Annotated in this window: 49 protein-coding genes; 18 read left to right on the top strand and 31 right to left on the bottom strand. The window is 63.4% G+C overall.

Translation table 11 applies throughout. The features are described from left to right. Positions 1-354: 354 nt before the first annotated feature. Positions 355-1,827, top strand: a complete 1,473-nt coding sequence (locus QZY03_RS25400; protein WP_295585815.1) for a linear amide C-N hydrolase — start codon at positions 355-357, stop codon at positions 1,825-1,827. 76 nt (positions 1,828-1,903) lie between these two features. Here QZY03_RS25400 and QZY03_RS25395 read toward each other — a convergent pair whose 3' ends face one another. From QZY03_RS25395 to QZY03_RS25310, 18 genes are all read right to left on the bottom strand, one after another. Beyond that, positions 1,904-4,042, bottom strand: coding sequence for a CDC48 family AAA ATPase (locus QZY03_RS25395; RefSeq protein ID WP_295585813.1), 2,139 nt, complete (start codon positions 4,040-4,042; stop codon positions 1,904-1,906). 4 nt (positions 4,043-4,046) lie between these two features. After that, positions 4,047-4,580 carry a gas vesicle protein GvpH gene (locus QZY03_RS25390; RefSeq protein ID WP_295585811.1) on the bottom strand — a complete coding sequence of 178 codons (534 nt, stop codon included), beginning with the start codon at positions 4,578-4,580 and terminating at the stop codon, positions 4,047-4,049. Positions 4,581-4,679: 99 nt separating this feature from the next. Beyond that, complete coding sequence (locus QZY03_RS25385) at positions 4,680-5,375, bottom strand: hypothetical protein (RefSeq protein ID WP_295585809.1); 696 nt, start codon at positions 5,373-5,375, stop codon at positions 4,680-4,682. A 12-nt stretch (positions 5,376-5,387) separates the two neighbouring features. After that, positions 5,388-5,753 carry a gas vesicle protein gene (locus QZY03_RS25380; RefSeq protein ID WP_295585806.1) on the bottom strand — a complete coding sequence of 122 codons (366 nt, stop codon included), beginning with the start codon at positions 5,751-5,753 and terminating at the stop codon, positions 5,388-5,390. Positions 5,754-5,763: 10 nt separating this feature from the next. Further along, a complete protein-coding gene (locus QZY03_RS25375) occupies positions 5,764-6,159 on the bottom strand; it encodes a gas vesicle protein K (protein WP_295585804.1) in 396 nt (131 codons plus the stop codon). Further along, positions 6,152-6,370: a gas vesicle protein gene (locus QZY03_RS25370; RefSeq protein WP_020507562.1), complete on the bottom strand. Its 219-nt coding sequence runs from the start codon at positions 6,368-6,370 to the stop codon at positions 6,152-6,154. The genes QZY03_RS25375 and QZY03_RS25370 overlap by 8 nt, the downstream gene beginning before the upstream one ends. Then, entirely contained in the window at positions 6,367-6,777 is a 411-nt protein-coding gene (locus tag QZY03_RS25365) for a gas vesicle protein GvpG (protein ID WP_295585800.1), read from the bottom strand. The genes QZY03_RS25370 and QZY03_RS25365 overlap by 4 nt, the downstream gene beginning before the upstream one ends. A gap of 74 nt (positions 6,778-6,851) precedes the next feature. Beyond that, a complete protein-coding gene (locus QZY03_RS25360; RefSeq protein WP_295585796.1) occupies positions 6,852-7,628 on the bottom strand; it encodes a GvpL/GvpF family gas vesicle protein in 777 nt (258 codons plus the stop codon). Between the two features lie 82 nt (positions 7,629-7,710). After that, complete coding sequence (locus tag QZY03_RS25355) at positions 7,711-7,914, bottom strand: hypothetical protein (RefSeq protein WP_295585794.1); 204 nt, start codon at positions 7,912-7,914, stop codon at positions 7,711-7,713. A 24-nt stretch (positions 7,915-7,938) separates the two neighbouring features. Beyond that, on the bottom strand, positions 7,939-8,331 hold the full coding sequence (locus QZY03_RS25350) for a hypothetical protein (RefSeq protein WP_295585791.1): 393 nt from the start codon (positions 8,329-8,331) through the stop codon (positions 7,939-7,941). Positions 8,332-8,368: 37 nt separating this feature from the next. After that, positions 8,369-9,355: a gas vesicle protein GvpN gene (gene gvpN, locus QZY03_RS25345; RefSeq protein WP_295585790.1), complete on the bottom strand. Its 987-nt coding sequence runs from the start codon at positions 9,353-9,355 to the stop codon at positions 8,369-8,371. 234 nt (positions 9,356-9,589) lie between these two features. Next, positions 9,590-10,330, bottom strand: coding sequence for a hypothetical protein (locus QZY03_RS25340; protein WP_295585787.1), 741 nt, complete (start codon positions 10,328-10,330; stop codon positions 9,590-9,592). Positions 10,331-10,498: 168 nt separating this feature from the next. After that, positions 10,499-10,717, bottom strand: coding sequence for a gas vesicle structural protein GvpA (gene gvpA / locus QZY03_RS25335; protein ID WP_020503491.1), 219 nt, complete (start codon positions 10,715-10,717; stop codon positions 10,499-10,501). 476 nt (positions 10,718-11,193) lie between these two features. Next, positions 11,194-11,616 (bottom strand): response regulator, encoded by a 423-nt coding sequence (locus QZY03_RS25330; protein ID WP_295585785.1) that lies wholly within the window; start codon positions 11,614-11,616, stop codon positions 11,194-11,196. Positions 11,617-11,678: 62 nt separating this feature from the next. Then, complete coding sequence (locus tag QZY03_RS25325; protein ID WP_295585782.1) at positions 11,679-13,169, bottom strand: PAS domain-containing protein; 1,491 nt, start codon at positions 13,167-13,169, stop codon at positions 11,679-11,681. After that, a complete protein-coding gene (locus QZY03_RS25320) occupies positions 13,147-13,905 on the bottom strand; it encodes a GvpL/GvpF family gas vesicle protein (RefSeq protein ID WP_295585781.1) in 759 nt (252 codons plus the stop codon). The genes QZY03_RS25325 and QZY03_RS25320 overlap by 23 nt, the downstream gene beginning before the upstream one ends. Further along, entirely contained in the window at positions 13,902-14,654 is a 753-nt protein-coding gene (locus QZY03_RS25315) for a GvpL/GvpF family gas vesicle protein (protein ID WP_295585778.1), read from the bottom strand. Before QZY03_RS25315 ends, QZY03_RS25320 begins: the two co-directional genes overlap by 4 nt. A 9-nt stretch (positions 14,655-14,663) precedes the next feature. Continuing rightward, complete coding sequence (locus QZY03_RS25310) at positions 14,664-16,046, bottom strand: sigma-54 dependent transcriptional regulator (protein ID WP_295585775.1); 1,383 nt, start codon at positions 16,044-16,046, stop codon at positions 14,664-14,666. A 769-nt stretch (positions 16,047-16,815) separates the two neighbouring features. Here QZY03_RS25310 and QZY03_RS25305 point away from each other — a divergent pair. Together QZY03_RS25305 and QZY03_RS25300 are read left to right on the top strand one after the other, a co-directional pair. Then, on the top strand, positions 16,816-18,021 hold the full coding sequence (locus tag QZY03_RS25305; RefSeq protein ID WP_295585773.1) for an efflux RND transporter periplasmic adaptor subunit: 1,206 nt from the start codon (positions 16,816-16,818) through the stop codon (positions 18,019-18,021). After that, a complete protein-coding gene (locus QZY03_RS25300; protein WP_295585771.1) occupies positions 18,018-21,170 on the top strand; it encodes an efflux RND transporter permease subunit in 3,153 nt (1,050 codons plus the stop codon). Before QZY03_RS25305 ends, QZY03_RS25300 begins: the two co-directional genes overlap by 4 nt. A 73-nt stretch (positions 21,171-21,243) precedes the next feature. Here QZY03_RS25300 and QZY03_RS25295 read toward each other — a convergent pair whose 3' ends face one another. Next, positions 21,244-21,474 carry a hypothetical protein gene (locus QZY03_RS25295; protein ID WP_295585768.1) on the bottom strand — a complete coding sequence of 77 codons (231 nt, stop codon included), beginning with the start codon at positions 21,472-21,474 and terminating at the stop codon, positions 21,244-21,246. Between the two features lie 120 nt (positions 21,475-21,594). On the opposite strand from QZY03_RS25295, the gene QZY03_RS25290 reads away from it, so the two are divergent. After that, complete coding sequence (locus QZY03_RS25290; RefSeq protein ID WP_295585765.1) at positions 21,595-22,047, top strand: DUF29 domain-containing protein; 453 nt, start codon at positions 21,595-21,597, stop codon at positions 22,045-22,047. 619 nt (positions 22,048-22,666) lie between these two features. Here the strand turns inward: QZY03_RS25290 and QZY03_RS25285 are convergent. From QZY03_RS25285 to QZY03_RS25270, 4 genes are all read right to left on the bottom strand, one after another. After that, positions 22,667-23,389 (bottom strand): DUF3883 domain-containing protein, encoded by a 723-nt coding sequence (locus QZY03_RS25285; RefSeq protein WP_295585763.1) that lies wholly within the window; start codon positions 23,387-23,389, stop codon positions 22,667-22,669. A 103-nt stretch (positions 23,390-23,492) separates the two neighbouring features. Further along, entirely contained in the window at positions 23,493-23,969 is a 477-nt protein-coding gene (locus QZY03_RS25280) for a type II toxin-antitoxin system VapC family toxin (protein ID WP_295585761.1), read from the bottom strand. Beyond that, a complete protein-coding gene (locus QZY03_RS25275; RefSeq protein WP_295585758.1) occupies positions 23,956-24,156 on the bottom strand; it encodes a DUF2281 domain-containing protein in 201 nt (66 codons plus the stop codon). Before QZY03_RS25275 ends, QZY03_RS25280 begins: the two co-directional genes overlap by 14 nt. Positions 24,157-24,261: 105 nt before the next feature. Beyond that, positions 24,262-24,396 (bottom strand): hypothetical protein, encoded by a 135-nt coding sequence (locus QZY03_RS25270; RefSeq protein ID WP_295585757.1) that lies wholly within the window; start codon positions 24,394-24,396, stop codon positions 24,262-24,264. 228 nt (positions 24,397-24,624) lie between these two features. Here QZY03_RS25270 and QZY03_RS25265 point away from each other — a divergent pair, with 228 nt between their 5' ends. The 12 genes from QZY03_RS25265 to QZY03_RS25210 all read left to right on the top strand — a co-directional run bounded on the left by QZY03_RS25265 (position 24,625) and on the right by QZY03_RS25210 (position 37,303). Further along, positions 24,625-25,251 (top strand): carbonic anhydrase, encoded by a 627-nt coding sequence (locus QZY03_RS25265; RefSeq protein ID WP_295585754.1) that lies wholly within the window; start codon positions 24,625-24,627, stop codon positions 25,249-25,251. A 125-nt stretch (positions 25,252-25,376) separates the two neighbouring features. Continuing rightward, entirely contained in the window at positions 25,377-26,483 is a 1,107-nt protein-coding gene (locus tag QZY03_RS25260) for an L-dopachrome tautomerase-related protein (protein WP_295585752.1), read from the top strand. 124 nt (positions 26,484-26,607) lie between these two features. Further along, the gene (locus QZY03_RS25255) at positions 26,608-26,931 is read left to right on the top strand and encodes a hypothetical protein (RefSeq protein WP_295585750.1); all 324 of its coding nucleotides are present in this window, start codon (positions 26,608-26,610) and stop codon (positions 26,929-26,931) included. 108 nt (positions 26,932-27,039) lie between these two features. Beyond that, positions 27,040-27,321: a hypothetical protein gene (locus QZY03_RS25250; RefSeq protein ID WP_295585748.1), complete on the top strand. Its 282-nt coding sequence runs from the start codon at positions 27,040-27,042 to the stop codon at positions 27,319-27,321. Between the two features lie 32 nt (positions 27,322-27,353). Next, on the top strand, positions 27,354-28,037 hold the full coding sequence (locus QZY03_RS25245; RefSeq protein WP_295585746.1) for a response regulator transcription factor: 684 nt from the start codon (positions 27,354-27,356) through the stop codon (positions 28,035-28,037). Further along, positions 28,034-29,368, top strand: a complete 1,335-nt coding sequence (locus QZY03_RS25240; protein WP_295585744.1) for an ATP-binding protein — start codon at positions 28,034-28,036, stop codon at positions 29,366-29,368. Before QZY03_RS25245 ends, QZY03_RS25240 begins: the two co-directional genes overlap by 4 nt. A 143-nt stretch (positions 29,369-29,511) precedes the next feature. Further along, positions 29,512-31,731: an alpha-amylase family glycosyl hydrolase gene (locus QZY03_RS25235; RefSeq protein WP_295585742.1), complete on the top strand. Its 2,220-nt coding sequence runs from the start codon at positions 29,512-29,514 to the stop codon at positions 31,729-31,731. Between the two features lie 149 nt (positions 31,732-31,880). Next, entirely contained in the window at positions 31,881-32,411 is a 531-nt protein-coding gene (locus QZY03_RS25230; RefSeq protein WP_295585740.1) for a transposase, read from the top strand. A 174-nt stretch (positions 32,412-32,585) separates the two neighbouring features. Continuing rightward, positions 32,586-33,350, top strand: coding sequence for a CDP-diacylglycerol--serine O-phosphatidyltransferase (gene pssA / locus QZY03_RS25225; protein WP_295585739.1), 765 nt, complete (start codon positions 32,586-32,588; stop codon positions 33,348-33,350). A gap of 277 nt (positions 33,351-33,627) precedes the next feature. After that, positions 33,628-34,536 (top strand): nitrate reductase, encoded by a 909-nt coding sequence (locus QZY03_RS25220; RefSeq protein WP_295585737.1) that lies wholly within the window; start codon positions 33,628-33,630, stop codon positions 34,534-34,536. Beyond that, positions 34,533-35,147 (top strand): cytochrome b/b6 domain-containing protein, encoded by a 615-nt coding sequence (locus QZY03_RS25215; protein ID WP_295585735.1) that lies wholly within the window; start codon positions 34,533-34,535, stop codon positions 35,145-35,147. Before QZY03_RS25220 ends, QZY03_RS25215 begins: the two co-directional genes overlap by 4 nt. Continuing rightward, positions 35,144-37,303 (top strand): multiheme c-type cytochrome, encoded by a 2,160-nt coding sequence (locus tag QZY03_RS25210; protein WP_295585733.1) that lies wholly within the window; start codon positions 35,144-35,146, stop codon positions 37,301-37,303. The genes QZY03_RS25215 and QZY03_RS25210 overlap by 4 nt, the downstream gene beginning before the upstream one ends. A 121-nt stretch (positions 37,304-37,424) precedes the next feature. Here the strand turns inward: QZY03_RS25210 and QZY03_RS25205 are convergent, their stop codons facing one another. The 8 genes from QZY03_RS25205 to QZY03_RS25170 form a co-directional block, all read right to left on the bottom strand. After that, positions 37,425-38,309 (bottom strand): ImmA/IrrE family metallo-endopeptidase, encoded by an 885-nt coding sequence (locus tag QZY03_RS25205; RefSeq protein WP_295585730.1) that lies wholly within the window; start codon positions 38,307-38,309, stop codon positions 37,425-37,427. A 384-nt stretch (positions 38,310-38,693) separates the two neighbouring features. Further along, on the bottom strand, positions 38,694-38,927 hold the full coding sequence (locus tag QZY03_RS25200; RefSeq protein WP_295585728.1) for a colicin E3/pyocin S6 family cytotoxin: 234 nt from the start codon (positions 38,925-38,927) through the stop codon (positions 38,694-38,696). Between the two features lie 472 nt (positions 38,928-39,399). Then, on the bottom strand, positions 39,400-39,981 hold the full coding sequence (locus tag QZY03_RS25195; RefSeq protein ID WP_295585724.1) for a Uma2 family endonuclease: 582 nt from the start codon (positions 39,979-39,981) through the stop codon (positions 39,400-39,402). Between the two features lie 458 nt (positions 39,982-40,439). Then, positions 40,440-41,201 (bottom strand): phosphate uptake regulator PhoU, encoded by a 762-nt coding sequence (locus QZY03_RS25190; RefSeq protein WP_295585721.1) that lies wholly within the window; start codon positions 41,199-41,201, stop codon positions 40,440-40,442. Then, positions 41,201-42,064, bottom strand: coding sequence for a phosphate ABC transporter ATP-binding protein PstB (pstB, locus tag QZY03_RS25185; RefSeq protein WP_295585719.1), 864 nt, complete (start codon positions 42,062-42,064; stop codon positions 41,201-41,203). The genes QZY03_RS25190 and pstB overlap by 1 nt, the downstream gene beginning before the upstream one ends. Positions 42,065-42,102: 38 nt before the next feature. Further along, positions 42,103-43,425, bottom strand: coding sequence for a phosphate ABC transporter permease PstA (gene pstA / locus QZY03_RS25180; protein ID WP_295585717.1), 1,323 nt, complete (start codon positions 43,423-43,425; stop codon positions 42,103-42,105). Continuing rightward, positions 43,418-44,809 (bottom strand): phosphate ABC transporter permease subunit PstC, encoded by a 1,392-nt coding sequence (pstC, locus tag QZY03_RS25175; RefSeq protein WP_295585714.1) that lies wholly within the window; start codon positions 44,807-44,809, stop codon positions 43,418-43,420. The genes pstA and pstC overlap by 8 nt, the downstream gene beginning before the upstream one ends. Before the next feature lie 111 nt (positions 44,810-44,920). Beyond that, entirely contained in the window at positions 44,921-45,964 is a 1,044-nt protein-coding gene (locus QZY03_RS25170; RefSeq protein WP_295585711.1) for a PstS family phosphate ABC transporter substrate-binding protein, read from the bottom strand. A 188-nt stretch (positions 45,965-46,152) separates the two neighbouring features. Between QZY03_RS25170 and QZY03_RS25165 the strand changes: the two genes are divergently transcribed. Together QZY03_RS25165 and QZY03_RS25160 are read left to right on the top strand one after the other, a co-directional pair. After that, positions 46,153-46,674 (top strand): DNA methyltransferase, encoded by a 522-nt coding sequence (locus QZY03_RS25165; RefSeq protein ID WP_295585709.1) that lies wholly within the window; start codon positions 46,153-46,155, stop codon positions 46,672-46,674. Positions 46,675-46,684: 10 nt separating this feature from the next. Further along, positions 46,685-46,843 (top strand): hypothetical protein, encoded by a 159-nt coding sequence (locus QZY03_RS25160; protein ID WP_295585706.1) that lies wholly within the window; start codon positions 46,685-46,687, stop codon positions 46,841-46,843. Positions 46,844-47,095: the final 252 nt, after the last annotated feature.

Raw genomic sequence — 47,095 nt, 5'->3', positions numbered from 1 at the left:
GCTAAAACTGACAAATCCTATAATTTACAACGCTTAATCTATCAAGTGCCGAAAGCGCCGTATTGTCAGAGTTCAGTAACATATCAAGAAATTGCAAACGGTTGTCTTTAATATGCAATTTCTGAACCGGATCTCCTCTAAGCTAAATAGGGCCTCATGCGGCGCCTTATCTAGCCATCGGACGTGATAACCGGACGTAGGGGCGGGTTTCAAACCCGCCCCTACACCAAGGGTCTGTCCGGATATCAGGTAGGAAGGCGATAAGCGCCGGGTTTGGGTCTCCCCCTCAATGCGCCGATACGCCCCGGAGGGACCTGCCTCGTGTCGTAACAAAGGAGTCGACTCGTGCAAAACATGCGCTACCCGCTGCTCGGCGGTGTGCTTTGGTTATTGTCGCTTGCGCAGTGTCAAGCCTGTTCTGATGTGATGCTTGACCCCGCCAGTACCCGTGACGGCGACGTGGTCTCGGTACGGACGCTCGATTTCCCAAAGGTCGAGCTGTTCGGTTCGCAGTTCGTCAAGGTCCCCCGCGGGACTATATGGCAGTCGATAAATCCCATTGATGGCAAAGCGGGTCTCAGATGGACGAGTCGCTATGGTTTTGTCGGTCAGGATGGCCTGTACCCCTTGGTCAAGATGTTCCACAAGGGTCAGCGCATTTATCTCGACGGGATGAACGAGACGGGGCTTTCCGCCGCCTGGCTCTGGCTGGACGAAGCGGGATATCCCACCATGGTGAACGCTAAGGATCAGGCTCTCTTCATTCCCGACGTGCCGGCCTGGATTCTGAGTCAATATGACTCCGTGCCCCAGGTGAAAGCGGCGCTGTCGAATGCACAGATCTGGTTTTTTCAGGTGATTGAGAAAGTGCTTCCGTTGCATCTGGTGGTGCGGGATGCCGCGGGATCGTCCATGATCGTGGAGTGGATTCGCGATGCCCAGGGTGAGTCGGTCATGCACATCTACGACGGGGACTATGTGGACGATGTGGGTGTGCTGACAAATTCTCCGTCCTACCCCGTCCAAGTGAACAACTTGAATTTGTATAGTGGGGTCAGCAACCTGGATGGTCTGGATGGCGCGCCCGGCGGTTTTCCGCCGCTCAATCGCTTCGTGCTCCTGGCGAAGATCCGTCAATTCCTCAAACCGATCGATTCGCGTATGGGCGCTGTCGCTCAGGCGCTGCACCTCATGAACAGCGCCGATGTCCCACTGGGGGCCTACGTGGATACTGGATATGATGACGTGACCGGTGTCACTCTGGTCCGTGACCACACGCATCGCACGCTCTACTTCAAGGGGCTTTTTAACCAGTCTCTGCGCAAGATCGATCTCAATGCCATCGATTTCTCGCCGGGGCCCCAGGCGGACATCCCGGTCGATATCAACCCGGACGATTCCGAGCGTTATGCACAGGCGGAGGACGTGACAGCCGATTTGGACGCGCCCATCGCCACTTACGAATACATCAACAGCCAAGAATCCTTGCTGGATCTCGACCTGAAGGTGGCAGTCGACCCGGCTGATCTGGGCAAAACCGGCAAGATGTATATCTATGCCTTCGATCGGGATAACGGCTTTTGGAACTGGACGGGAGCCCGCTTCGGCTGGCGCAAGATCCCACGGGGCGCGATGCTGCCGTGTTACAGCGGTAACCTGGTGACCACCACGTTCGCCAAGATTTTCGTGAAGGCCTCGGTCACGCGCTGGAAAGGACTCCGGATATTTGTCGGGTACGGCCAGTCTCCGGCGGACATGCTGCTCGCCGGCACCGTGCAGCAGGTCTTCATGGTCGAGCATGACCTGCGTCTGCAGGCGCAGGAGTAAGGACAAACAAAAACGGCGCGGCCCCATTCACCGGGACCGCGCCGTACGACTGCCTCGGGCTTGAGGCCTTTCCCCCCTAACGGGTTCTGACCGAGTCGAGCGCGGCCGTCAGGTCGGCCATCTCGATCAGGATCTTGACTGCTTCCGGGTCCGGCGCGTCGGGATTGCTTGCCACCGCGCGCCGCACCGCGGCCAGAGCGGCGCGGTTGCAGACGGCGGCGACCTCCGCCCCGCTGAAGCCGGCACTGTCGCGCACCAGGGTATCGATATCGATGCCGGGGGTGACGGGCTTGCCGCGCAGATGGACCTTGAAGATTTCCTGGCGTCCTTCGTCGTCCGGCACCGGGATGCGGATGATCTCGTCGAAGCGTCCGGGTCGGAGGACCGCCGGGTCGAGGATGTCCACCCGGTTGGTGGCTCCCAGGACCAGGACCCCGCGCAGGTCTTCGATGCCGTCCATTTCGGCCAGGAACTGGCTCAGGACGCGCTCGCCGACCGGGTTGTCACCGCCGCCGCCGCGGGCCGACACCAAGGCGTCGATCTCGTCGAAGAACATGATGCAGGGGGCGGCCTGCCGGGCCTTGTGGAACATCTCACGCACGGCGCGTTCGGACTCGCCGACATACTTGGACATCAGGGCCGGGCCCTTGATCGAGATGACGTTGACCTGGGTCTCATTGGCCACCGCCTTGGCGAGCATGGTCTTGCCGCAGCCGGGCGGGCCGTCGAGCAGGATGCCCTTGGGCGGGCGCACGCCGGCCTGTTCGAACAGGTGCGGGTATTTGAGCGGCCAGGCGACGGCTTCTTTCAGGAGTTCCTTGGTCTGATGCAGACCGCCGACGTCGTCCCAGCTCACGTCCGGGATTTCGACGAAGACCTCGCGGACCGCGGACGGCTCCACGTCGTGCAGGGCCTCGATGAAATCGTCGCCGCAGATTTCGAGTGTGGCCAGGCGTTCGTAAGGAATCGTCTGCAGGCTGAGATCCAACTCCGGCATGATGCGCCGCAGACAGATCATGGCCGCCTCACGGCACAGGCCCTGCAAGTCCGCACCGACGAAGCCGTGCGTGACATCGGCCAGGTGGCGCATGTCGACGTCGGCCTTGAGCGGCATACCGCGGCTGTGGATCTCGAGGATCTCCAGCCGGCCGTTACGGTCCGGGATCGGGATCTCGATCTCGCGGTCGAAGCGTCCGGGTCGACGCAGCGCCGGATCGATCAGATCCGGCATGTTGGTGGCGGCGATGACGATGACGTTGGCGCGGCGGTTGAGCCCGTCCATCAGGGCGAGCAACTGCGCCACCACCCGCTTCTCGACCTCGCCCAGCGTCCCCTCGCGCTTCGGGGCGATGGCGTCGATCTCATCCAGGAAGATGATGCTGGGTCCTTTGGCCCCGGCCTCCTGGAAGATCTTGCGCAGATGCGCCTCGCTCTCCCCGTAGAACTTGTGGATGATCTCGGGTCCGCTCACCGAGAAGAAGTTTGCCTCCGCTTCGGCGGCGATGGTGCGGGCAATCAGGGTCTTGCCGCAGCCCGGCGGGCCTTTCATCAAGACGCCCTTGGGCGCATCGATACCGAGCCGGTCGAAGAGCTCCGGATAGCGCAGCGGCAGCTCGATCATCTCGCGGATGCGCTGGAGCTGGGGCTTGAGGCCGCCGATGTCCTCGTAGGAGACCGGGTTGGGGACCGATGCCGCGGCCGCGGCTTTCTGGCCCTTGGGTCCGCTGATGACGAGTTGCGTGGTCGGGTTGATGATGACGGTGCCGCGCGGGCTGGTACCCGCCACCCGGAAGTCGGTCGCACGGCTGCCGAACAGGGTGACGCGGACGCGATCTCCCTCACGGACGGGCAGCCCGTCGAGCAGGCTGCCGATATAGGGCAGGTCCCGCTCAGTGGGGGTGACGGTGGTCGGCGCCAGGGTGATGCGGTCCGCCGGGGCGTGTTCCGTCACCCGCAGGACGACGAACTCGTCGAGCCCGGCACCCGCGTTATCGCGGCTGATGCCGTCCAACTGCACCCGACCCTGGCCGCGAATGTCCTTGAAGGCGGGCAGCACCTTGCAGACCGCCGTGCGCTTGCCCTCCACCTCGACGATGTCGCCGATGGCCACGCCCAGGCGGGCCATGTCCGCCGGGTCCATGCGGGCGAAGGCACGGCCCACGTCTTTACTCAGGGCCTCGGTGACCTTCAATCTCAAATCGACCGTCTCGCTCATGGCTCTACTCCTTGTTCGCGGTGGGCGCGGTCTTGGCGCACTTGATCTCGACCACGCCGTTGTTGCAGGTGATGCTCAAGACACCGCTATTGCACTGGGCCGGAAGCATGATCTCTTTGTAGTAGGAGCGCTCGCCCTTGCCGGCGCGCAGGGTCAGGATGTCATCGGCGACTTCGGCCTGAACCTCCTCGACCGCGACGCCCGGCATCTCGGCCACCAGGACGACCTGCTCCGGCTCGTCGAAGATGTCGATTACCGGCTCCCGGACTTCCTGCACCACGGCATGGCCGGTCGTCTTGTCGCGTTTGATGTTGCCGAAGGGCTCCACCTTGACCTCATCGCGGTCACCGCCGATGCCGGTACGCACGGTAAACCCATAGACGCCCTTGAAGTTCTTGCCCTCGCCCTGGACGTCGAAGTTGCCCTCGCGTTTGAGTTGTTCGCCCTTTTCGGCCAAGTCCCCGAGTTTCTCGACCAGATTGGCAAGTCCGCCGAAAAGGCCCTCGATCGATCCTGCCTGACGTCTACGGTTGATCATCTCTTGTTACCTCGTTGTAAGCTGCGGTGCGCCACCCTGGTACATTGCGTCCTGGTGCTATCCCGCGGCGGTGGATAGCGGGGACTCCCCGTGGCCCCGTCAGGGGTCGGCGTCGCTTTCGGCCGGTGCGCCGACCCCGTCGGCCCCCACCGGGGTGCCCAGGGGGTAGGCGACCTGGATATCCGGATCGAGCCAAGGGGTGACGTCGTGGAGCATCCCGAGGAACAGAATGCCGATCTCGCCCGTCGCCAGGGTTGCGTTGATGCGCTCGGCAATGAAGCGGTCACGTGCCTTGAGCAGCATGCGCGCGTGCATCTGCAACGCGTCGCGGCCGTCTCCGTCGAGTTCTTCCATCTGTTCGGGGGCCAGGAGGCGCTTGGCCAGATTGTATTCCTGGAGCAGTAAGGGGGCTGACTCGGTACCCATGATCGTCGCCCCCTTGGTATGCAGGCGCAGCAGTATCCGGTGGTTACGGCTGCCTTTGTAGGTCATCTCCTTGACGATATCGAGTTCGTGTTCGCAGATCGGCAAGCCGTCCTGATAGAGCCGGGTCCGTTCGGGGGGCAGGTGCATGGCCTCGATCAGCCGTTCGATCTCGGTCCACATCTGATCGACCGTGTGGACCCGCCGCCGCCAGGCCTCCGCACCCAAGGCGGTGCGGGTGGCGGACTGCACGGGTTTGCCTAATGCACCCAGATCGACGACGCTATGGATGACCGGGCAATAGATCAGGGTACGCGGCACCGCGAGACCAGTGTGACCGGTCTCCGCAAGGGGATGGGTCTGGTCCGACATGGCGGCTTGTCCTTAAGGCTGCGCGGGTACCTCGGCGGGTCCCTGCTTGATCAGCAGCGACTCGATCCGGGCCAAACGGTCTTCGATGGAGGCTGATCCAGGAGCGGCGGCGGTGGCGGCCGGCAAGGCCAGCGCGGGCTCCTGCTTGGACAGGCCCTTGAACATGGCGTTATCGGACCACCAGTCGATGCCCATTTCGCGGGCTTTATCCACCGAGCAAATCACCAGGCGCAACTGGATGGTGAGCAGTTCGATGTCGACGAGCTTGATCCGGATGTCGCCGGCAATGACGATGCCTTTGTCGAGAACCCGCTCCAGCAGGTCGGCGACGCTGGTGCTGTTGGTTGAATGGGTGAGGCTGGCGCGTTGCAGGGACATGATAGCGGCCTTAAAAGAGCTTGCCGAGCGGTCCCAGGTCGAGGTTCAGATCCTCTTCCTCGAGGCCGAGGATGCGGCGCAGGCGGTCGATTTCATCAGCCTGACGCATCAGTGTCAGACCGAGTTGTTCAATGTCGTCGTCACCGAGATCGCCGCCGTCCATGCGGCGGATCGCCTGACGCTCCAGCAGGACGTGCAGCAGTTTTACCAGGGTCAGCACCAACTGGCCCAGACCTCGCTGCACGCGCTCGGCATCGATGTCGATCCGGCGGCTGGTGGCGGCGACCTTTGATTCGAGCAGTTCCGCGAGCAGACTCGCCTGGCGTAAGGGGGCATCGACCCCCGCGGGATCCGGCGCGGGCAGGGGTTGGTTGGTGACTTCGGCGGTGTCGGCGACGCTAGACATGGAGGTGTTCCCGCCGCGCGGTTTCCACGGAGGTGAGGACCAGTTGCAGGCTGAGATACAGCAGGTCGACATTGGCGACCGCGATGGTCAGCTCTCCGGAAATCACCGCGCCCTTGTTCAGGATGCGATCCAGGGCCTCACACAGCGAGACACGCTGCAGCTCCTGATGGGCTTCAGAGTCGTTCGGGGTGTCGCCGATCGCGAGCATCATGACGAGACATTCTTCTTGGTAGAGGTGGTGGGTAGGCCGGGGCTTGCGGGCTCCGCTGCGATCGGGGTCTCGATCAGGGCGTTACGCATCCCGGGGTAGGCGTCCGCCACAACGACGGTCGATCCGGACTCCGCATCGCCTTCATCGTCGTCATCATCCTCCTCTTCGCCCTGCGCCTCCGTGCGCGCGTCCAGGGCGTCGAGCTCGTCCAGCAGGGCTTGCTCACGATCGTCGAAGACCTCTTCCGTGATGTCGCCTTGCTCCAGTGACACGTAGAGGGCGCTCAGTTCGGCCATGATCTGATCACGGCGCTCCCGTTGCGCCTCGCTGGCCGCCTTGTGGATTTCCTTGAATACCCAAAGAATCCCCTTGATTGGCGCGCCCAGTATGTCATCAACCAGCAACACGAGACACCTCCAATGCGTGCAGCCGACGGCAGGTCCGCGCCGACTCGATGGTTAGGGCGACAGCGTCGTGCCGGTTACAGCTTGATGTCCATCTCAACGAAATTGTGGGGTGCCCAGGGTCCATTGAAGTCAAACGCAAAGTTGTTGTCGAAGGGGCGCGCCGCTTGCAGCACCGCTTGCTCAAACCGCTGCTGATCGCTGCGCTTCACCAGGCAGGCGAGGTTCATAACCTCCTTTTCCGTCCGGCACTTGTTGCGCTTGATCTCACGGGAGCAGGTCCGCATGACCGCTTCAACCTGGTCGGTGAAGTCTTCACGATCCTGTTCGAGCAGGCGCTCGAAGCTGCGTCCCAGTGTGATCATCTGATCCTGCGTCAGGTTACCACCATCGCGGAAGAAGTCGTCGCGTAATTCCTGCAACTCCGGGTGGGCGCCGACGAAGTACTCGAAGATGTTGGGTACATCCCAGGTCATCCGCAGACCCATCTCCACGCCGTCGTTCACCCGCTCGAGTTGGCCTAAAAAGGCATCCTGGTTGTCCTTGAGGATGCGGGCGATCGCCGCGTCGTCATCGGCCAACAGGCCGAAGGCGGCGGGCAGGGGGGTGACGTCGCGCAGGAGTTGTTTCAACACGTCCTGGTGGGCGGCGAGGTTGCGTCGCTGCGGGCGGATGCGTCCGCTGGCCAGGTCACTGACTACCGCGGCCACCCGTCCATTGCCGATGGTATAGACCAAGCCCTCATCAAGCCCGATGTTCCCCAGGTCGTGTTGACCCTGGTCGGGGATGATCGCGTAAATATACCGCCCGACCCCCGCGTTCTCCTGTTCAACTTCGTTGTTTGGCTGTGGCATCGCTGGACCTCTGGCTCAGGTCGCGGCGGGTGGCCGCGCCGGCCATTATTCAATGGGGGCTCAATCAGGCTGCAATTGGGCTTCAGGTGTTATGGGATTGGGACCGTTGCGCCTTCGGTGCCGCTGCGGCCTGAGGGCTGTCGGTCATGGACCGTAGATGACCGTCTTCGACGCGGACCGTCATCAGGCTCTTGCACACCGAACAGCGCAGCGGACCCTCATAATCATTATAGGCGTCGCCCAGATCGATGGCATGACCGCAAAACATACAGTGGACGTTGTTCATTTCTGACTCTGGAGTGTCGCTTGCTCAATAGCGGATTTTCACGGCGTCGGAGACACTGGTCTCGACCGGTGTGGATTGCGTGGTGAGGCGCCCCCGACGCCGCGGGTCGCCCGCCGGAGTCCTCATCGACCCCTTGGTCGCCGGGCTTCCGGCGGCGGACGGCGGGACCTGAGGGATGGACTCCACACCCAGGAGTTGCAGCAGCAGATCTTTTTCCTGATCGATCTCGATGCAGCGCGCATCGATGTTGGTGACACGCAGCATGGCGCTTTCACGCTCTTGCTGACGGCGATGGCGCTCGGTTTCCAGGGCGAACAGCCGCATATACATCTTATGCGGCGTATGCAGGTCGTCCGCCTTGCCCGCCAAGGTCTTGATGTCGCGAACGGTACGTGCCGGTTGGGCGAACTTGGACATAATTCTAAACCCTCTGTTGACTCGTCGGACTCACAGGCTATACCGGCTTGGGCTCAACCACCTTGGGGCGCCGTGCTCTGCCGCTGATCCGCGCGACCACCTCATCGACCGGCGATTCATTCAGCGAACTGCCGTCGCGGCGGACCTTGGCGACATCCATGTCGAGGATGTCGCGGCAGATATCGCGGAAGAACAGGTTGTCGGCGCGCGCACTGATCTTGCAATTCTGCAGGACGGTCGCGATGGCGATACAGGCGCGCAGGGTCGGGCGATGATGGTTGACGCTCTGCTCACGCAGTTCGCGGACGATGTCCACCACGATGGCCGCTTCGCTGGCCGGCAGTCCGGACTTGGCCTGGGTGACCCGGATCTCGGTCTCCCGGTCATAGTGACTGACTTTCATCGTGATCATGCGGTCCATCAGGGCATCCTGGGTCTTGTGGGTGCCCGCGTATTCTTCCGGATTGGAGGTGAAGATCACCCGAAATTCCGGATGGACCTGGAGATAGCCGGCGCCCTGATGACGGCGGTTCGGCAGATTCAGGATGCCCTCGCCCAGGATACTGAGAAAGAGGTTGTTGACCTCGGGGCGGGAGCGGTTGAATTCGTCGTAAATCAGCGTCTCGCCGTTGATGCAGGCGGTGGTGACGCGATTGTCGATCCAGAAGGTGCGGACCTCTTCCTCGGTCTTGACCACCGAATGGATGTAGTTGTCCACCAGGGTATTGCGCCGATAGCCGTTGTCCTGGCCGACGAAATCGGAGACGCCGAACTCATCGTTGCCGTGAATCAGCTTGACCGGCCGGCCGCGCTTGGCCGCGGCATGGAAGGCGAGGGTGGTCTTGCCGGTGCCCGCGGGGCCGGCGAGATGCACCGGAAAACCGGCCTCGAGATAGGCGGAGGCCCGCTGGGCCAATGCTTCGACCTGGGGTGTGGCCACGAAGGTGTCGCTCGCCTCGGGCTGCACATTATCACTATTCATCGCGGGGACCTGGCCGGCAGCTTCCAAGGGTTCGACGCTCATTCTGGTTATCCTGGCTTGATCGGTGTGGGGTATCGCGAATGAATGGCACACCCCGGCGAATGATTTGGTTTCCTTTTGGTTGTTCCTCGCTGCGTCGAGGTTCCGGTCAGTCCGTTGACCTGTAAACTGCAATGCAGACCCCGCGTCAGGTACCTGGGCGCGCCCGGCATGGCGCGACCAGTGCCTTGACACGAAAGGCAACCACGATAGACCCAGGTACCTAGTCTACTCTGACTAATCCTCGCTGACATCCTCTCGCTGAGCCCGCGACGGTGCGGCATCAGTCACGATCGGCGTCGGCATGGGTTTCTCCGCGGGCTTTGGCGCTGGTTCCTTGTGCGCGGCGGCCTTGTGCTGAGCCTTGGGTGCGGGATTAGCCGCCGCCTTGGGGCTGACAGCGGGTGGCGGCGGGGCCGCCGGTTTCGTGGGCTCGCCGCGCCAGGCTTGACGGGCCGCATGGCGCTCGCCGGCGAAGTCGCCGACCAATTGCTGCGTCTGCTGCTGGATGTCGGCGACGGCGTGCACGATCCCGGAGACGAACGACTGGCCGGCGGCCCGGACGTCCATCGCCATCACGCCGCGGGCGTGCCGGAAACCGTCCTGCATCCGGGCGACGTCATCGCGTAACGCGACGGCTGCTTGATCCCGTGCCGAACGGGACTCGGCTGCAGACTGGGCAAGCGCTTCCCGGACGCTGGCCTGGCGGCTTGCGGCCGCGACGCGGATATCGGCAACGGCACCCCCCAAGCGGGCGAGGAAGGCGTTGCGGTCGGCCCGCGCGGCCTCGGCCATGTCGGCATGTTGATCACGGAAATTGGCCTGGAGCGACTCCACATTGCTCTTCAAATCGCTGATGAAGGCGTGCGCGGCGTCGGTGACTTCCTGGCGGGTGTCGGCAATCAGGGTTTGGCGGGCGATGCGATCGGATTGGATCTCGTCGCGCAGCCGCCCCATATCTTCAGTAAAACGGCCCATTGTTTGCTCCTAACTAGCGGATTGCGGAATTGGACCTGGAGCAGGCGGGTCCCCGCGCAGCCCAATCACCAGGTTCGGCGCGGCTTGCCACCTGACCCGGTGGGAAGTGTCGCTCGGAGTCGATGCCTCATGCATCGGAGCGACACCCCCAAGGCACGAGACGCTCGATCAGGCTGGAGCGGCTGCCGGAGCGGTGAGGCCGATGGCCTCGGCATACTTCAGGTAGGTTTCGACCGAGGCGATGACCACACGGGCTTCAACGGCGAGCAGTTCGATACCGACCAGCGAGACCTTCAACCACGCATCGATCACGATGCCCTTGTCGAGGATGCGGTCAACGACTTCGGCCAGGCTGGAGGAATCAGTAGAGTTGGCGACTTTTGCCATTTTCGTAGACCTCTGAACGTCGTAATAGTTGCACAGGATGTGCGCCATAAGCGAGGCTGCCGGGCTTTGAGTCACCAACGCGGGTCCGTCCGCACCAGCCCCGTCGATCACCCTCTGTGCGCCGCTCAATACTGCTTGCGGGTTCAGGGCTCGTCGGCGTGGCATCCTGCCGGTCTGTTCGCTTGTCTGTATATAAGCACTCGCCGTGCCAAGATTTGATGTGGGCTGCTCTGGAATGTGACCCATGACGCAAACAATGGCTTAGCGGGATCTTGTCAGTGCGGTGTGATGGCGCCCGCCGGATTCACCGCGCCGGGTTATGGAGTGCCTTCCATAAACCGGGTGACGGTTCCATAGCCGCGGACGGTCCACACAGCGGACCCGACGGGATAACTGTGATCGGTTGGGTCCGCTGTGCGGACCGACGAGCGCGCAGATTCCGGGGTGGCCGGGTTGATGATCAAGGCCACGGTCGGCTAGGCCGCGACCACCCGATCGATCACTGCGAGGATCTCCTGATGGAGGAAGGGCTTGGCGACGAAGGCCTGAATCAGCCCGCTCTTTAGGGCTTGTTCGACGACCGGATCATCGGAAAAGAAGTAACCGGAGATCAGGATAACAAACGGATCGTGCTGGACGCGTCGCAAGTGCTCGATGAGCACCGGACCTTCGGTATCCGGCAGTTTCGCATCCACGAAGACGGCGCGGTAGCGGTTATGGCGGCTCAGTTCGAGCGCTTCCTGACCACAGCCGGCGTGATGGGAGCGAAATCCGCGCTGGGCAATCAGCCGCCCCAGTATCCAGTTGATATCCGGTTCGTCATCGACGGTGAGAAAGGTGGGGGTCTCCGCCGCGAATAGCGGGGGCGGCCCCTTTGCGACTGCCGAGGATGTGGTCATAGGAACACGCAGTGGTCAGCGATCATTAAAGCCATGGCCATCCTCAAGGTCATCGGGTGTCCTCAAGCCAATGGCAAATGAACGCAGAAGCAGGTGCCGATTCCGGGCTCGCTTGCCACCTCGATGCGTCCGCGGTGTTGTTGAATGATCGAGTAGCAGATGGAGAGCCCGAGCCCGGTGCCTTTGCCGACCGGTGAGCGGGTGTAGAAGGGGTCGAAGATCTTGCCGATATCCGCGGGATCGATGCCGACACCAGTGTCGGCGATGCGCACCAGGACATCCTCCCCATCACCGTCCAGCGACAGGCTCAGCAGGCCGCCATTGGGCATGGCGGCGATGGCATTGAGCAGGATATTGATGAAGGCCTGTTCAAGCAGGCTGGGTACGCCGCGTACCGCCAAGGTTTGGGGGCAGAATTCGGTCTCGATCTCGAGCTGGTTGAGATGCGCCTGGTGACTGACGACGGACAGCGCCTGGGTGAGCAAGGCCGTCGGGTCGATGCGGGTCATTTTCTCAGCGGCCGACGAGCGGGCGAAGCGCAGCAGGTTCTCGATGATCTCGGACGCCTTATGGATACCGGCAATGGTCTTCTCGACACATTCACGGTGCAGTTCCGGGTCCAGGTCCTCATCACGCAGAAACTGGGCCGCGGATGAGCACACCGCCAGCGGGTTGCGGATTTCGTGGGCGATGCCGCCGGCCATGACCCCCAGGGCCGCGAGTTTTTGTGATTGCAGTAACTGGGTTTCCAGGCGGTGGCGCTCGCTCAGATCCCGTCCGGCGGCCACCATCCCGGTGGTCTCACCGTCGGCGTTGCGCATCGGCGCAAGCGTCCAGGAAACCGCGATGCGCTCCTCGGACAGGGTGATCAGTGCCCACTCGGCCATCCGGCTGGCAGTCAGCGTGGGACTATCCGCGAGCGCCTGTTCGATCTCCTGGCGGTCCGTCGGGGCGAAGAACTCCGACAGGCCGCGACCGATCACCTCGGCGGCCAGGTAGCCCGTGAGCCGTTCCGCGGCCTTGTTCCAGCTGAGGATGTGGCCGCGGTTGTCGGTTGAGACGAGGATATCGCTGGCGCTTTCCACCACGCTGGCAAGATGGCGCTCCACCCGCTGGATGTCCTGGCTGAGCCGCACCTGCTCGGTGATGTCCTCCATGAGAAACAGGGCGTACTGAACCTGATCATTCCAATTGAAGGGCAAGGCGCGGAAATGATAGGTCCGCATGGGCACGCTGGGGGCGCGGAAGGTCATCCGCTGGGAGCGGCTTTGCTCGTTGCGTTCAAAGACCCGCTGGACGCAATCAAGGATGCGGGTGCGCTCGACGATCGTCGGTGGGAAGACGTCCTCGAAGCGGTGGCCGATCGTGTCCTTGGGCGTACGATTGCCTTTTTGCAGGAAATTGCGATTCGCCATGACGATGCGCAGTCGGCGGTCCACCAGCAGGATCGAGGATGGAATCGCATCGAACAGTGTGCGAAACAGGTTCTCGTAGGGCTCCCGGGTACCGTCCGCGTAAACGCGGCCCGGATCAAGTGAAGGATCGGAGATCATCGTCGATCGCTCCCACGAAATTGTAGGGCGGCCAGGGGCCGGTGACCAGACCGGTGCCGGGGATCGCCAACTGATCCTGCTGTAAGCCCGTGATAAAGCGGGCGCTGACCTCGCGTGGCACAAGAAAATATAGCGATAACAGTGATTTACCTCCAATTTGTCCGAACTCTTCGCGGATCTCGCGAAAGAGCCCAGGCACGGCCCGTTCGAGCGTGGCCTTGGCTGCTTGTGCCCGGGCGACGGCCAGTGCCTCGCCGTTCAGGCGCCGGCGGATGGCGGCCAAGTGGCCGTGGCCAGGGCGCGGGTCCGGATCCGGCCGGGCCTGCGTGCCGGGTTGGGGGGGCGGTGGAAAGGGACTCGCCGCCGCCAGAGTGGGCGCCGGCGGGTCAGGGAGCACCAGCCGGACGCCGAACTCAACACAATCGGCGAGATGATCGAGCAGTGCGAGGAGCCGATCGCGGTGTTTGTCCAGGAGTTTCAGGATCGCCTGATCGGTTGCCAGGACGCAGCCGAAGCGCATGGGGATCAGGGTCTCGGTCTGGTGGATATGCGCGATCAGGTCGGCGTATGCGGTCAGACGGGCACTGTCGGCGCGGCGGATCGCGTCGGGCTCCACGTCGGCGACCAGCGCGGCCAAATGATCCAGCGCAAGCATCCGCATCCCCGCGGGCAGCCCCGACGCGCATGGCGGTTCACGCAGGATGCAGTGAAGCATCGGACGGGTGGTGGTCGTCATGGTGCAACGCAAAAACTGTAAAGGGGCCAGGGACCGGAGCAGTGCAGTTCGAGACCGTGGTCCGCGTAGTCGATGCTGATCTGCGCAATCTCGGCGTGCAGTGCCGGGGCGTTCGCCGCGTCCACCAGACAGGCGCGATTGGCCACTGCCGGGTCGCGTGCCGGACGTTTGAGGACGGCCGCGCAGTGTTTGAGCAGGCGTGGGTCGAGGTCAGCGATACGTTGCGTGAGCCAGGGGCCGATCGCCTGTTCGGCTTGAACCTTCCGGCGCTGACGTAAGAGGTAGCCACGCCCGCCCGAGGGTGCATCCGGCGTCTCGGGAAACAGCGCGCGCATCCGTCCGGCCAGTGCCCGATCCTGGTCCAGCAGGACCTTGATCGCCCATTCTTCGCGCCCGGCCATGCGTGCGAAAAAATCGAGCAAGGTCCGCCGCCGGTGGGCGACCTCAATGGCGAGGGCTTGATCGGATGAGAAGAGGGTGGCGAACCGCAGGGGAAAGACGGTGGCGCGGGCCATGACGTGGTTGATCACGCGGTCGTGGGCCTCCAGGCGCGGCATCAGCCATTGCAGGTCCGCCAGCCGCCGTTCGGCAGCGTCGCCGGCGTAGCGGTCGCGCGGGACCTCGCACAGGACAGCGTTCAAACCGGCGATGGGACGAATGCAGATCGGGTCCTCCCAACCGCAGGCTGCGAAATCCAGATCAGTCGGAAGTGCGGCGGGAGCGAAACAGAAACAATAAATGGCGCCCATGGCGCCCCCTTAAGCGCTCAAGCCATAGGTTTTGAGCTTGGTATGAACCGTCTTGTAGTCCACCTGGAGCAGACGGGCAACTGCCGCCTTGTTGCCGTGGAGACGCTGCAGCGCTTCGAACAACACCTGACGCTCCACGTCCGCCATGCGTTTATGCACGATATCTTTGAGGGACATGCCGGCATGGAACAAGCTGGCCACGGCGGATTCGGGCCGGTCGGAGTCAGTCTCCGGCAATGCCAGGTGCTCGATGTCGATGGTATGGTTGGCGACCAGCACCGCCCGCCGCACGACGCTGCGCAACTGGCGCACGTTCCCCGGCCAGCGGAAAGCGAGCAGGGCCGCCGCGGCCTCGTCACTGAACGTGCTGACCTGTTTGTCCAGTTCCCGGTTGGCTTCGGCCAGAAAATCCTGGGCAATGTGCATGATATCTTCAGTGCGGGCGCGCAACGGCGGGAGCGCGATGCGATAGTCGCCTAGTCGATAGAGCAGGTCCTCGCGGAAGGTCCCCTTGGTGACCGCATCCTCCAAGTCCCGGTTGCTGGCTGACACCAGGCGCACGTCGACCGGGATCGGTTTGGTCCCGCCCACGCGGTAGATGACCCGCTCCTGCAACACCCGTAACAGCCGCGCCTGGGCGGACCAGGAGAGGTTGCCGATCTCGTCCAGGAAGAGGGTCCCGCCGTGGGCCGCCTCGAATTTTCCGGGCTGCTGCCGCTCCGCGCCGGTGAAGGCACCGCGCTCGTGACCGAACAGTTCGTTCTCGATCAGGGTGTCGGGGATGCTGCCGCAATCCACGGCAATGAAAGGAAGCTTGCTGCGTGGACTCAGGTCGTGGACCGCCCGCGCCACGACCTCCTTGCCGGAGCCGGTTTCGCCGAAGATGCTCACCGAGAAATCGGTGGGCGCTACCCGCTCGACGTCTTCGATGGTGCGGGTGATCGCCGGGCTGGGCCCCATGCGTGCGCGCAGGCTGCCCGGTGCGCCATGTCGGAGGGAGGGCCGCGGACAGCACGCCAGCGCTTCCCGCACTTTGGATAACAGTCCTTGGTTGTCGAAGGGTTTGGCGAGATAATCGAAGGCGCCTTCCTTGATCGCCACCACCGCGTTGGCAAGATCGGCGAAGCCGGTCAGCAGGATCACCGGGAGTCGTGCATCGGCGGTTTTGAGTCGGCGCAACAAGTCGATGCCGGTCATATCGGGCAGACAATAGTCGAGGATCGCGAGCCGCGGTCCACAGGAGCGGGCCAGGCCGATGGCTTCCTCGGCGCTGCCGGCGGCGATGACCTGATAGCCGCCGCGCTGGAGTACCAACTGCAGCATCCGGCGAATACCCTCCTCGTCATCAACCACCAGGACGACATCGCCTGGACCGCTACTGGAGTTGTTCATGCTGTGCTTCTCGCCGCGTGCTTGTGAGCGCCCCCGCCGGTGGGGAGGCCGACCGGTCAGACGCCGGCATTATTTGGCCTAACGGGGCGTCAGCGATCTCTTCTGGACTGGCAAGGTATCGCTACTTAGAGCCGGATTCCGGACTTTAGACTCGGTTTGAGCCCCGGCTCGGCGCAACCGCCAACACCACGGTGCCTAACGGTCCCGCAGAGGGTTTCGCCAATGCGAGTCCAACGATCTGCCTGGGACCAACTTGCCTGGGACTCTTGACGTTAGTCTAGCAAAATTCACCTCCTATCGCCCAGCTTACCGATAAAGTTTGGTTAAGCGTCCGGGTTCTAAAGGTGAAGGCGAATCGCGCCGCAAGGCGGGCAACGCTCGAGTTTGCAATAGCTATCAAACTGTTATGTTATCGCCATCGGACGTGGTAACCGGCGGTAGGGGCGCGTTTCAAACCCGCCCATACACCAAGGGTCTGTCCGGATATCAGGTAGGAAGGCTATCAGTGCGCGTAACAGCTTGCGGGCGGCCGCGGCGGTGAGATACGAGGTGAGACAGGTTGGACAGCGCCCCGGGGGTGAGGGTTGGGGAGAGCCCCGAGGCGCCGATGGGCCGTGCGGTGCCGGCGGGGGATCCTGCGCCGTGTGGCCTGTCTCTGACTGTAGTTCGCCGCTCGCGGATAATATGCGTCTTCCGTCACAACAACGGTCGCACCTGCCGTCGCCCCCCGATAGAATCGCCGGGAAATTCTTCACCAAGGACGCCGATCATGCCGCATTGCCCGATCCCTTCTCGTCCCGACCATCCCGCCCTTGCCGCGCCTGTCCGGGACGCGGCGCGCGCCCTCATCCTGGTGACCATCCTCGTGTTCCTGACCGGCTGCGGCGAGGAGGCGGCGGCGCCGACTGTCGCGGGACCGCCGCCAGCCGTGGTCGTGGCCCCGGCCAAACGTGAATCGGTCGAGGAGCAGACACAGTTCGTCGGCCGGGTGGTGGCGATGGATCGGGTGGAACTGCAGGCGCGGGTGCAGGGCTTTCTGAAGGAGCGCAAGTTCACGGAGGGGCAGCAGGTCAAGGTCGGGGAGGTCCTGTTCCTGATCGAGCCGGAGCAGTACCAGGCGGTGGTGGTGCAGCGCGAGGCCGATCTCGCCAAGGCGACGGCCGACACGGAGAACGCCCGTGCCCAGTTGGCCCGCGGACGCGAGCTGCTCAAGCAGAAGAACATCGCCCAGTCGGAGGTGGATAAGCTCCAGGCGGCGGAGTCCATCGCCCAGGCCGGCATCGCCCAGGCGCGGGCCGCCCTGGATGCGGCCAAGCTGGACCTCAGCTACACCCAGATCATCGCGCCGATCGCCGGGCGCATCGGCCTGTCAAAATACACCGTGGGCAATCTGGTTGGCCCGACCAGCGGCACCCTGGCCACCATCGTGAGTCGTGACCCCATCGACGTGCAGTTCCCGGTCACCCAGCGCGACCTGCTGGAGGCGCGTCAGGACATCGAGGCGCAGGGCGGGGACCCCGGCAAGGTGGTGGTGCTGGCGCGCTTGTCGGACGATTCTATGTACGGCCATCGCGGTAAGCTCGATTTCATCGACGTGACGACCGACCGCGGCACCGACACCGTGACCGTGCGGGCGCGCTTTCCGAATCCGGAGGGCTATCTGGTGGACGGTCAGTATGTCGGTGTCCTGGTGCAGGACGCGACCCCGACCATGGAGATCCTGGTGCCCCAGGCGGCGCTGCAGATCGACCAGCAGGGGACTTCGGTCCTGATTGTCAGCGCCGAGCACAAGGTGGAGGTCAGACGTATCCAGACCGGTCCCACGGTGGGTGCGAACGTGACGGTGCGCAGCGGACTCACCGAAGGTGATCTGGTGATCACCGAGGGCATCCAGAAGGTTCGGCCCGGCATGGTGGTGAGCGCCGTGCCGGCGGCCGGTGTCGAAGCGCAGGCCAAGGGAGCGGCGGTGCCATGATTTCAGACGTTTTCATCGACCGGCCGCGGTTGTCGATCGTCATCTCGATCGTCATCTTTCTCGCCGGGATCATCGCCATCGGCGCCATCCCGGTTGCCCAGCTTCCGGACATCGTGCCGCCCCAGGTCGCGGTGAGCGGTTCCTATCCCGGTGCCAGTGCGAGCGTGGTGGAGTCGACCGTCGCCCAGCCGGTGGAGGCCAAGGTCAACGGCGTCGACAACATGCTCTACATGAAGTCGACCAGCGGCAACGACGGGAGCTATTCGCTCAACATCACCTTCGCCCTGGGAACCGATCCCGATCTGAACACGGTCAATGTGCAGAACCGGGTCAGTCTCGCCACGCCCCAACTCCCGGAGGAGATCAAACGCCAGGGGCTCACGGTGCAGAAGCAATCGTCCGCCATGCTCCAGGTGATCGCCCTGAGCTCACCGACCGGAGTCTATGACGGGCTCTTTCTGAGCAACTACGCGAGCATCAACGTCATCGATACCCTGGCGCGGGTGCCGGGGGTGGGGAGCGTGTCCCAGTTTGGTCCGCTCGATTACAGCATGCGCATCTGGCTGTCCTCCGATCGCCTGACCGCGCTCGGGCTGACCCCGTCCGACGTGATGGCCGCCATCCAGAGCCAGAATATCCAGGCCGCGGTGGGGCGCATCGGTGCTCAGCCGATGAGTACGGATGCGCAGTTTCAGATCACCCTCCAGACTAAGGGGCGCCTGTCTGACGTCGCCGAATTCGAGCGCATCGTGGTGCGCGCCAATCCGGACGGTTCCACCGTGCGGGTCAAGGACGTGGGACGGGTCGAGCTGGGTTCGCGCCAGTCCGATTCGATCAGTCGGCTGAACGGCCGCGACACGGCCGGTATCGCCATCTATCTGGCGCCCGGAGCCAACGCGGTCAAGGTGGCGGATGGCGTCTCGGCGGCTATGGAGCGGCTGGCCACCCGCTTTCCGGACGGTTTGACCTATAGCGTCGTCTATGACACCACGGAGTTCGTCACGGCGAGTCTGGAGAAGGTAGTTCACACCCTGATCGAGGCCTTCGTGCTGGTCATCATCGTGGTCTTTCTGTTCCTCGGCAGTTGGCGCGCCACCATCATTCCACTGGTCGCCGTGCCGGTTGCCCTGGTGGGCACCTTCGCCTTTCTGTTGCTGATCGGCTTCTCGGCCAATACGGTCTCGCTGCTCGCCGTGGTGCTTGCCATCGGGATCGTGGTGGACGACGCCATCGTGGTGGTGGAGAACGTCGAGCGGATCATGGAGGAGGAGCACCTGCCGCCGCGCGAGGCAGCCAAGAAAGCGATGGCGCAGATCACCGGGCCTATCCTGGCCATCACACTGGTCTTGCTCTCGGTGTTTCTGCCGGTCGCGTTCATCCCTGGAATCACCGGTCAGTTGTTCCAGCAGTTCGCGGCCGTGGTCGCCTTCTCCATGCTGATCTCGGCGGTCAATGCACTCACCCTGTCGCCGGCCCTGTGTGCGGTGCTCCTGAAACCCAGCCATGAACGGCGCGGCATCATGGGCCGGGTGATGAACGGCATCGACTGGGTGCGCGACGGCTATGCCGGCATCGTCGCCCGGCTGGTGCGGGTCGCGATGGTCGTGGTGGTGCTGATTATCGGCATCGGGCTGGCGACCGGTGCGCTGTTCAAGGCCACGCCGACCGGGTTCCTGCCGTCGGAGGATCAGGGCGCCTTCATGGCTGAAATCCAACTGCCGCAGGGGGCCTCGCTCAATCGAACCCTGGAGGTGGTGAAGCAGGTGGAGACCATTTTTTCCGCCGACCCGGCGATGGCCTCCGTCCTCACCATTCCCGGCTTCAGCCTGATGGACGGGGTGGTGCAATCCAACAGTGCCGCCGTCATCGGTCGGCTCAAACCCTTCTCGGAGCGCACCACCCCGGATCTCAAAGTCGACGCGGTCATCAACCGGATGCGCGCCCAGACCGCCGGGATTGCCAGCGCCATGATCATCCCCTTCAACCTGCCCCCCATCATCGGCCTGGGCACGGGCAGCGGTTTCGAATACCAACTCGAGGACCTGCAGGGCCGCACCCCGGAGGAGTTGGCCGGGGTCATGCGCGCCCTGGTGGTGGCCGGCAATGAGGATCCGGCGCTGGAATCGGTGTTCTCCACCTGGGCGACCAACAACCCCCAGGTCTTCCTCGACATCGACCGCGAAAAGGCCCAGACCCTGGGCGTGCAGATCAGTGACATCTTCACCGCGCTCCAGGCCACGCTGGGCGGCTATTACGTCAACGACTTCAATAAATTCGGCCGGGTCTGGCAGGTCAATATCCAGGGCGAAATGGGGGACCGCCAGCGGTTCGATGATGTCTATCGCATCCATGTGCGCAACAGCAAGGGCGACATGGTACCGATCCGCGCCCTGATGGCGCCCAAGCTGATCCTGGGTCCCCAGTTGATTCAGCGCTACAACAATTATCGCAGCGTCACTATTAGCGGTAGTCCGGCCCCCGGGCGCAGTTCCGGTGAGGCGCTCAGCGCCATGGAAGCGGTCTCGGCGCGGGTCTTGCCGGCCGGATTCGGCTTCGAATGGACCGGTACCGCCCTGCAGGAACGCGAAGCCGGCGGGAAGACCACGGTCGTCCTCGGGCTGGCCGTGTTGTTCGCCTATCTGTTCCTGGTCGGGCTCTATGAGTCCTGGTCCATGCCCGCGGCGGTGCTGCTCTCGGTCACGATCGGCGTACTGGGCGCCATGATCGCGCTCTGGGTCACGGGGTTGCCCAACGATCTCTATGCGCAGGTCGGCCTGGTGGTGTTGATCGGACTGGCGAGCAAGAACGCCATTCTGATCGTGGAGTTCGCCATGGTGCAGCGCCGCCACGGCAAGTCGATCCTGGAGGCCGCCTCCACCGCCGCCCATATGCGAATCCGCGCCGTGCTGATGACCAGCTTCGCCTTCATCCTCGGCCTGATCCCGCTGGTGCTCGCCAGCGGGGCCGGCGAGGCGAGTCAGCGCGCGGTCGGTACCGCCGTGTTCGGCGGTATGTTGGCGGCCTCCATGCTCGGTGTCTTCCTGATCCCCATGCTCTATGTCGTGTTCCAGCGGTTCCGGGAACTGGTGCATGGCCGGCCCGCCGCGCCGACAGCCCCGGGCGAGGACGTGCCGGCGCAAGCCGGGTGACGTCTTGACCTGACATATCCCGGATGACGGCCTTGGGCATCGTTTCAGCCGGCCGGAATTGAGCTGCTGAGGCCTATCCGCCGGGCTCCCGCGGTCGGCTTACCAACTGCTGGAGCCGGGCGAGTGCCTGCTCCGCTTCCTGCGCGCGTCGCTCAGCCTGACGCTGGGCTTCTTGCGCGGCGGCGGCGCGCTGTTCGGCAAGCTGTCGCGTTTGCTCGGCGCTGTCGGCTCGCTTGGATTCAGCGTCAGCCCGGCGTGATTCGGCGGCGGCACGCTGTTCGGCCTCCCGCCAGCCGGGCAGCACGATGCCGATCGTCTTGCCCGATGCCCGGCGGTACGTCTATGATCGAGACGCGGCCCGTTGCTTCAGGTAGGCCGCGTTGCCGTTCCGTGCCCCGGTTGCTTTGCCCGAGTCTTATACCTCATGCACGCCACGTCCGATCTTTACCACCAAGACTATCACGCCTGGATTGCCGGCCAGGCCGCGCTCCTGCGTCAGGGGCGCACGCACGAGATCGACCCGGAATTGCTCGCCGAAGAACTCGAAGCCATGGGTCGTCGTGAACGCAACGAGCTCGTCAGTCGTCTGATTATCCTGATCGCCCATCTGCTGAAGTGGCAGTACCAGCCCGAGCATCGCACCTCCAGCCGGCGCGGCTCCATCGTTGAACAGCGGGTTCAGGTGAGTCGGGAGCTGCGCCTCAACCCAAGCCTCAAGGCGTTTCTTGCTGATGCAATCAACGAGTCCTATCCGGACGCACGCCATATTGCGAGCCAGGAGACCGGCATCCGCGCCGCCGGGTTTCCCACGGACTGTCCCTACCGTGCCGGCGACATCCTCAGTGAGAGCTATTGGCCCAGCGACTCGCGGGGGTGACAGCCGAGGTCCGGCTCGGCGGGAGACGGCCCTGCAAATGGCGCAGAGTTTGCTGATGGTGGGCTAGTAGACCATTCCGCCTTAATTTGCTAACTAAAACTATAAAAAGCGATTTATAATTAGTGAGTTGTTATATTTTTTGCCTGCAATATTAGGTGGAACGAGGTACTAGCACTTGGGCCGTATGCTAGGCTCTAATTTGATGCTCGTGCACGTGTCTCCGAAGCGCATCGTAACGAGGTATCTCCCGTTGGCCTTGGTCATCGTTCCGGCCACTGGAGGTCGAGGCTTTGGCCGGTCCGGCGTGCAGGCACCACTGATTTTCTTCAAGATCTCTGGACTCGCCACCGGCTAAAGCCTTGACCTCCAGTTGCGGCCAGGCCGTCGCTAGCCGGAACGATGATCAAGGCCCTCCCGTTCTTCGAAATACCAAAAAGCAAGAACCTCATCGGAGTGCTACGATACGAGACCTAAACCCATCCTCACTGCGTGACCTCACCCCATCCTCCGCACAGAGTTCGATGTCCGCAGGGCGATCCGCTCTACGCGAGCAGGCTGTCTATTCTCCTTTACGCATGGTTAATCGGCCTCCGGAATCGGCGGGAGCTTGTAGCGATATTCAGTGGGTGTCAAGTGCTGCTCTTGGGGGATCCAACCACCTGCACGGCGACAGCGACCGCCCGCTGCTTTGTAATGTTCCGGGCCGTTTGCCGCCAAAGAAATATTTTCGACCAGGATAAAGATCCGATACCCACCTCGGATCGCGTGCGTCCTTGACTTCGTTTGCGGTTAATATGACCTCTTGCATCGAAGACCGGGAGCCTTTCACCTCGACATGAAGTATTTCGGCTGATCTTTGGCAGAGAAGATCGAAAGGTTTGCCGAGTTCAGTGACCAGATAGCCTTGTCGTTCGTAATATTCCCGTGCTCGCTGCACGGCATGGGTTTCGATTACTTTTCTGGCCGCTGGGTCGTCGTCGTACCCCGCGCCGGAGGGCGCTCTGTTCTCGGGCGCCAGGTTGTCGACGTCGAGCGGAGCAACAGGCTCTTCGGTCTCTCGTAATTCAACAGAGTCTCTCGGAGGAATATGTGCCAAAACGGAAGGATGAGCACCTTGCGCGATACGCAGCAACAGGTTTTCGAGCCGAGCAGAACTCTCCAGATTAGCCAGTATGCGACCGTTTCCCGGAGTGCCGACTGTGTCCTTGCATCGAATCGTTGCCGCCGGTGGAAACGATTTGTTTGCCAGGCGCAACAAGAAAACAGGAAGAGTCAGCTTTTCCTTACCTACGTCGGCCTTTTTACCCCATTTGCCATTAGGCCGAAACTCGAACCCGCGCACTCCGGTATTGTATTCGGCGTTGAATGCGTTCGCGGCTGCGGCCTCCGTCCGGCAAGGGGCTGAATCGCTGGAGCCCTTCCCCAGCCCTCACCGTCTTGCGGCCTTAATGGGTGGGCAGTTGCAACACCGATGGCGGACCGGCGATGACGATGCCGTCCGGCGAAAAAATCCGCCAGTCCTCGATATCGTAGGTGAAGACCCGGTACACACTGCAGACCAACGCGGTCGCCGCATGACGTGCGTCGTGGATTCGGCGGGCGGTGAGCCCGTGCCGCGCAGCCAATTCAAGCATCCTTAGTCCGGCGGGAAGTGCCGTGTCCAGAATCACGATAGCAGAAGGCGAGGAGGCGAGAGCACGCACCGCCGTTGCGGCTTCCTGGGGCAACTGTGGGGGAAGGGCGCCAACCCAGGTCAGCGCCGCATAGACCTCAGCCAGCACCCCCACGGATGTGCATGCGTTGAGCCGACCCTCACGGGCTGCCTCGACGATACCGCGTGCCTCGGTGTGCCGCGGATCGCCGGCCAGCAGGGCGCCGATGAACATCCCGGCATCCAGAAAGACTCGGTCAGCGCGGCTCATAGATGGCGTCCTTCCAGCCGGTCGGAACGCGACCGGACAAGACGGGAAGCGGGTCCAGTTGCACGGGGTCAAAGTGACCCCGATGCGGTGCTCGATACCGTAGGAAGGTCGCGAAATCCACTACCTCCGCCTGCAGCTCCGGTGGGAGCTGGTGCAGGGTTTCCAATAGTTGCTCTTCGATGGTCATTGCCTTAGCCCCTAATTTTTTCCGTGACGATTGTTAATGAGCCTTACGCATCGCAAGCCGACACGTGGTTGGTGCCGACTGAGATAGTGCCACGTCGCTTGACCCTCAGTCCATCCCGACACTCGCCTCGATCCGGAAGAAGTCCTCGGCGCGCCGCTTGGCCTCGCTGCGGTTCTTGATACGCGCCTCTGGGGTCAAGTCGAAGTCGATTTTCGCGGCCTGGACGGCGCGGCAGGTCATTCGTTCCACTGCGGCCAGGCGCAGGTCGACCGGCGGACGACTTTCCAGTCATCGAGTCGACGCCGTAAGATATGGAACGAGAGCATGGTGTTCCGAGATCCGGCATTTGCCCGGGAACGTATCTCTACCAACCCGAGGCAGATTGTCGCAGGGCGACGCCCGGTAATCGCTGCGAAATGTAAATGATGTGTGTCCACCCTGAGGAGCCGATACCTTGGTGAATCCCCCATGATCCCAGCCACCGTTGCACTCGACCGTCTGCGCGAGGGGAACGCCCGTTTCGCGGCCAGTATTCGCAGCCAGGAGAGTCTTGCCACGCAGACGCGCCGGCTCGAATTGACCGCGGGTCAGCGGCCGTTCGCCATCATTCTGGGGTGTTCGGACTCGCGGGTGCCGGCCGAGCTTGTCTTTGATCAGGGGCTGGGCGACCTGTTCGTGATCCGGGTGGCCGGCAATATTGTCGCGTCGTCGCAGGTGGGCAGCGTGGAGTTCGCAGCGTCACGCTACGGGACGCGATTGGTCGTGGTGCTGGGTCATACGCAGTGCGGGGCGATTCTGGCGACGCTGGAGGAGCTGCAGCAGCCCACCGCGGGTCAGTCGCCGAATCTGCGCGCCATTGTCGACCGCCTGCGTCCGTCGGTGGCGGGATTGTTGGAGACCGAGTTGCGGCATCACCCGGACGCCCTGGTGCGTCAGGCGGTGCGGGCGAACATTCGTGCCTCGGCCGACCATCTGCGGCACGGTTCGCCGATCCTGGAGCGCCTGTGCGAGGAAGAGGGGTTGGTCATCCTCGGGGCGGAGTATTCGCTGGAAACGGGGCTGGTCGATTTCTTCGACGGGGTGTCGGGCGGTTAGCCGATCGGAGTCGAGATCTTGATCAGCGTCGGGATTCCCATTTGAAATGTTGCTTGGCAGACCCCATTCCCCGCGCCGAACCTTTCACCCGGTGTAAGCCGATTGAGAATCGACCCGGAGTCCTGATGCGCCCACTATTCGCCGCCTTGCTGTTTGTTTTCCCACTGATTCAGCCGCTCCCGGCCGGGGCGGATGAGCAACAACTTCCAGGTTCGATCGAGGTGGTGGCGGAACTGCCGATCAACCCCGGCAACCTGGCGGTGACTGCCGACGGGCGGGTTTTCGCCACGGTGCATCAGTTTCGCCGGGCCGACGCCCAACTGATCGAGATCACGGGGCCGGCAAGCTACCGGCCCTGGCCCGACACGGCCTGGAACGGGGCCTTCGGCTCGGGTCCGGAGGTGCTCAACAGCGCGCTCGGCATCCGGGTCGATCGCCAGGGGCGCCTATGGGTGCTCGACAATGGACTAGGCGATCCGCCGCTGATGCCGCACCAGACGCCCAAACTGCTGGCCTTTGCGCTCGCCGGCGGCAAGCCGGTCTTTCGCTATGATTTTCCGCCGGAGACCGGGCCGGCGGGAAGTTTTCTTAACGACCTGGCGGTGGATGACGCGCGAGGCTTCGTGTACATCGCAGACGTGGGCGGCAGTCAGGCGCCCGCGCTGGTGGTCCTGGATCTCAATCAACGACGTTCACGGCGCTTTACCGCTTCGCCGGCATTGCAGGCGGAAGACGTGGACCTGGTGGTCGAGGGCCGGGTGATCGGACCGCGGGGGGATGACGGGAAGGTCAAGCCGGCCCGGATCGCGCTGAATCCCATCACCTTATCCACTGACGGTGAGACGCTTTTTTTCGGGGCGATGAATGGTGAAACCTGGTACCAGGTCCCGGCCCGGTTGCTGCGGGAGGGGGCGAAGGATGCGGTGATCGCCGCGGCGATCACCAAGGCTGGCCCCAAGCCGGTCTCGGACGGGGCCGCGACCGATACCGCGGGTCATCACTATTTCACTGACCTGGGGAACAACGCCATCACCGTGCTGGGTCCGGACGGTCGCCTGGATGCCTTGGTGCAGGATGATCGGCTGCTGTGGCCGGATGCGCTGAGCTTTGGCGAACCCGGCTGGCTTTACATTGCCGTCAACCAGTTGCATCGCGCGCCCTTCCTCAACGGCGGGGTCGAGGGTGCGGTGCCGCCGTTCCGGATCATGCGCGTCTATTTCGGGCAGGATTAGGGTTCTGGCTCGTTTCCAAGAGCGCAGTCAGCACCGGTTCAGTCTGCGTTCAGGAACCCCGGCCTAAGATGGCGCTCAAGGGTCGAGGCACGGGGCCTTGGCCGACCTGAAGAGCGAAGCAACCATGACGAAGAAACACACGGGGTTCAAGATTGCGCTGGCGGTCGCGTTGGCCGTGGCGCTCGGGGTGCCGGGGCTGGCGGCGGCGCGTGGGGGCGATGACTGGGGTGACGGGCACCGGCGCGATTGGGATCGGGATCGTGGGGAACGGATCTGGCACGACCGCAAACCGCGGCATCATCATCACGATCGTCCGAAGTACCGATACGACGACCGGCGTCCGGTGGTCATCCGCCAGCCGGTTTACGTGGAGCGTCCCGCACCGGTGATGGTGCCCGGCTTTGGCTTGGGGAATGGTGTGACCGTGATCTTGCGCCGTAACTGGTAATACCGGCCCTGGTCAGGTTGGCTGGCGGCCTGTCGACGCGGGCCGCGGTACGGCGGAGGCTATGCTACATTCCCGGTCATCCGGCCGATACCGACACTCGACCTTCCCATGCAGCCCACTCCCATCCTGTTCGTCGTCCTCTCCCTGACGGTCCTGGCCGGGCCGGTCGGCGTCTGCGCGGCCCCGCCGGTGGCGGCGGTCGTGGATCCGCTCCTGCTGGTCGGCCGGGGCGGCGGCGCCTCCTCAGCGGCCGAGGCGGCCGAGGCGGCGCGGCGTCAGACGGGCGGCAAGGTGCTCTCGGTCCGTGAAACCAGCGGCGGCTATCAGGTCAAGGTCCTCACTCCGTCGGGTGAGGTTCGGATGGTTTTCATCGCCGGTTCCGGGGGCTGAGCCCCGCTGGTGTCCACTGCCGCGAGAACCCGATGCGTATCCTGGTGATCGAGGACGAGGCGGCGTTGCGCACGCAGTTGACCGACCGGCTGGTCCGCGAGGGTTTTCGGGTGGACGACAGCGGGAACGGCGACGAGGGGCTCTATCTGGCGACCGAGTACCCGTTCGATGCGGCGGTGGTGGACCTGGGCCTGCCGGGGATGCCTGGAATCGAGATCATCCGCCGCCTGCGCGCGGCCGGCAACCGCCTCCCGGTGCTGGTGCTCACCGCCCGCGGCCGCTGGCAGGACAAGGTCGAGGGATTGGAGGCCGGGGCGGATGACTATCTGGCCAAACCGTTCGAGATGGAGGAGTTGCTGGCCCGGCTGCGCGCCCTGCTGCGCCGTGCCGCGGGTGCGGCGACCGCTGCGTTGATCGCCGGTCCGGTGCGTCTGGACCGCGCCGGGCAGCGGGTGACGGTGGACGGCCGGCCGGTGGATCTGACCGACTTCGAATTCCGCCTCCTGGAGCGGCTGATGACCGAACGCGGACGGGTGCTGTCTAAGCGCGAGTTGGCGGACTACCTCTATCCCCACGACGAGGACCGGGACAGCAATGTGTTGGAAGTGCTGCTCGGGCGCTTGCGGCGCAAGTTGGATCCGGACGGCAGCCTGGCGCCGATCGAGACCTTGCGAGGCCGGGGTTATCGTTTCGTCCTGGGGAATGACCCGGTGTGAGCTCGCTGCAGACGCGGGTCACGGCGGTTGCCGCCCTGGTGCTGGTGGTGTTCATGGTGCTCGCCAGTCTGGCCCTGGAGCGCGCCTTTCAGGCCAGTGCCCGCTCGGCGCGCGAGGAGCGTCTGCTGGGGCAGGTCTACCTGCTGATGGCGGCGGCGGATGCTGACGACAACGGCTTGACCCTGCCCCGCGAGTTGGCCGAGGCCCGCTTCAGTCTGCCTGATTCGGGGCTCTATGGGCAGGTGAGTGACGGCGCGGGCCGGGCGGTATGGCGTTCGGTCTCGGCCATTGATCAGCGCATCCCCTTCGCGATCGGTCTGGCGCCGGGCGAACGCCGCTTTCACGAAGCGCGCGACGGGGTCGGCAACGCTTATTTTGTAGAGGGTTACGGGGTCCTCTGGACGATCGGCCCGGCCCCTCGCGCCTACACCTTCAGCGTGGCCGAGGACCTGACCGAGTACCGGCGTGAACTGGCCGGATTTCGCGGCAGCCTGACCGGCTGGCTGGGGGTCATGTCGATCATTCTGCTCGCTGCCCTGCTGCTGGCGTTGCGCTGGGGGCTAGCGCCGCTGCGGCGGGTGGCGAACGAGGTCGCCGCGTGCGAGGCCGGGGCGCAGGACCGCCTGCATGGTGTCTATCCGCGGGAACTCCGCGCACTCACCGACAATCTCAATGCATTGTTGGCTCACGAGTCGGCCCGCCAGACTCGGCTGGGAAATGCCTTGGCCGACTTGGCGCATAGCCTGAAGACCCCGTTGGCGGTGCTGCGTGGGGCGCTGGGCGAGACGTCGTTGCAGCCCGCGCTGGCCGCGCGGCTCGCGGAGCAGATTCACCGGATGGACGCGATCGTCGCCTATCAGTTGGAGCGCGCCCGCGCGCGATCCCTGACCGCGCTGGCCGCGCCGGTGCCGGTCGCGCAGATCGTGGGGCGGCTGATTGCCACGTTGACCAAGCTGCACGCCGGACGCGCCGTCGCCGCCACCCTGGACCTGGAGCCTGGGCTCGTCTTTCGCGGGGTCGAGGGCGACCTGCTGGAGGTGCTCGGCAACCTGCTCGACAATGCCTATAAGTGGTGCCGGGCTCAGGTTGAAGTTGGCGGTCGGCGGGAGGGAGGGATGCTGGTGCTGTGGGTCAGGGACGACGGCCCCGGCATTCCGCCGGATCAGGTGCGCGCGGTGATCGAGCGCGGCGCGCGCGCGGATGTGTCCACCCCCGGGCACGGCATCGGATTGGCCGTGGTTCACGAGATCTGTCGTGCCTATGGGGGTGATCTCGTGCTCACCGACGGCGCTGTCGGTGGTACCTTGGTACGGGTCCGGTTAGCGGCTTGATGGGACCGTAACGGGTTCGTCACTGTCGGGAACCTTCCATCAACGCCGTTGCCTCCCTGCAATTGCAGACACGCGGGTCAGCCCGGGCATCGTCCGACGACGCCGATTTCCGCTGGCTCATCTATTCGACCTAAGGATCGTTCATGCCCACATCGAACCATACCCCGCCCCCGAACCAGGATCTGATTGTCGGCTGCGAATGCCCCGCGGGCTGGGCCGAACCCCTCTATATCCACTGGTGGGATGGCGCGCCTGGCGGCGGGGGCAGCGGGTGGCCCGGCGTGCCGATGCAGCCCGACCCCGAGCGGGCGGGCTGGTACTTGTACCGGTTCCCGAATACCCGCGTGATGCGTCTGATTTTCAATGACGGTCAAGGTCACCAGACCGCGGATCATGTCCGCGAGCGCAATGGTTGGCTGGATGCCCGGGGGCACTGGCACAATCAGGCGCCGGCCGTCAGCGCGGTCGCGCCGCCGCCCGCGGTACCGGTCGCCGCGCCGCCGTCGGTGCCCTTGGTCGCCTGGAGCGCGGACGCCTCTTTGGCTCCGGTCGGAGAACGCACCGATTTTCGCGAGGAGACCATCTATTTTCTGATCACCACGCGGTTCTACGACGGCGACCCGTCGAACAACTTTTTCTGCCGCGACCGGATCCGTTTCGACGCGGCGGGTCAGGCGGTTGATCCGCATTGGCGCGGGGACTTCAAGGGGTTGATCGCGCGGTTGGACTACCTCCGCGACCTGGGCTTCACGGCGATCTGGATCACCCCGCCGGTCGAGAACCGCTCCGGGCTCGACTATCACGGGTATCACCCTTATGACTGGACCCGTGTCGACCCGCGCCTGGAGTCGCCCGGCGCCACCTATCGGGACCTGATCGACGCGGCCCACGCCCAGGGCATCAAGATCATCCAGGACGTGGTGCTGAACCATTCCTGTCAGTACGGCATCCGCGGTCAGGTCCACATCGACCATCTGCCGATCAAATACTATGTGCCGCAGGGTTCCGCGCCGGGGCGGGTGAATCACGGACCCTATCAGGGTAACCTCGGCAACTATGCCTGGCCGAACCGGGATGATATCGATAACCCGCTGGCTCCCGACTGGTGGCGTGAGCGCCATCTGTCCGACCCCGAGGGGCGCGAGCCCCTGGTCGACCCCAAGACCGGCGAGACCGTGCCCAAGGCCGGCTTTAACCCCGGGCGCTTCTTCGGGGTGGATGCCAACCACTTGGACCCGGAGTGGTACCACCAGGAAGGCTTCATTTGCGGCGGCGATTGGGAAAGCACCCATCCGCTGCAGCACAAGCACCTGGCGGGCGACTGCATCGATCTGGCCACCAATCGGCAAAACGTGAAGGACTATCTGATCGGGGCCATCAACGGCTATCTGGACCTGGGTGTGGATGCGCTGCGCATCGACACCGTGAAGCATGTGGAACGCGATAACCTGCTCGAATACGTCAATGCCTGGAAGGCCCATAAGCCGGGGCTTTTCGTCTTCGGCGAGAATCTGGTCAAGGGCTATGGTTGGGGCGACCTGGGCGGCGGCGACAACGGTCCCAGCCAGATCAGGCCCTGGTGGTATACGCGCCTGGGGCATGACCCGCGCGACCCCAACGCGGGCAGCGACTCGGGGTTCTCAGTGCTCGATTTCGGGCTTTTCTCCACCTTCCGCGACACGGTGAGCAAGGGGACCTACGGCGGGACGGCACAGATTCTGTCGATGGACTGGATCTACGGCGACGTGACCAGCCTGGTGACCTTCCTGCAGAACCATGACGTCGGCCCGGACAATGACTTCAAGTTCCGTTTCAAGGGCGATGACTGGATGGCCGCGGCGGCCTATAACCTGATCTGGACGGCGCGCGGCATCCCCTGCCTTTACTACGGTGAGGAGATCGCCTTCATGCGGGGCGCCCCCCAGGATGTCGAGGGTGAAAAAGATACCCTGGACCAGACCGGGCGCGCCTATTTCGGCGATCACCTGACCGACGAGCAGATCGGCCGGACCCAGTCCCACCCGCTCTACCAGCACATCAAGCGGCTCAACCAGATTCGCCGTGCCGTCCCCGCGCTGCAGAAAGCGCAGATGACCCAGGTGGGCGAGTGGGGCAGCGGCATGTGTTTCGTCCGCGACCTGTCGGGCGAGGGCAGCTACGCCGTGATCGGGCTGGCCATCGGTTCCGACCAGTCGGTGACGGTCGAGGGAGTGCGCGACGGCATCTACCGCGATGCCGTGACCGGCCGCGAGGTGCAGGTCAGCGGCGGGCGGCTGAGCTTCAGCGTGCACGCCAACTCCGCCGGTATCTACGTCCTCGACGGACCCGGCAAGGTGGGGACGGACGGCGCCTTCCTGCGCTGAGCGCATCCTCCTGGAGTTCAAGGCTTAAGCCTTGGCTCGGCGGCGGGGAACCAGGGCTGAAGCCCTGGACTCCTGGCCGCCGTCCCGGTGCCCTTAGGCTATGATTTCCGAGTGTTCCAGATGACAACGCACTCGACGGCGTGCCCTCCATGTTAACCCGCGGACTCCATGTTCCCGCGCATCTGCTACTCGACGATCACTGGTACTTCCTTACCGGCGCGATCCATGAGAAACGGCATTTGCTGGATGACCAGGCCAAGGATCATTTGCTGGCGACCTTCAGTGAAGTGCTCGGCCAGGCTGGCTGGGCGCTCGCCCATTGGGTCATCCTCGACAACCATTACCACCTGTTGACGACGAGCCGGCGCGGGTGCGATCTGCCGCGGATCATGCGGGCTGTTCACGGACAGACCGGTTTTGCGATCCGTCAGCGCACCGGTTGTGCGTTGCCGGTGTGGTGGAATTACTGGGACTACTGTCCACGGGACGAGCAGGATTATTACCGTCACCTCAATTACCTCCTCTGGAATCCGGTGAAGCACGGCTATGTGGCTCGCCTGGGAGAATGGCCGTTCTCCAGCTTTCACGATTGGTTGGATGCGATGGGGAGCGAGCAGTTGAAAGCCCAGTTTCGGGGTTATCCCGATTTCCGGGAGTTGGCGGTGGAGGATGATTTCTAGCGGTCCGCCGGCGCAACTAGGTCTGATAGCCAGGAGTCCAAGGCTTCAGCCTTGGCGCGGCGGCGGGGGGCCAGGGCTGAAGCCCTGGACTCCTGGCCGCCGGGTTTCCTTAGGGCTCCGTGCCCATCCCCGGCTATACTCGCGCCCCAAGTCGTTCGGCCCGGTAGCACCTGTATGGAAGAAACCCCAGTTCCTCGTAAACGTCCCCGCGGCATCTATCTGCTGCCCAATCTGTTCACCACCGCGGCACTCTTCGCCGGGTTCTACGCCGTGCTCGCGGCCACCCAGGGGCGGTTCGAAGCCTCGGCTATCGCCATCTTCGCGGCCATGCTGCTCGACGGGTTCGACGGGCGCGTGGCTCGCATGACCCACACCCAGACCGCGTTCGGGGCCGAGTATGACAGCCTGTCGGACATGGTGGCCTTCGGGGTCGCCCCGGCCCTGGTCGCCTACCATTGGGCCTTGGGTGGGCTCGGCAAAGTCGGCTGGCTTGCCGCTTTCGTTTATTGCGCGGCCGCGGCCTTGCGCCTGGCCCGGTTCAACACGCAGGTGGGAACCGCGGATAAACGCTTCTTTCAGGGGCTTCCCAGCCCCTCTGCCGCGGCCATCGTGGCCGGCGGCGTCTGGATCGGTGCCGACCAGGGCATCGATCCGTCCTATGTCTCCTGGCTCGCCGCCTTCCTGACGGCCGGGGCGGGACTGCTCATGGTCAGCAACTTCCGCTATTGGAGCTTCAAGCAACTCGACGTCCAGGGACGGGTGTCCTTTCTGCTGGCCGTGGTGGTGATGTTGGCGATTGCTCTGATCCTGATCCATCCCCCCGTGGTGCTGTTCCTGGGCTTCGTGGGGTATGCGGTCTCGGGTCCGATCTGGACCCTGATCCAGTTGCGTGAGCGGCGCGCCAGCCGCCGCCACGGCCGTCCGGCCGGCGGCGCCTGAGCTTCAACGGCAGTGACGGTTTCGGAGACTGATCCATACTCTAATGTGCCTGACGTCGCGGTCATACGGAGAAGTCATCGTGCATTGCCCTGAGTTGTTGAGTGCCATGCCTGAGTCAGCCCTTGCAGCGATTTTTCGAACCGGGTTCTCCAGTGATTCAGCCGGCTCGTTTCGGCAGGGTCCGGTGGCACCCCGCACGATGCCTCCGGGCGCCCGACCGCGGTTGGCCGGGTGGCTGAACCGCTCCGGTCGCGGATCGATCCGGAGTCTGCTGGCGGTGTCGGCGTTGCTTGGTGCGGGTCAGGTGCCGGCTGCGGATGTCCAGAACGACGCGCAGAAAGCCGCCGAGCGCAAGGCGTGTCTGGTGTGTCATCAGATGGCGACCATCGCGTACCGGGACCCGGCGACCGGTGCCATCCGGGATCTCCACATCGACCGCGACCGCTTCGCCCAATCCAACCATGCCGCGCTGGCCTGTACCAGTTGCCATGAGAAGAGCTATGTGCGTTACCCCCACCGCCAGGGGTCGGCGGATGAGGCCCTGACCTGCGCGGGCTGCCACGACGATGATCCCAAGTTCGAGCGCTATCGCTTCAAAGCCGTCGAGGCCGAGTTCGACCGCAGCGTCCACGTGCGCGAGAACCCGGACCGACAACCGCCGGGGTTGAAACAGCAAAAGCTGACCTGTTTTTCCTGTCACAACGCGCACGTGTTCCGTGCCACCCAGTCCGGCGAAGCCATCGAGCAGATCGTGCAGGGGCACAATCGGGTCTGCATGTCCTGCCACACGGCGTTCCAGGACCCGACCCAGGTCAGCCACGCCTGGCTGCCGAATCGGGAAGCCCACTGGCAGGCGGTGCGCTGCCTCGATTGCCATACCCGGCAGTCCGCGTTGCCCTCTCATGAGATCCTCCCCGCCGGACAGGGGGTGCGCAGTTGCGACGATTGCCATTCCAAGGGTTCGACCCTGCTCAATCAGCTCTATTCCTACCGCTCCGCGCAGACGATGGCCAGCCAGGGGTTGTTGTCAACGGCGGTGTTCAATCAAGCCTATGTGGTTGGCATGAGCAGCAACGTCCTGATCGACCGACTGGCGCTGGGCCTGCTCGGGCTCACTCTGCTGGGCCTGATCGCTCATGGCGTGGGCCGCTACCGGGCCTATCTGGCCAAGAGGAGTCAAGCATGAACGCGCTCTATCTCTATTCGCTGTGGGTCCGGGCCTGGCATTGGATCAATGCGCTGTTGTTCCTGGTGTTGATCCTGTCCGGGGCGAGTATGCATTTCTCCGACGTCAGTTGGCTGCTCGCCTTCGAAACCGCCCGGCCGGTGCACAATGTCGCCGGAATCCTGCTCACGCTGGGATGGATCGTCTTCGTGGTGGGGAATCTGGTGACCGCTAACGGCCGTTTTTATCGTATCCACTGGCGGGGTTGGCTGACGCGGATGACCGAGCAGTCCCGGTACTACGCCATCAGCATTTTTCGCAACGCGCCCCATCCCTTTCATCCCAGTGAATCCGAGAAGTTCAACGAGCTGCAGAAGCTGACCTATCTTGGCGTGATGTACGCCCTGATGCCGCTCTTGATCGTCAGCGGCTGGGCCTTCCTGCTGGTCCCCTATCTGCCGGAGACCCTGTTTGGTATCGGCAGCGTCTGGGTCGTTGCGATGACGCATCTGACGGTGGCCTACCTGCTGGTGCTCTTCCTGTTAACCCACCTCTACATCATTACCACCGGCACCACCCTGTTCTCCAACCATCGGGCGATGATCACCGGTTGGCATCGGGAGGACGTATGACAGGTTCATTGTCGCATGTCTTGTCAAAGGCCGCGCGCAAGCGTCTGCTGATCGGTCTGGCGGTGCTGCTGACGTTGTGGCTGGCCTACCAGTTCCTCTATCCGGTCCTGTTCCAGTGGTATGTCGGCGAGTCCAATCCCCGACTGAGTTTTGCCAGCAGTCAGGAGGTCAGCCCGGAGGAATTCGAGACGCTCGCCCGCTCACTCACCCTGGCCGCGCGCGAGGCCAAGGCTGCGGAGCAGGTCTCGGATCAGCAGGACCCCTTCGCGCGCCAGGTCAAGATGGAAATCCTGATGAATACGGATTCGTTCCTGCGTGACACGGATTATCCGCATATCAAGTATTTCCGCGACGCCGGCATTCGTCGTTACGCCGGACCCGAGACCTGTCTGCGCTGCCATGCGCGGATGCCGGTGGAGCATGGGGACGGCAGCCGCACGGAGGTCGACACCCTGCAGAACTTGGTCGACTCGGTGCATTTCAAGTTCCAGAGCGACTCCGGCGGCTTCTCGACCTACGGGTATGACGGACGCCAGGTCAATGGGCCGGGGTCGCGCAAGATTCCGGTGGGTAAGATCAATCGCGCTTGCGGTATCCCCGGCAGCTTCTCCTGGACCGGCTGGGCCGCGCTGGTCAAGAGCCGGCCGGAAGACAAGCCGGGCGAGGTGGAACTGCGCAGCGAAGGCTGCGGCCAATGCCATATCGGCGGCAATTACCAGCCGGCCACCGAGACGATGATGCCCGTGGGGGATGTACCGACCAACGCCAAGGAAGGCATTGACTGCCTGATCTGTCACGCCGCGCAGTACGATATGAATCAGCGCTATGTCATCCAGGACCAGGGCGGGCGGCGCTGGAATCAGGACCGCAGTCTTGCCGCCGCGCTCACCGTGAAGCCGGTGACCAACGCCAACTGCCTGCGCTGTCATCAGCACAACATGGGCGGTGATGCCTATGTCCATAATCAGGCTGCCCAGGCCCTGGGTCATGAGAACCGGCGCCTGCTGCATCGCGGGGCCAAGCGCGGCAATCCCTTCAGCCCGGAGGATGATGTCCACGCCGCGGCCAAGATTCAGTGCACCGACTGCCATGTTCCGGAAGGCCACCGGATTCCGCGCGGCCGCAAGGGTGTCGATCTGGTGGCCAATGATCTTCCCGGCAAGGAGGTCTCCTGTGAGTCCTGCCATTCACGCGCGCCGCACAACAATGCCGATTACAAGGCCCTGCTGAACGGACATATCGCCCGGCTGGCGTGTGAGACCTGCCACATCAAGTCACTGCAAGACAATAATGTCGTGCTGCGTGATTGGGTCCATCCCACCTGGGACGCGGAGGAAGGGATTTTTATCCCGACCGACATCTACCGTTCGGGTCAAGCTGGTAAGGGCTTTATCTACCTGTGGTTCAACGGCAACGGCACCTTTCTCGCCAATGCCCTGGGTAATAATCCGAATGGCGCCATAGACTATAACCCCTTGATGAATCAGCTGGTACGCATCACCGATCCGGAGGCGCTCGCGGCCGTCCGTGCCAATGTTGAGGAACTCAAGAAGGCGTATCCGAACATCGACGTGGGTGCCTATGTGACAATGGCGACCGAGCCGCTATCCCAACTCGCGCCGGCGATGCTCGCCAGGCGGCAGGAGATGATCCAGCAGAACCTGCGCCGGGCAATGAACGAGGGCGAGAGCCGGATCTACCCATTCAAGGTCTTTAACGCCATGATGTATGAGGATATGGGGAATCAGGGACCTTTCGGGGCTATGATCCTGCCGTTCGATTACGCGACCTACTATGAATCCGGTGACAGCGCGGCCGCGGTCATCCAATCCATCAAGGACCCCATCGTAGTGCGGATGTATCAGACGCCCTTCAAGCTCTACATGATGGATGAGTTCATGTCCTACTTCGGCGTAACTCAGGGTTGGGACGCCAGGTACCCGCTGGTGGACGGAAAGCTGGTGAATGTCGAGCCGCACTGGATGCGTCAGATGGGCAGTCTGATGATCAACCACGGGATCAAGAAAGACGCCTGGCAGTGTGCCGACTGCCATGCCCCGAACGGCATCATGGACTACGCCGGCTTGGGTTACACCCCCGAGCGGGTGGTTGAGTTGCAGAACCTGGATGTCTCGCAGATCGGTGAGATCAAATAAAAAAAGCTTCGATCGCCACGCACGGAACCAACGAACTTTGGTTTCGATCTGTTCTGGTTTGCCGACCGGGAAGGCATTCCACTTCTCCCCTTTGCCCCTTTGCCCCTCTGGGGGTTCGGTCTCACTGCGTCAACTCCGTGGCCCGCTTTATTAGGAAATCCATGAAGTTTGGATGCGTGGCAAAACTCCGCAGATCGTCTCTGTCATGGAATCGCTGCATACACGCAGCAGTTACCGATGCTGCTGTATGTGGGCCATGTTGCTTCATAGCACTGTTTGCGGCGGAAAGCACTCCGTTGACAGACATCTTAAATCGTTTTCTATCCTCAACATCGACCCCAATATTTTCGACTATTGCATCGAGTATCTCGCGCCAGGGACGGGGGTCATTTGAAACTTCATCGACCTGGTCGGGAAGAATCCACCAATGCAGCTGACGTGTGTCCAGCGTCGATACGTAGTGCTTTGTGGCGTACGCGAAAGATGTAGTATCGAAGGGAGTTCGCCACGAAGGAGCATGGGCTAGGGTGCCTCTTGTCCGGCCGGAAAACTCTACTTCGTTGTCCTTCTGGCAAACAAAAACTATGTTCTCCGGAAGAAGCGAGCCGAGGCGCCTGGACGCAGCAAGAGCTGATACTTCGCAGCGCTCGCATATTCGCTTGTGTGCCGTGCTGAGATTTGGAGTGGATTCAATGAGCTTGCCGAGCCAAGGTGAGGGCATCAGGAGTTCTGCGGCGAACTGATTGGCTTCTTCCTCGAACACCCAGTAGTCATCACTTGACTCGACATGCTCCGGATCTAGGTGATCGACGATAGTACCCTTATGCCAGGGAATGACTATGTGGCCTAGCTCGTGCGCCTCTGTGAATCTTCTCCGGAGTGGTGGGTTAGAAGAGTTGATAATGACACGAGGTCTCTTCCCGGGGACCTTAAGGTTCAAACAGACGCCATCGACTCCTCTGATTGGAATACGAGTTTCGACTACATCTGCATAGCGCTTCAGCATGGAGCGCACGTCTACCGGCAGCGTAAGTTCGTACTTTGCTGTCAGGCGCTGAGCGAACCGGACCGGTGCACTAATTGTTAGTCCCACAGTCCCTGATCCTTTAGCCAGCGTGCCAACTCTCGGGCTTTCCCCGACGATTCGGCTCGCGCGGCCATTGGTAGTGCGCTGAATTGCTCAATCAAATCCGCCGCATCTCCGCTGGTTCGATGAGCATCCAAGATGAACGGAAGCACATCCGGATCCAGGACCCAAAGGTTGTATTCGGATCGGGTCATTCCGAGAAACCTATGTAGTGGAGGGCCAGCCGGTCCATCGTGCCAAGCATCGACATAGTCATCGATTTCCTCTGGCAGACGATCTCCCCGCAAGCAGAGTTCAATGAAGCTAGACATCAATCTTTCTCCCAGGGACGGCGTCCTTCACAAGCTTGCCGGTGACAGGGTCGAGCACGCCAAGGTGCCGCCCTCGCGCGTTGTAGACCTCGACTTCTCCGTGAAGCGAGTCCCAAGTATATAGGCGGTCGCCCCCAGGCGATCTCCAACGGCGTTCTCCACTGAACGCCCCAAGGCGCGTGCAGCCGTCGAGGATTGAGGGCTTTGGTATTGGGATTGGTGGCACGAAGGAGCGTCTTGTTGTGAGACCTAACGACTAAGCGCTGATCCGTCGTGCGCGCCACGCTGATCCCCGGTCGTGGCGCGACGCTTGGTGCGCACGAAGGATAAACGTTTGTTGGACCAGTCCGATCCTGGCACGATGCCCGCTGCGGTCGCCGCCGTCTTTCGAGAGGCGATTGTATCCCCGCGCCTCGGGTCGCCGGCCGCTGACGGGCGGCGTCTGTGCACCCGGGCGGCCGTTCGATGCGGCACCAACCGGGCATCCGTGGGGGTCCGCACGGCGCCCGAGAGCGCTATTGGGGTGAATTGTAGATCATTTTTCGAAGTGTTGGCGAGCGTGAACGCAGGCCGCTGGCGGCCTGTCCGCACCGCCGGGTCAGCCCCGTTCCGGCCCGGCGGGATGGCCGGGATGATGATCAAAAACTCGGCGATCGACCCAAGCGGGGAATCGCCGACGCCAACGACAACGCGCCGCATCATGCGGGCACGAACTCAACCTTATCGTAGACCTCCGCCAAGTCCAGGGTGCAGTCCACGCTGGCCAGGTGAATCGAGTCGTTCAGGTCGGAAAAATCCGTGAGGGTCCAACGGCCGTCCTCGCTGCGGGTAAAGAGATCCACCGCGACCTGATGTTGGGAGACTAGGAGGTATTCCCGCAGACTCGGGATTTGGCGGTAGAGGGCGAACTTGTCGCCACGGTCATAGGCTTCGGTGGAACCGGAGAGGATCTCGACGATCAGGCTGGGGTTGAGCAGGATATCGCGGCGGTTGTCTTGGAATTCGTGTTCGGCGCAAAAGGCGACCAGGTCCGGATAGGCCCCTGTATTGGAGGTACGGACGCGCACCTTCATGTCGTTGGCGTAGACCTGGCAGGGGCGGCCTTTCATCTGCATCCAAAGTAAACCGCTAATATTTCTTACGATCGCATTGTGGGCCGCGCTCGCCCCGGTCATCGCGAAGACCTCGCCGTCGATATATTCGCTGCGGCCCTCCAGGGATGCGCGCTCAGCTTCCAGCCAGTCCTCAAAGGTCAGATGGGGTTTGGGTTGCGGTAACATCGCGTGTCTCAGGTATGGGGCATGGAACACATTCGGCGGCGGCCATGATCGCCGCTCCGGCTAAAACGCTCACCCGGATTTATCCACAGATGCCACAGATGTTCACAGATGAAGAAAGAATCTGTGTTCATCTGTGTCATCTGTGGACGAAATTTCCGCCCCTGAGCCACGGCGAACGTGGCCTTGATCGTAATCCCGGCCAGCGGCGTGCGTAGTCAGGGCTTCCAGCCCTGACGGTGTCAGGCCAGGATGGCCTGACTACGCACCCGGCGAGCCCAAGTGGCCGGAATCTTGATCGAGGCCGCGAACGCTGTCCGGAACGATGACCAAAGCTGCGACGGCGCTACTCTTGAAATTATAGGCCCATTCGGCTCCAGTGGATCGAACGGAAAAGCCCCTCTTTATTTCGTGTTTTCTATGGCTTATCCGCGACTGACCAAGCCGCGTGCTCCAGGTACCTAACCCCCGCGATGGCGCAGTGCCTCGACCAGGATTTCCCGATTGCGGAAGCGCACGTCCTTGCCCTCGGCCACATAGATGACCTGTTCGGCGATCGCGCACGCGTGTTTGCCGACATGCTCCAGTGTGTGGGCGACGATGACGAGCGGGGCGAGTTTGACCGCCGGAAGGGGCGAGTTGGTGGGCGCGATCAGCGTTCGGTGCAGCGTGCCGGCCGCGGAGCGCATCTCGGCCTCGTCCTCGAAGATGGCGACGGCCAGGTCGATGTCGAACCGCGAGACGGCCGCGACGCCGCGTTCGAAAGCGCAGCAGACCACCTCGTCCAAGGCCCGCAACGCGTCCTGGATCGGGGGCGGTAACGGGGTGTCGTCCGCGCGGAACTCAAGCGCGCGGCTGGCGATGCGCGCGGCCTTGTCGGCGGCCCGTTCGGCCTCGGCGGCGATTCGTGCCAGTGCGAGTACGATGCGTAGATCCACCGCGGTGGGCTGACGGCGCGCGATGAGTCGGAACACTTCCTCGTCTGCGTCCAGCGCCAGGAAGTCGATTTGGGGCTCGCGGTCCAGCACCCGATAGGCCGGGCTCGGGTCTGGACCCAACAGCGCACCGACCGCACCCTGGATCTGCTCGACGGTGCGCTCGCCCATCTCCAGAATCAGGCCGCGCAGGCGGGTCAACTCCTCATCATAGGCGCGCACCCGATGCGGGTGTCCGATCGTCTTGGCGCCTCCTTGGGGAGACCCGCCGGACGGTGCGGCGGCCATCAGCCGAACCGTCCGGTGATGTAATCCTCGGTCAGCTTGTGTCGGGGGTTGGTGAAGACCTGGGTGGTCTCGCCGACCTCCACCAGGTCACCCAGGTGAAAATAGGCGGTACGCTGGGAGACACGGGCGGCCTGCTGCATGGAGTGGGTGACGATGGCGATGCTGTACTGCTCACGCAGTTCGTCGATCAGCTCCTCGATGATGGCGGTGGCGATCGGGTCCAGCGCCGAGCAGGGCTCATCCATCAGAATCACTTCCGGAGACACGGCGATGGTGCGGGCGATGCACAGGCGCTGCTGCTGACCGCCGGACAGTCCGGTGCCGGGCTGATCCAGACGGTCCTTGACCTCGTTCCACAAGCCGGCTTTGCGCAGGCTGGTTTCCACCAGCGCGTCCAGCTCGGCCTTGGAGTTGGTCAGGCCGTGAATACGCGCCCCATAGGCGACGTTCTCGTAGATGGACTTGGGGAACGGATTCGGTTTCTGGAAGACCATCCCGACCTGGGCGCGCAAGGGCACCGGGTCCAGCCCCTTGTCGTAAATCTCCTGGCCGTCCAGGGTGATCGAGCCCCGCACCCGGCACCCGTCGATGGTGTCGTTCATCCGGTTCAGGCAGCGCAGGAAGGTGGACTTGCCGCAGCCCGAGGGGCCGATCATGGCCACCACCTGATGGTTGCCGATGTCCAGACTCACATCTTTGATGGCGTGCTTGTCACCGTACCAGACGTTCACCTCGCGGCAGACCATGCGTGGGTCGGGGGTCGTGATATCGCCGATGGTCCCGCTGAAGTGGCCGCCCTTAGCCAAATCGGCGGCACTCACGGCACTGGTATCACGGACGATCTCACTGGCTAAAGCATTCATAACGGATCTCGAATTGGGTGGGTGGGACGCATCCGGTGTTACCAGCGCCGCTCAAAGCGGCGGCGCAGCAGGACGGCGGCCAGGTTCATCACGACCATGAAGCCCAGCAAGACCAGGATGGCCGCGGAGGTGCGCTCGACAAAGCCGCGCTCCGGGCTGTCCGCCCACAGATAGATTTGTACCGGCAACACCGTGGCGGAGTCGGTGATGCCCTGGGGACTGTCGACGATGAAGGCGATCATGCCGATCATCAGCAGCGGCGCACTCTCGCCCAGTGCACGGGCCATGCCGATGATGGCGCCGGTCATGATGCCTGGCAGGGCGAGCGGCAACACATGGTGAAATTGGGTCTGCAAGGGAGAGGCACCGATCCCGAGCGCGGCCTCGCGAATGGAGGGCGGGACCGACTGCAGCGCGGCACGGCTGGCGATGATGATGGTCGGCAGGGTCATCAGGGCCAGCACCAGGGCGCCCACCAGCGGTGTCGAGCGCGGCACGCCGAAGACGTTGATGAAGACCGCGAGCCCGAGTAAGCCGAAGACGATGGACGGCACCGCCGCCAGATTGTTGATGTTGACCTCGATCAGGTCCGTCCAGCGGTTCTTGGGGGCGAACTCCTGAAGGTAGAGCGCGGCCCCGACGCCGATGGGGAAGGACAGCAGGAGCGTCAGGGCCAGGGTATAGAAGGTCCCGGCCAGTGCTCCGGCGATGCCCGCCAATTCCGGTTCACGCGAGGTGCCGTTGGTGAAGAAGCCGGTGTTGAAACGCCGCTCGATGCGTCCGTCCGTCTCGAGTTGATCCACCAGGGTCAGGGTGCTGTCTTTGATGCGGCGGTCGGCCTCGGGCAGCTCGCGGTCGATCTGGCCCTTGACCAGCATGTCCACATCGGCCCCGGCGATCAGCCAGACATCCCGTGTCGTCCCCAGCACCGAGGGGTATTGGCGCACCATGGCCTGGATCTGCTGGGGGGCTCCGGCGCTGATCAGGGCATAGAGTTCGCGCTGTTGGGGGCGCCCGGTCACCTGCGGAAACTGTTTCCGCAGTGACGCCTTCACCAGCCCCAGGTAGTCCGCGTTGGCCAGGGTCTCTGGGTCGCGGTTGCCGTCCGGGTCCAGGGTGGCGGGGTCGAAATAGACCGGCACCTGGATGTAGGTCTGGGCGAAGGCCGTATAGCCCTTCGCTACGATATCTCCGAACAGCACGGCGACGAACAACAGCCCCAGGAAGACCGCGGCGGCGCCCATGAAGCGGAAGCGTGCCTCACGGGCATAGCGCCGCTTGAGACTGGCATTGACGATATCGATCGTGCGCCGCGCGGGGGCGGGCGGCGGCGCACTCGCGGCCGGTGCCGGATTATTCATATTGCTCTCGATACTTACGCACGATGTGCAGCGCGATGATGTTCAGGGTCAGGGTGACCAGGAACAGGGTCAGGCCCAGGGCAAACGCCGCCAGGGTCTTGGCGCTGTCGAACTCCTGGTCGCCGGTCAGCAGGGTGACGATCTGCACCGTGACCGTGGTGACGCTGGCCAGCGGGTTGGCGGTCAGGTTGGCCGTGAGCCCCGCGGCCATGACCACGATCATGGTTTCACCGATGGCGCGGGACACCGCCAGCAGGACACCGCCGACGATGCCGGGCAGGGCGGCGGGGATCACGACCCGTCGGATCGTCTCCGATTGGGTGGCGCCCAGGGCATAGGAACCGTCGCGCATGGCCTGGGGGACCGCGTTGATCACGTCATCTGAGAGTGATGAAACAAAGGGGATGATCATGATGCCCATCACCAGACCGGCCGCCAGTGCGCTCTCGGAGGCGACCGCGAAACCCAGTTGCTCACCCAGGTCGCGGATCACCGGCGCCAGGGTCAGGGCTGCGAAGAAGCCGTACACCACGGTCGGGATGCCGGCCAGAATTTCGAGCAGCGGCTTGGCCACCGAGCGCACCTTGCGCGGGGCGTACTCGGAGAGGTAGATGGCGGCCATCAGGCCGATGGGAACAGCGACCGCCATCGCGATGAAGGAAACCAGCAAGGTGCCGGTGAACAGCGGCACCGCACCGAAGGCGCCGTCCGCCGCGACCTGATCGGCGCGCATGGCGGTTTGGGGGCTCCACAGGGTGCCCAGGAAGAATTCAGACGGGGCGATCTTCTGGAAGAACTGCCAGGACTCGAAAACTACCGACAGGACGATTCCGAGCGTCGTCAGCACCGCGATCGACGAGAACAGGATCAGCACGCCGAGCACCACGGACTCGACCCGGTTGCGGGCGCGCATCGTCGGGCGGGTCTGGCTCCAGGCGAATGCCATGCCGGCGACCGACAGGGCCAATACCAGCAGCCACTGGGTCCAGCGTGCCAGGTTCTGCAGGCGGGCGTAGTGATCGGCGGCGGTCTGGATGGCCGGAGTCACGGCCCCCGAGGCGATGTTGCCGGACGCGACGTTCTTGACGTCATTCATCAGCAGTCCGAGCGCTCCCGGAGTCAGTTCCGCCACGCTCTGCGGCGGCAGGCTGGCCTTCACCAGTGAGGTGATCACCTGATCCTGAACACCCAACCAGAGACCCAGCAGCAGCACGGCCGGGATGGCCGCCCACATCGCGGCATAGAAGCCGTAGTACGCGGGCAGCGAGTGCAGCGTGTTGATCCGTTCGCTGCCGCCGGCGGTGGCGATGGCGCGCTTGCGGCCGACGTGATACGCCAGCGCTGCCGCGCCGAGCAGCACGAGCATGAGAGTCCAGGTATGCATCAGGGTCCTGTTGTTCGGTCACGCGGACGGCGCCCCGCGGGGCGCCGCCGATGGTCTGTCTGCCGGCGGGGCAGCGCTGGTCGCGCGCCCCGCGGGGGTCCGCGATGGTTGTTACTTCGCCGGTTTTTCCATCGGTGTCAGTGCCTTGGCGCTCTGTGCCTCGGCCTTGCGTTCCGCATCGGGCAGGGCGATCAGGCCCTTGTCGGCCAGGTAGCCATCAGGTCCCCAGGCCTTGTCGCTGGTGAATTCGGCCACGTACTCTTTGATGCCGGGGATGGTGCCGACATGGGCGTTTTTGACGTAAAAGTAGATCGACCGGGAGATCGGGTACTCACCGCTCGAAATGCTCTCGTACTCGGGCGCCACGCCGCCGACCTTCACACCGCGGATCTTATCGGCGTTCTGTTCCAGGAAGCTGTAACCAAAGACCCCCAGCGCCTTGGGGTTGGCGACCAACTTCTGAACGATCAGGTTGTCGTTCTCGCCGGCCTCGATGAAGGCGCCATCCTCACGGACGCCCTGGCAGATCGCCTTATGTTTCTTCTCGTCCGTCTTCTTCAAATCCTTGATGGACGGGTAGGCGTTGCAGCCGCCTTCCATGGCCAACTCGACGAAGGCATCACGGGTACCGGAGGTGGGCGGGGGCCCGAGCACCTCGATCTTGGCGTCCGGCAGGGACGGGTTGACGTCTTTCCAGGTCTTGTTCGGGTTGGGGACCAGCTTTCCCGAGGCGTCCGGTACGTCCTTGGCCAAGGCGGTAAAGATGTCCTTGAGGGTAAGCGTCATGTCCAGGCCGGACTTGGATTCGGCGATCACGATGCCGTCGTAGCCGATCTTGACTTCCGTGATGCCCTTGACGCCGTTCTTCTCGCAGCCGTCGAACTCGGATGCCTTCATCGCGCGCGAGGCATTGGTGATGTCCGGGTGATCGACGCCGGTGCCGCCGCAAAACAGCTTCATGCCGCCGCCGGTGCCGGTAGACTCGACCTTGGGGGTCTTGAACTTTCCGCCGCGGCCGAAGTTCTCAGCCACCGCGGTGGAAAAGGGGAACACCGTGGAGGAGCCGACGATGGTGATGGTATCGCGCGCCGCGGCCTGAGCTGACAGGGCGGCGGCGGCGAGGGTCATGGCGGTGACGAGCAAAGTCTTGTTCATAGGTTACGACTCGTGTGACAGAAAAAAACCGGTGAAATCATCGCCCGTCAGTCTAGCGACCCCGGCTGACGCCCTCGTGACATTCTGATGAACAGTATATGGCGCGAATATGACGGCCAGATGACGGTGCGGAGGTTATGGCCGGGAGGAGGGTCCGCTGTGCGGACCGACGGCCTGACGCCGTCTGGATGTATCACACGGAAGCGGGCAGGCGGCCGTTTCAGGCAAAGCTTGGTTCAGTCCGGCTCGGGTATACTCACCCACCAGTCGCACCAGCGCCCGCCGCCAACTACGAGTTTCTTTTTCTCTTTTCCAAGCGGCCCGACTATCGCTTCGACCGTCGGGCGATCGATATCCCCGCCCGCTCCAGTCTGCGGCGCGGCGACCGGACCAATGCCGGCTCCGTGTGGCAGACGCAGGCGCGCATCCTGTCGGACGACGACGACTCCCCGGATGGCGTCTGGCAGATCAATCCCGAGGCGTCTCCCTACCGGCACGTGGCCATGTGGCCACGCTCGTTAGTCAGACAGATGTTGCTCCCCACGGCCCGGCCTGGCGACACGGTGCTCGACCCCTTCGCCGGGAGCGGCACCACTGGACAGGTGGCTTTGGAACTGGGACTGAATGCGGTGCTCATCGAGCCGTCGCTGATGGCTAAGGAGGCCCTTGCGGACCGTCTCTACGCCGTGAACATGGCGCTGCCGCTGTGAGGGCTTGACCATGACCGTCGTACACATCAATCCTCAAGGCGTCCTGGCGGCCTACGGCGAGTCAGGCCGCGGAGCCGCACTGCAGATCCGGACCCTTATCGAGAACGGACGGCTGATGGATCTGACCACTTGGCTGGGAATCGTTATTGCCCCAGCGAGTCACGGATAATCTGGAGAGAGCAGCCAGCTTCCAGCCCGTGGGAGCGGCCTCCGGCCGCGACGCGGTGCCGAGGTAAACCCCGATGGTCGCAATCCCGCGCGGCGCCATCGCGGCCGGAGGCCGCTCCCACAGGGTCGCCGTGTAACCTCATTCTTCACCCACCACCCCCTGACTCTGCACCATGCGCTGCATCAGTTCGGTGAAGTGCTGCTGGAAGCGCCGCAGGTATTTGTCGCGGCGGTAGGCGATGAAGGTGGTCTC

It is taken from the genome of uncultured Lamprocystis sp. (assembly GCF_903933125.1).
Classification (GTDB): Bacteria; Pseudomonadota; Gammaproteobacteria; order Chromatiales; family Chromatiaceae; genus Thiodictyon.
This window is presented reverse-complemented; position numbering and strand designations above follow the sequence as displayed.

Bases quoted from the DNA above. Each gene is read 5' to 3' on its own strand.
- QZY03_RS25300 (WP_295585771.1), top strand. From the start codon at position 18,018: ATGATTTCAGACGTTTTCATCGACCGGCCGCGGTTGTCGATCGTCATC.
- QZY03_RS25320 (WP_295585781.1), bottom strand. From the start codon at position 13,905: ATGACGACCACCACCCGTCCGATGCTTCACTGCATCCTGCGTGAACCG.
- QZY03_RS25390 (WP_295585811.1), bottom strand. From the start codon at position 4,580: ATGATCAACCGTAGACGTCAGGCAGGATCGATCGAGGGCCTTTTCGGC.
- QZY03_RS25265 (WP_295585754.1), top strand. From the start codon at position 24,625: ATGATCCCAGCCACCGTTGCACTCGACCGTCTGCGCGAGGGGAACGCC.
- QZY03_RS25400 (WP_295585815.1), top strand. From the start codon at position 355: ATGCGCTACCCGCTGCTCGGCGGTGTGCTTTGGTTATTGTCGCTTGCG.
- QZY03_RS25230 (WP_295585740.1), top strand. From the start codon at position 31,881: ATGTTAACCCGCGGACTCCATGTTCCCGCGCATCTGCTACTCGACGAT.
- QZY03_RS25350 (WP_295585791.1), bottom strand. From the start codon at position 8,331: ATGTCCAAGTTCGCCCAACCGGCACGTACCGTTCGCGACATCAAGACC.
- gvpN (WP_295585790.1), bottom strand. From the start codon at position 9,355: ATGAGCGTCGAACCCTTGGAAGCTGCCGGCCAGGTCCCCGCGATGAAT.
- QZY03_RS25330 (WP_295585785.1), bottom strand. From the start codon at position 11,616: ATGACCACATCCTCGGCAGTCGCAAAGGGGCCGCCCCCGCTATTCGCG.
- QZY03_RS25375 (WP_295585804.1), bottom strand. From the start codon at position 6,159: ATGTCTAGCGTCGCCGACACCGCCGAAGTCACCAACCAACCCCTGCCC.
- pstC (WP_295585714.1), bottom strand. From the start codon at position 44,809: ATGCATACCTGGACTCTCATGCTCGTGCTGCTCGGCGCGGCAGCGCTG.
- QZY03_RS25325 (WP_295585782.1), bottom strand. From the start codon at position 13,169: ATGATCTCCGATCCTTCACTTGATCCGGGCCGCGTTTACGCGGACGGT.
- QZY03_RS25190 (WP_295585721.1), bottom strand. From the start codon at position 41,201: ATGGCCGCCGCACCGTCCGGCGGGTCTCCCCAAGGAGGCGCCAAGACG.
- QZY03_RS25280 (WP_295585761.1), bottom strand. From the start codon at position 23,969: ATGAGCCGCGCTGACCGAGTCTTTCTGGATGCCGGGATGTTCATCGGC.
- QZY03_RS25215 (WP_295585735.1), top strand. From the start codon at position 34,533: ATGAACGCGCTCTATCTCTATTCGCTGTGGGTCCGGGCCTGGCATTGG.
- QZY03_RS25245 (WP_295585746.1), top strand. From the start codon at position 27,354: ATGCGTATCCTGGTGATCGAGGACGAGGCGGCGTTGCGCACGCAGTTG.
- QZY03_RS25160 (WP_295585706.1), top strand. From the start codon at position 46,685: ATGACCGTCGTACACATCAATCCTCAAGGCGTCCTGGCGGCCTACGGC.
- QZY03_RS25270 (WP_295585757.1), bottom strand. From the start codon at position 24,396: ATGACCTGCCGCGCCGTCCAGGCCGCGAAAATCGACTTCGACTTGACC.
- QZY03_RS25290 (WP_295585765.1), top strand. From the start codon at position 21,595: ATGCACGCCACGTCCGATCTTTACCACCAAGACTATCACGCCTGGATT.
- QZY03_RS25170 (WP_295585711.1), bottom strand. From the start codon at position 45,964: ATGAACAAGACTTTGCTCGTCACCGCCATGACCCTCGCCGCCGCCGCC.
- QZY03_RS25355 (WP_295585794.1), bottom strand. From the start codon at position 7,914: ATGAACAACGTCCACTGTATGTTTTGCGGTCATGCCATCGATCTGGGC.
- QZY03_RS25275 (WP_295585758.1), bottom strand. From the start codon at position 24,156: ATGACCATCGAAGAGCAACTATTGGAAACCCTGCACCAGCTCCCACCG.
- QZY03_RS25165 (WP_295585709.1), top strand. From the start codon at position 46,153: ATGTATCACACGGAAGCGGGCAGGCGGCCGTTTCAGGCAAAGCTTGGT.
- QZY03_RS25195 (WP_295585724.1), bottom strand. From the start codon at position 39,981: ATGTTACCGCAACCCAAACCCCATCTGACCTTTGAGGACTGGCTGGAA.
- QZY03_RS25250 (WP_295585748.1), top strand. From the start codon at position 27,040: ATGCAGCCCACTCCCATCCTGTTCGTCGTCCTCTCCCTGACGGTCCTG.
- QZY03_RS25210 (WP_295585733.1), top strand. From the start codon at position 35,144: ATGACAGGTTCATTGTCGCATGTCTTGTCAAAGGCCGCGCGCAAGCGT.
- QZY03_RS25310 (WP_295585775.1), bottom strand. From the start codon at position 16,046: ATGAACAACTCCAGTAGCGGTCCAGGCGATGTCGTCCTGGTGGTTGAT.
- QZY03_RS25370 (WP_020507562.1), bottom strand. From the start codon at position 6,370: ATGATGCTCGCGATCGGCGACACCCCGAACGACTCTGAAGCCCATCAG.
- pssA (WP_295585739.1), top strand. From the start codon at position 32,586: ATGGAAGAAACCCCAGTTCCTCGTAAACGTCCCCGCGGCATCTATCTG.
- QZY03_RS25255 (WP_295585750.1), top strand. From the start codon at position 26,608: ATGACGAAGAAACACACGGGGTTCAAGATTGCGCTGGCGGTCGCGTTG.
- pstA (WP_295585717.1), bottom strand. From the start codon at position 43,425: ATGAATAATCCGGCACCGGCCGCGAGTGCGCCGCCGCCCGCCCCCGCG.
- QZY03_RS25395 (WP_295585813.1), bottom strand. From the start codon at position 4,042: ATGAGCGAGACGGTCGATTTGAGATTGAAGGTCACCGAGGCCCTGAGT.
- pstB (WP_295585719.1), bottom strand. From the start codon at position 42,064: ATGAATGCTTTAGCCAGTGAGATCGTCCGTGATACCAGTGCCGTGAGT.
- QZY03_RS25235 (WP_295585742.1), top strand. From the start codon at position 29,512: ATGCCCACATCGAACCATACCCCGCCCCCGAACCAGGATCTGATTGTC.
- QZY03_RS25260 (WP_295585752.1), top strand. From the start codon at position 25,377: ATGCGCCCACTATTCGCCGCCTTGCTGTTTGTTTTCCCACTGATTCAG.
- QZY03_RS25360 (WP_295585796.1), bottom strand. From the start codon at position 7,628: ATGCCACAGCCAAACAACGAAGTTGAACAGGAGAACGCGGGGGTCGGG.
- QZY03_RS25380 (WP_295585806.1), bottom strand. From the start codon at position 5,753: ATGTCCCTGCAACGCGCCAGCCTCACCCATTCAACCAACAGCACCAGC.
- gvpA (WP_020503491.1), bottom strand. From the start codon at position 10,717: ATGGCAAAAGTCGCCAACTCTACTGATTCCTCCAGCCTGGCCGAAGTC.
- QZY03_RS25340 (WP_295585787.1), bottom strand. From the start codon at position 10,330: ATGGGCCGTTTTACTGAAGATATGGGGCGGCTGCGCGACGAGATCCAA.
- QZY03_RS25385 (WP_295585809.1), bottom strand. From the start codon at position 5,375: ATGTCGGACCAGACCCATCCCCTTGCGGAGACCGGTCACACTGGTCTC.
- QZY03_RS25305 (WP_295585773.1), top strand. From the start codon at position 16,816: ATGCCGCATTGCCCGATCCCTTCTCGTCCCGACCATCCCGCCCTTGCC.
- QZY03_RS25315 (WP_295585778.1), bottom strand. From the start codon at position 14,654: ATGGGCGCCATTTATTGTTTCTGTTTCGCTCCCGCCGCACTTCCGACT.
- QZY03_RS25205 (WP_295585730.1), bottom strand. From the start codon at position 38,309: ATGCTGAAGCGCTATGCAGATGTAGTCGAAACTCGTATTCCAATCAGA.